Annotated in this window: 38 protein-coding genes, 1 tRNA gene and 1 pseudogene; 33 read left to right on the plus strand and 7 right to left on the minus strand. The window is 35.9% G+C overall.

Annotated elements, in window-relative coordinates:
- Positions 1-396: 396 nt before the first annotated feature.
- Positions 397-1,188, minus strand: a complete 792-nt coding sequence (locus F9279_RS21535) for a formate/nitrite transporter family protein (protein ID WP_152116254.1) — start codon at positions 1,186-1,188, stop codon at positions 397-399.
- Between the two features lie 390 nt (positions 1,189-1,578).
- On the opposite strand from F9279_RS21535, the gene F9279_RS21540 reads away from it, so the two are divergent.
- Entirely contained in the window at positions 1,579-3,060 is a 1,482-nt protein-coding gene (locus tag F9279_RS21540; protein WP_152116255.1) for an MFS transporter, read from the plus strand.
- A gap of 218 nt (positions 3,061-3,278) precedes the next feature.
- A tRNA-Gly gene (locus tag F9279_RS21545) sits at positions 3,279-3,352 on the plus strand.
- A 400-nt stretch (positions 3,353-3,752) separates the two neighbouring features.
- Here F9279_RS21545 and F9279_RS21550 read toward each other — a convergent pair.
- The gene (locus tag F9279_RS21550; protein ID WP_152116256.1) at positions 3,753-4,418 is read right to left on the minus strand and encodes a B3/4 domain-containing protein; all 666 of its coding nucleotides are present in this window, start codon (positions 4,416-4,418) and stop codon (positions 3,753-3,755) included.
- 130 nt (positions 4,419-4,548) lie between these two features.
- Here F9279_RS21550 and queG point away from each other — a divergent pair, with 130 nt between their 5' ends.
- The 9 genes from queG (at position 4,549) to F9279_RS21595 (ending at position 16,709) form a co-directional block, all read left to right on the plus strand.
- The gene (gene queG / locus F9279_RS21555) at positions 4,549-5,679 is read left to right on the plus strand and encodes a tRNA epoxyqueuosine(34) reductase QueG (RefSeq protein WP_152116257.1); all 1,131 of its coding nucleotides are present in this window, start codon (positions 4,549-4,551) and stop codon (positions 5,677-5,679) included.
- A 76-nt stretch (positions 5,680-5,755) separates the two neighbouring features.
- Entirely contained in the window at positions 5,756-6,634 is an 879-nt protein-coding gene (locus F9279_RS21560) for an amidase domain-containing protein (protein WP_152116258.1), read from the plus strand.
- A 71-nt stretch (positions 6,635-6,705) separates the two neighbouring features.
- Positions 6,706-7,188: a tRNA (uridine(34)/cytosine(34)/5-carboxymethylaminomethyluridine(34)-2'-O)-methyltransferase TrmL gene (gene trmL, locus F9279_RS21565; RefSeq protein WP_152116259.1), complete on the plus strand. Its 483-nt coding sequence runs from the start codon at positions 6,706-6,708 to the stop codon at positions 7,186-7,188.
- Positions 7,189-7,315: 127 nt separating this feature from the next.
- Positions 7,316-8,065 carry an oxygen-insensitive NADPH nitroreductase gene (gene nfsA, locus F9279_RS21570; protein ID WP_152116260.1) on the plus strand — a complete coding sequence of 250 codons (750 nt, stop codon included), beginning with the start codon at positions 7,316-7,318 and terminating at the stop codon, positions 8,063-8,065.
- A 276-nt stretch (positions 8,066-8,341) separates the two neighbouring features.
- On the plus strand, positions 8,342-8,806 hold the full coding sequence (locus F9279_RS21575; RefSeq protein ID WP_152116261.1) for a hypothetical protein: 465 nt from the start codon (positions 8,342-8,344) through the stop codon (positions 8,804-8,806).
- Positions 8,807-8,995: 189 nt separating this feature from the next.
- Entirely contained in the window at positions 8,996-10,891 is a 1,896-nt protein-coding gene (locus tag F9279_RS21580) for a PrkA family serine protein kinase (protein ID WP_152116262.1), read from the plus strand.
- 236 nt (positions 10,892-11,127) lie between these two features.
- On the plus strand, positions 11,128-12,336 hold the full coding sequence (yhbH, locus tag F9279_RS21585; protein WP_152116263.1) for a sporulation protein YhbH: 1,209 nt from the start codon (positions 11,128-11,130) through the stop codon (positions 12,334-12,336).
- 464 nt (positions 12,337-12,800) lie between these two features.
- The gene (locus tag F9279_RS21590; protein ID WP_152116264.1) at positions 12,801-14,798 is read left to right on the plus strand and encodes an ATP-dependent nuclease; all 1,998 of its coding nucleotides are present in this window, start codon (positions 12,801-12,803) and stop codon (positions 14,796-14,798) included.
- A gap of 12 nt (positions 14,799-14,810) precedes the next feature.
- Positions 14,811-16,709: a UvrD-helicase domain-containing protein gene (locus tag F9279_RS21595; RefSeq protein ID WP_226793809.1), complete on the plus strand. Its 1,899-nt coding sequence runs from the start codon at positions 14,811-14,813 to the stop codon at positions 16,707-16,709.
- A gap of 112 nt (positions 16,710-16,821) precedes the next feature.
- On the opposite strand, the gene F9279_RS21600 is transcribed toward F9279_RS21595, so the two are convergent.
- Positions 16,822-18,375, minus strand: a complete 1,554-nt coding sequence (locus F9279_RS21600; protein WP_094768452.1) for a recombinase family protein — start codon at positions 18,373-18,375, stop codon at positions 16,822-16,824.
- A 140-nt stretch (positions 18,376-18,515) separates the two neighbouring features.
- On the opposite strand from F9279_RS21600, the gene F9279_RS21605 reads away from it, so the two are divergent.
- On the plus strand, positions 18,516-18,746 hold the full coding sequence (locus F9279_RS21605) for a hypothetical protein (protein WP_094768451.1): 231 nt from the start codon (positions 18,516-18,518) through the stop codon (positions 18,744-18,746).
- Between the two features lie 1,039 nt (positions 18,747-19,785).
- Here the strand turns inward: F9279_RS21605 and lspA are convergent.
- A complete protein-coding gene (lspA, locus tag F9279_RS21610) occupies positions 19,786-20,235 on the minus strand; it encodes a signal peptidase II (protein WP_094768450.1) in 450 nt (149 codons plus the stop codon).
- A 381-nt stretch (positions 20,236-20,616) separates the two neighbouring features.
- Here lspA and F9279_RS21615 point away from each other — a divergent pair, with 381 nt between their 5' ends.
- The 14 genes and pseudogenes from F9279_RS21615 to F9279_RS21680 all read left to right on the plus strand — a co-directional run bounded on the left by F9279_RS21615 (position 20,617) and on the right by F9279_RS21680 (position 32,315).
- Positions 20,617-22,245, plus strand: coding sequence for a cytochrome c biogenesis protein ResB (locus F9279_RS21615; RefSeq protein WP_094768449.1), 1,629 nt, complete (start codon positions 20,617-20,619; stop codon positions 22,243-22,245).
- 12 nt (positions 22,246-22,257) lie between these two features.
- Positions 22,258-23,436, plus strand: coding sequence for a c-type cytochrome biogenesis protein CcsB (gene ccsB / locus F9279_RS21620; protein ID WP_094768448.1), 1,179 nt, complete (start codon positions 22,258-22,260; stop codon positions 23,434-23,436).
- 634 nt (positions 23,437-24,070) lie between these two features.
- Entirely contained in the window at positions 24,071-25,330 is a 1,260-nt protein-coding gene (locus F9279_RS21625; protein ID WP_152116265.1) for a cytochrome P450, read from the plus strand.
- Positions 25,331-25,487: 157 nt separating this feature from the next.
- Positions 25,488-26,603: pseudogene (locus tag F9279_RS21630) on the plus strand (MBL fold metallo-hydrolase).
- 122 nt (positions 26,604-26,725) lie between these two features.
- Positions 26,726-27,097 carry a hypothetical protein gene (locus F9279_RS21635; RefSeq protein WP_094768445.1) on the plus strand — a complete coding sequence of 124 codons (372 nt, stop codon included), beginning with the start codon at positions 26,726-26,728 and terminating at the stop codon, positions 27,095-27,097.
- Positions 27,084-27,344, plus strand: coding sequence for a metal-sensitive transcriptional regulator (locus tag F9279_RS21640; RefSeq protein WP_094768444.1), 261 nt, complete (start codon positions 27,084-27,086; stop codon positions 27,342-27,344). The genes F9279_RS21635 and F9279_RS21640 overlap by 14 nt, the downstream gene beginning before the upstream one ends.
- A gap of 231 nt (positions 27,345-27,575) precedes the next feature.
- Positions 27,576-28,058, plus strand: a complete 483-nt coding sequence (locus tag F9279_RS21645) for a DsrE/DsrF/DrsH-like family protein (RefSeq protein ID WP_094768443.1) — start codon at positions 27,576-27,578, stop codon at positions 28,056-28,058.
- A gap of 49 nt (positions 28,059-28,107) precedes the next feature.
- Positions 28,108-28,482: a rhodanese-like domain-containing protein gene (locus tag F9279_RS21650; protein ID WP_094768442.1), complete on the plus strand. Its 375-nt coding sequence runs from the start codon at positions 28,108-28,110 to the stop codon at positions 28,480-28,482.
- Between the two features lie 16 nt (positions 28,483-28,498).
- Positions 28,499-28,795, plus strand: coding sequence for a rhodanese-like domain-containing protein (locus F9279_RS21655; protein ID WP_094768441.1), 297 nt, complete (start codon positions 28,499-28,501; stop codon positions 28,793-28,795).
- Positions 28,796-28,847: 52 nt separating this feature from the next.
- Entirely contained in the window at positions 28,848-29,423 is a 576-nt protein-coding gene (locus F9279_RS21660) for a sulfurtransferase TusA family protein (RefSeq protein ID WP_094768440.1), read from the plus strand.
- A 206-nt stretch (positions 29,424-29,629) separates the two neighbouring features.
- Complete coding sequence (locus tag F9279_RS21665; RefSeq protein ID WP_152116266.1) at positions 29,630-30,022, plus strand: DsrE/DsrF/DrsH-like family protein; 393 nt, start codon at positions 29,630-29,632, stop codon at positions 30,020-30,022.
- 47 nt (positions 30,023-30,069) lie between these two features.
- Complete coding sequence (locus F9279_RS21670; protein ID WP_094768439.1) at positions 30,070-31,197, plus strand: MBL fold metallo-hydrolase; 1,128 nt, start codon at positions 30,070-30,072, stop codon at positions 31,195-31,197.
- Between the two features lie 58 nt (positions 31,198-31,255).
- Positions 31,256-31,483, plus strand: a complete 228-nt coding sequence (locus tag F9279_RS21675) for a sulfurtransferase TusA family protein (RefSeq protein ID WP_094768438.1) — start codon at positions 31,256-31,258, stop codon at positions 31,481-31,483.
- 55 nt (positions 31,484-31,538) lie between these two features.
- Positions 31,539-32,315: a sulfite exporter TauE/SafE family protein gene (locus F9279_RS21680; RefSeq protein ID WP_152116267.1), complete on the plus strand. Its 777-nt coding sequence runs from the start codon at positions 31,539-31,541 to the stop codon at positions 32,313-32,315.
- A 118-nt stretch (positions 32,316-32,433) separates the two neighbouring features.
- On the opposite strand, the gene F9279_RS21690 is transcribed toward F9279_RS21680, so the two are convergent.
- The 3 genes from F9279_RS21690 to resA form a co-directional block, all read right to left on the minus strand.
- Positions 32,434-32,916 carry a PCYCGC motif-containing (lipo)protein gene (locus F9279_RS21690; RefSeq protein ID WP_319020784.1) on the minus strand — a complete coding sequence of 161 codons (483 nt, stop codon included), beginning with the start codon at positions 32,914-32,916 and terminating at the stop codon, positions 32,434-32,436.
- 170 nt (positions 32,917-33,086) lie between these two features.
- Positions 33,087-33,797: a cytochrome c biogenesis CcdA family protein gene (locus F9279_RS21695; RefSeq protein WP_094768435.1), complete on the minus strand. Its 711-nt coding sequence runs from the start codon at positions 33,795-33,797 to the stop codon at positions 33,087-33,089.
- Between the two features lie 47 nt (positions 33,798-33,844).
- Complete coding sequence (gene resA / locus F9279_RS21700) at positions 33,845-34,369, minus strand: thiol-disulfide oxidoreductase ResA (protein WP_094768434.1); 525 nt, start codon at positions 34,367-34,369, stop codon at positions 33,845-33,847.
- Positions 34,370-34,804: 435 nt separating this feature from the next.
- Here resA and F9279_RS21705 point away from each other — a divergent pair, with 435 nt between their 5' ends.
- The 7 genes from F9279_RS21705 (at position 34,805) to F9279_RS21735 (ending at position 43,579) form a co-directional block, all read left to right on the plus strand.
- Positions 34,805-35,170 carry an ArsR/SmtB family transcription factor gene (locus F9279_RS21705; RefSeq protein WP_094768433.1) on the plus strand — a complete coding sequence of 122 codons (366 nt, stop codon included), beginning with the start codon at positions 34,805-34,807 and terminating at the stop codon, positions 35,168-35,170.
- Complete coding sequence (locus F9279_RS21710) at positions 35,163-37,571, plus strand: heavy metal translocating P-type ATPase (RefSeq protein ID WP_094768432.1); 2,409 nt, start codon at positions 35,163-35,165, stop codon at positions 37,569-37,571. The genes F9279_RS21705 and F9279_RS21710 overlap by 8 nt, the downstream gene beginning before the upstream one ends.
- A gap of 201 nt (positions 37,572-37,772) precedes the next feature.
- Positions 37,773-39,191, plus strand: coding sequence for a dihydrolipoyl dehydrogenase (gene lpdA / locus F9279_RS21715; protein WP_094768431.1), 1,419 nt, complete (start codon positions 37,773-37,775; stop codon positions 39,189-39,191).
- A gap of 179 nt (positions 39,192-39,370) precedes the next feature.
- On the plus strand, positions 39,371-40,018 hold the full coding sequence (locus tag F9279_RS21720; RefSeq protein ID WP_226793812.1) for a ZIP family metal transporter: 648 nt from the start codon (positions 39,371-39,373) through the stop codon (positions 40,016-40,018).
- Between the two features lie 141 nt (positions 40,019-40,159).
- Positions 40,160-40,822 carry a CadD family cadmium resistance transporter gene (locus tag F9279_RS21725; protein WP_094768429.1) on the plus strand — a complete coding sequence of 221 codons (663 nt, stop codon included), beginning with the start codon at positions 40,160-40,162 and terminating at the stop codon, positions 40,820-40,822.
- A gap of 260 nt (positions 40,823-41,082) precedes the next feature.
- Positions 41,083-41,451 (plus strand): ArsR/SmtB family transcription factor, encoded by a 369-nt coding sequence (locus F9279_RS21730; RefSeq protein ID WP_094768428.1) that lies wholly within the window; start codon positions 41,083-41,085, stop codon positions 41,449-41,451.
- Positions 41,444-43,579, plus strand: a complete 2,136-nt coding sequence (locus tag F9279_RS21735) for a heavy metal translocating P-type ATPase (protein ID WP_152116268.1) — start codon at positions 41,444-41,446, stop codon at positions 43,577-43,579. The genes F9279_RS21730 and F9279_RS21735 overlap by 8 nt, the downstream gene beginning before the upstream one ends.
- Positions 43,580-43,891 lie beyond the last annotated feature (312 nt).

The raw sequence follows: 43,891 nt of genomic DNA on the forward strand, positions 1-43,891 counted from the left end.
AGATACATATTCTTTATACTCTTGTGAAAAGTGCTTTCCCATATTTTGAACACGTCCTTTTAAATGATAGTTTTATTATAATAAATTCTCATTTATACGTGTCCACTTTTTAGACTAACTCTAGAAGTAACGAAAATAAGGGAATTTCTACGACTATTTTTCTAAAAGTGGTCTTTTTCATATTCTCTATGGTACGAAGCAGCACACATTATTTCATATCTCTTTCGATTTTCTACTATTTCCCTATTTAAATAGGTGAAGTACATCAAAAAATCCCTCGTTTTCCATTATGATACGTAAGGATTTAACTCTATTTTCACAAAATTGTCCATAGACAATTTTGTTTTTCAACAGTATGAGACCTTCAATATAGGAAGGTCTCTATTCATTTAACAATTATTTTCCTTCTTCTTCATCTAAGAAAGGCTTGTTCACATAATAATACATAAAGCCCATAAAGCCAACACCACCTACAAGGTTTCCAAGTGTTACTGGAATTAGGTTTCGAATAATAGCTGGAATAGTGACAGCTGGATTTTGGTCTAGTACATAGGAAATAGAAAATGTAACCATGTTAGCAATACTATGTTCATAACCAGAGATAAAGAAACAAAATACTAATAAAACCATAACAGCAATTTTAGCTGTATTTTCTTTCATAGACATAGGGATAAAGAATGCTAAACACACAAGCCAGTTACACAAAATCCCTCTAAAGAATAGTTCACTTATGGGTGCTTCTAATTTTCCTTCAGCAGCATGAAGTAAGAATTCGTTAACAGAAGGAGATTTAAAAAGACCAGTTAAAAGAATAAAGATTGCAAAAAAGATTGCTCCAACAATATTGCCTGCATAACTAGTACCCCATACTTTAAAAACATCAGACCACATGATTTTCTTTCTTAGTGCTGCATACGTATAATAAAAAGTATTCCCTGTAAATAAATCTCCTCCACCATAGGCGATAAGAATAATGGCTGCACCGAACACTAAAGCTCCCATTGGATAAGCAAAAGGAGAACCAACAGAATAAAAAAAGTTTCCAGTCTTAAAAGCAACAATGACACCAAATCCAATAAACATACTAGCTAAAACTGCACGCATAAATAATAGAAATTTACTTTTTTTAAATATCTTCAATTTTTTTAAAGCCAGTTTTTCTACCTCATTAAGTGATGCACCTTCCATGAGTAATACCTCCTTAAACACTACCTTCATGTTTCTAACCCATATTATGAACCTGATTTGTCACGAAATCAATAATATATTGTGAAAATATACACAATATCTAAAAGATTTCATATTTTGTTCACGAATCATGGTGTATGTACTCCTCGAAGTAAATAAATAGATATTAAAAAATATGCAAATAATATGCAAGATTTTTCTGAAAATACAGTTAAATATAAATTGAGCACTATTATAACTCCTTCAAAAAAGCTTGTAGCAGTAAGGGGAAATTAGCATGGAATATTCTGTCGAATATTTCGTGTTATATTTTCTAACAAATGTATAGACTTTATATTTATTCAATCATAAAATAGAAATAGAGAATATACTTAGGGAGTTGAGAGCTTCATGTCATCAGCATATCGAATTTCCATGCTAGTTAATGATCAGCCAGGAGTTCTGGCTCGAATATCGAATTTATTTGGTTCTCATGATGTGAACATTGAGAGTATAAAAACCAAAAAATATAAACAAGAAGAAACAACAAGAATTCAAATAGCAAGTTCTGCTGAAGAAAAGCAGGTAAAAAGTCTAATCATTGGATTACAAGGTTTAATGGATGTTGTAGAGGTTGATGCTGATACCATACAACGATCTTCATTTCAACAAAGACTGCAACAACGAGCGGATACGATTCAAGTATTACAACAGCAGAAAACATTAAGTAGGAAAGCCTCTTATTGGTTTGTTGCGTGTAGTTTATTTTTAACCTTATTTGGAACCAATATTCCAGCTTCCTTATATTCACTTTACAGAGTGGAATGGGGACTAACCTCTGGGATGATTTCTTTAGTGTTTGCCATTTATGCTTTCACTGTTATTCCAGCCATTATTATTGCAGGACAATTATCTGATCAGATTGGGCGAAAAAAGGTAATAATTCCGGGAATATTTTTCTCTCTTGTTGGAACAGCATGCTTTACCATTGCAAATGGGATAGAGATGCTCCTTATAGGAAGATTGTTTCAAGGATTATCTGTTGGAATATTAAATGGAGTTGCTGTAGCTGCCTTAACGGAGCTAGATGATAGAAGGAACACAAAGAAAACAGCCTTAATTTGTGCGCTTGCTGTAACTCTAGGCAATGCTCTTGGTCCGATTCTTTCTGGATTATTAGGAGATTTTGCTCCAATTCCTTTAAGACTTTCTTATTATGTACACTTATTATTAATCATTCCGTGCTTCTTCGCATTATTCTTCTTGAATGAAAATATAAGACCAGGCTTAAAACCAGTACAGTTAAAGAAACCATATGTACCAAAAGCAATAGTAAAGCCGTTTATTGTGGCATCTTTTACTTCTTTTCTTGCATGGTCCATCATCAGTATGTTTATGTCTATTATTCCATCAAACTTATCTAGTTTTACGGAGTTAAATAGTCTTACTATCTCTGGAATTGTGGTAGCTTTAGGACTTATTGCGGCAGCTGCGAACCAGATTTTATTAAAGCAGCTCTCTTTAAAGAAGCTGATGACAGTGGGATATGTTTTTCTAGCTTTAGGACTTTTCTTATTAGTTATTACAATTTATGCACAATCTTTAACACTGTTATTACTTTCTGCTGTTTTGATAGGAGCAGGTAATGGCCCAGCATATGCAGGTAGCTTAGCATTAGTAAACGAAGTGGCTCCAACTCAAATGAAAGGCAATATTGTTTCTTTCTTTTTTGTGATTACTTATTTAGGTGTAAGTCTACCTGTGATTGGGCTTGGGTTTATTACACAAACCATTGGGGTTGCAGGAGCTGTAACAGGGTATGCTATAATGATGGGGATTTTTATTGTGATTGTATCAGGATTTGCTTGGAAGGAAAGAAAATCTATTTTTTAATAAGTTAATTAGTGAGTCAGTATCTCTAAAGATGCTGACTTTTTTAAAATTATTTTGTATAATAGTCATAATTATAAGAACATTTCATAAACTGAATATCGTGAGGTTAAGAGAAAAAAAGATATAAAGAAATTTGTCGAAAATAGTTGCTTTTTTACGAATGTGAATATATAATAAAAAACGTGTTAAAGATACTTTAAGAAATTGTTAAGAAATATGCGGGTGTAGTTTAATGGTAAAACCTCAGCCTTCCAAGCTGATGTCGTGGGTTCGATTCCCATCACCCGCTCCATACATAAGTCACAACGCAGTGTTTCGTATCACTTAGAAGAACGAAGCATTGCGTTTTATATTTTACGAAAAAAACATGGAGATGTCTCCATGTTTTTTTATTTATAAATATAAATCTTCCTCTAATGCTAAAATAATTTTGGTTCACCATTAAATCCGCAGTAATCTGCAAAAATAACCGGAGATTTCCGGTTAAATGTAGATAATCTCTTACTTATAAGGGAAATAAGCGGAGTTTTCCGGCTAAGTAAGGAAAAATACTCCGATTTCATGTGTTTTAAGGAAATAGGCGGAAATCCTCCGTCTATTGTAGATGTTTTTCATGTTAGTAACGAAAATAAGAGGATTTCTGCGACTATTTATCTGATCAGGTGCTTCACAGTAGCAAAAAAACATGGTACCTATTCCACAATAGAAAATCTTGCCTCCCCACCATGAATTTGTACAAACATATTTTTTAAGGATTCTACCATCTTTTCTGCGGTGTCCTTAGAAATAGATGGTTGCAGATAAACAGTTTGAATAGCGGCATTTGTTGTCAACTGAACAGGTGCTCTATCCGAATCTACAAATGGACTTCCAAAAGGGCCTTTTACATCCTCTGAAATGATTAAATGTTCAAGGGAATTACTGCGACCATTTAGACCATTATAATACTCATCTGCTTCTCCAATGCGAATGTTTATTTTTCCTTCAAGCTGACTAGAATCATAAGAACCGATCGGAATACCATATTGTAGGGAAAAGAAATTATTTAAATCTATACTACTATTAATTGGCTGTAAGTAATTTTGTTTTTTTACTCTTCTAAACAATGCTTCGGCAGAATGACGATAGCGATTAGGATCCTTTCCTGTTTTCTTAAAGATTTCACGCCATTCTTTAATAGAGGCAACATCTGTAACATTTTTTTCTTCTAAGTCAAAGAAAATGGATTCCTGAAATAGCTGTAGACGCCCTTTTACCATTTGGGGAGAAGTTCCCACTTCTATGCCTTTATATTGGATAAAACCAATTTTAAAATCTGGTATTAACTTTTTTAAATCTTCTGAGATTGAAATATCCAATATATTCACCTCCAATATAGACTCTTTTTATGTTATTCTATATTTTAGCGTAAAAATCGTTTAAAACCAATGTTTGTTAAGCTAAACTAGCATTCATTATGGTCGACTTGAGAGAAAAGGGGGAGACTCCATGAATTATCAACAATTAAAAGAAGATATAATAGCATACAGTAAAACAATAGGTATTGATAAAATAGGATTTACAACCGCTAGTACATTTGAAGAAATGAAAGTTAGATTAATACAACAGCAAGAATTAAACTATCAATCTGGTTTTGAAGAAAAAGACATTGAGAAAAGGGTAAATCCCTCCCTCCTGATGGATCAACCTAAGTCTATCATTTCTATTGCCTTAGCTTATCCTTCTAAGATGAAAGATAGAGTGGTTAGCAAAAAGGGTGCTAGAAGAGGGATTTTCTGCCGAGCATCATGGGGAACAGATTACCATGTAGTATTAAATGATCGTTTGAAGAAGCTTGAAGAATATATTAAAAATAGAATTCCAGATGCACTTTGTAAATCAATGGTAGACACTGGAGAATTAGTAGATCGTGCGGTTGCCCAACGATCTGGAATTGGTTGGTCAGGTAAGAACTGTGCCATCATTACTCCTGAATTCGGTTCTTATGTATATTTAGGAGAAATGATTACAAACTTACCTCTTGATCCAGATACACCTATGGAAGACCAATGTGGTACATGCAATAAATGTATTGAAGTTTGTCCTACAGGAGCATTAATACAGGGTGGACAATTAAATGCTCAAAGATGTATTGCTTTTCAAACGCAAACAAAGGGCTTTTTAGCAGAGGAATTTAGGGAGAAACTTGGAAATCGTATATACGGTTGTGATACATGTCAAACCATTTGTCCGAAAAATAAAGGAATGGATTTTCATAATCATCCAGAAATGGAACCAGACCCAGAAATTGCGAAACCGCTATTACAGCCTTTATTATTTATTAGCAATAAAGAGTTTAAAGAGAAGTATGGATATATTTCTGGTTCTTGGCGCGGGAAAAAGCCTATTCAACGAAATGCTATTATTGCACTTGCTCATTTTAAAGAGGTTGGGGCAGTTGGTGACTTGATTACTGTTATGCAAAAAGATTCAAGACCAGTTATCCGCGGAACAGCAGCATGGGCACTTGGTAAACTTGGAGGAGAAGACTCTAAAACTGCATTAGAGGTAGCTATTAAGAAAGAAGAAGATAATGAAGTATTGCAAGAGATACAAGATGCCTTACAACGTTTAGCTTAAGAAGGAATTTTTCCTTCTTTTTTTTGTGCAATTATTTCCTTCCATCTCATAGTTATTAAGGAAGGGAGTTGATAACATGAAACAACAATTAATGGAGATAGTCGAAAAAAGAATACAACAATGTGTTTCTAAGGAAAGAACGAGTTCAGTAGATGAGAAAATAGATCGAAAGAAGCAGTTATTTGAAAGAAGAAATGCAGAAATTGTTCATGTAAAAGCCAAAGGCAATGTTGAAAGCAAAAAACTAATGGAAGAAGAATCTGAGGAGCTCATTTATTGTGTACATCTTCAATATTTTATTAAGCAAGGAGAGCTTTTCTTTGTAGAGGAAGAGGTAGAAAAGAGGAAAGGGATCTTTTATAAAGGAGTACTTATTGAAGATATCGAACTACAGCCTAATTATTTTGATCGAGATCAAAGTATCCCGATAACAGAAGAATTTAGAGATACAAATGAATCCTGGAGTCGCTATAAGTATGATCGAACAAAGGCAGTTCAGTATGCGGAGAAATGGTGGAATAGCTATAATCCCAAGTATAAGCAGTTTGAAGTGGACTGTACCAACTATATCTCTCAATGTGTCCATGAAGGTGGAGCGCCGATGCGAGGATATCCTAATCGAAACAAGGGCTGGTGGATGCAAAATAATAATTGGAGTTACAGTTGGTCTGTAGCTAATGCTTTTCCTAGGTATCTAGCCTCTTCAACAGCAGGACTTCGTGCAAAAGAAGTTAAGACTGCAATGGAATTAAAGCTAGGAGATGTCATTTGTTATGACTTCGAAGGGGATGGAAAGTGGAACCATACTACTATTGTCACAGGAAAGGATGCTAATGGTGAACCACTTGTTAACGCGCATACTTATAATAGTAGAATGAGGTATTGGGCATATGAAGATTCCACTGCTTATACGCCTAATATTAAATATAAATTTTTTACTATTATTGACGGATAAAAAGTCTCTTTCGCTTTTTTAACAACCTAGGTGTATAATGATACGGAAGAAATCGTTAGAGGTGACTAGACTTGGCAATTCACATTGTATTATATCAACCGCAAATCCCTTCCAACACAGGTAATATCGCAAGAACATGTGCTGGAACAGATACTGTTTTACATTTAATTAGACCTTTAGGTTTTTCCACTGATGATAAGATGCTTAAACGGGCAGGACTTGATTATTGGGAATTCGTAGATATTCGTTACCATGATTCATTAGAAGATTTTTTTAGTGCTAATGAAGGTGGAGAGTTCTATTATATTACGAAATTTGGAAAGATTACTTACTCTTCCTTTGATTATAGTGACCCTGAGAAAGACCACTATTTTATCTTTGGAAGAGAAACAACTGGTCTTCCAGATGAATTGATTCAAAATAACTTAGACCGTGCATTGCGCATACCAATGACGGATAATATCCGTTCATTGAATTTATCTAACACGGCAGCTATTCTTGTATACGAAGCATTAAGACAGCAAGACTTTAGTGATTTGAAAAAGCAATATTAAGGGTTGGGGAGTATATTTGTTAAAGAATATACTTCTTTTTTTATGAAAAAAAGCTAATTCTTATGGATTTTTTGTGGATTGGTATATCATAAACATATATTCACTATTCTAAAGAGGTGCTGTTTATATGAATCAAACGATAGAAACGATATTAAATCATCGTTCTGTAAGAAAATTTACAGAGCAATCTCTAACACAAGAGCAAATTCATCAGATAGTAGAGGCTGCGCAAAGTGCGTCAACTTCTAGTTTCATTCAAGCCTATAGCATTATTGGTGTCAGTAATCCAGAGAAAAAGAAGAAATTAGCTGAATTAGCTGGGAACCAAAGTTATGTTGAAAATAATGGACATACGTTTGTTTTTTGTGCAGATTTATATCGTCATGAGGTGGCAGCAGAGATGGAAGGAAAGAACATTTCTGAAACGCTTGAGAGTACGGAGAAATTTATGGTGAGCTTAATTGATGCGGCACTAGCAGCTCAAAATGCATCCATAGCAGCAGAATCCATGGGTCTTGGAATTTGTTATATAGGTGGAATTCGCAATAATTTAAATGAAGTAAGTGAACTACTAAAAACACCTGATCATGTTATTCCACTATTTGCATTAGTTGTAGGATATCCAGATCAGCAAACGGATAAGAAACCAAGAGCTCCATTTCACCATATTTATCATGAAGATGAGTATGAGCAGGATAAGGAACAATATAAAAAAGAGCTTTTAGAATACAATGCGCAAATCTCTGAATATTACAAGGAAAGAACAGCTGGAAAACGTGCTGATACTTGGACTTCTCAAATGGTGGGGATGCTTGACCAAAAGTCACGTTTATATATGAAGGATTTTGTAACAAAGAAGAAATTTGATTTAAGATAACTTAGAATGTGGTTCTTGGCATATGCTGAGAGCTGCATTTTTTGTGCGGATTTTGGGAAGGAGATGTCTTGGAATTTTGAGGTTCTAAAGGAAAAGGAAAGAACCACTTGAAGGAATAGAAGTAAAGAAAATGGTTCTAAGAGGAGAGCAAAGAAACGCTTTTAAATGGGAATGTCTATGAAGTGGTTTATAGAGTAACTTATTAACAACAATAATTAGTTTTTTAATCATTACTATAAATATCAAGGAACCATGTACGATTGTGACTGTTTAAGCATGTACCAATTTACTCTTTTTCTTTTACGTATTCATTTTTGGTCGTTCATTTATGAAATGAAGGCCCGAATACCAGTTTCGCCCCCAGAAAGGTCGTTCATTTATGAGATGAAGGCCAAAATTCCAGTTTCGTCCCCAAAAAGGTCGTTCATTCATGAAATGAAAGCCCGAATACCAGTTTCGTCCCCAAAAAGGTCGTTCATTTATGAGATGAAAGCCCGAATTTCAGTTTCGTCCCCAAAAAGGTCGTTCATTCATGAAATGAAAGCCCGAATACCAGTTTCGTCCCCAAAAAGGTCGTTCATTTATGAGATGAAAGCCCGAATTTCAGTTTCGTCCCCAAAAAGGTCGTTCATTTATGAAATGAAAGCCCGAATACCAGTCAAGGCCAAAAGAAGGTCGTTCATTCTTCATATCCCCCGCTTTTTACTTATGCATTATTACCAATCAAACAAATTCTATTAAACACACCTTCGCTCATATACTCACAAAAATAATCACCAACAGAAGGAAAGAATGTATTCCTCTAAAAGGGGGCTATACTGTAAAAGTATTTTTCTTCCAATAAACAATTCAGACTTTTTAAGCATGTTCATATATGCTGTAGCATACAATAAATTAATCGTCTCTGATAAAGTGACAGGGGAGGTCCATATGAATATATTAAAGAAAATCGAGATGTATAGACAAGAAGAAGAGTTGTTGAAGTGGGAAGGGACATTTGGCGAATATTTAGAGATTTTAAGGGAAAAACCTTGGGTAGCGCAATCTGCGCATTCTAGAGTATACAATATGATTAAAGATGCTGGTATTGATGAAGTAAATGGGAAAAAAGAATATAATTTTTTCTCCGATCAGTTATTTGGTCTAGAAGAGCCTTTAGAGAGATTAGTAGAAGAATATTTTCATCCTGCTGCCAAAAGACTAGATGTTAGAAAACGTATTCTCCTTCTTATGGGACCAGTAAGTGGTGGTAAATCAACTTTAGTAACCATGTTAAAAAGAGGTCTTGAAGCATACACGTATACAGATAAAGGTGCTGTTTATGCTATTAAAGGATGCCCAATGCATGAAGATCCGCTTCATATGATTCCACATAGTCTAAGAAAAGATTTTTATGATGAATATGGAATTCGTATTGAAGGTAATCTATCTCCTTTGAACTTGATGAGATTACAAGAAGAGTATGGTGGCAAGATTGAAGAGGTTGTAGTAGAAAGAGTATTCTTTTCTGAAGATAAGCGAACAGGTATTGGAACCTTTAGCCCTTCTGATCCCAAATCTCAGGATATTGCTGACTTAACAGGTAGTATTGATTTCTCTACTATTGCTGAATATGGTTCAGAATCAGATCCACGTGCCTATCGTTTTGACGGGGAATTAAATAAGGCAAACCGAGGGATGATGGAATTTCAGGAGATGTTAAAATGTGATGAAAAATTCCTTTGGCATTTATTATCACTAACACAAGAAGGAAACTTTAAAGCAGGAAGATTTGCTCTTATCTCTGCTGATGAGTTAATTGTGGCACATACAAATGAAACGGAGTATCGCTCCTTTATCTCGAATAAAAAGAATGAAGCCTTGCATTCGCGTATTATTGTTATGCCAGTTCCATATAATCTAAAAGCAACAGAAGAAGAAAGAATCTATGAAAAAATGATTCGCGAAAGTGATGTTTCTGATGTTCATATTGCTCCACATACATTAAAAATCGCAGCAATCTTCACGATTTTGACTAGATTAAAAGAACCGAAAAAAGGTGATATTGATTTAGTGAAAAAAATGCGTCTGTATGATGGAGAGAATGTGGAAGGCTTTAGTTCTGCTGATCTTAAAGAATTGCAAAATGAATATGGTGATGAAGGAATGAGTGGTATTGACCCTCGTTATGTGATTAATCGTATTTCATCAACCATTATTCGCAAGGATGTTACGAGCATTAATGCTTTAGATGTTCTTCTTTCCTTAAAAGAAGGATTAGATCAGCATTCTTCTATTACGAATGAGTTAAAAGAAAAATACTTAAATTGCATTTCCCTTGCTCGAAAAGAATATGATGAAATTGCTAAGAAGGAAGTACAAAAAGCGTTCGTTTATTCTTATGAAGAGTCTGCAAAAACATTGATGGATAATTATTTGGATAATGTAGAAGCTTATTGTAATAAAAATAAATTGCGAGATCCATTAACAGGAGAGCCAATTAATCCAGATGAAAAATTAATGCGTTCTATTGAGGAGCAAATTGGTATTTCTGAAAATGCGAAAAAATCATTCCGTGAAGAAATACTCATTCGTATTTCTGCATATGCAAGAAAAGGAAAGAGATTTGATTACAACTCACATGATCGTTTACGTGAAGCTATTCAAAAGAAATTATTTGCTGATCTAAAAGATGTAGTGAAGATTACGACTTCTACAAAAACTCCAGATGAGCAGCAGTTGAAGAAAGTGAATGAAGTAGTTGCAAGGCTTGTTGATGAGCATGGCTACAATTCCACCTCAGCAAATGAATTATTACGTTATGTAGGTAGCTTATTAAATCGATAAAAGAAACTGGTCAAGGTGGAACGGGCATTTATGTCTGTTCCTTTTTTTCCATAAGAATGGTAGTTTCCATCTATGTGCCTAAAAAGCTTGATTATCTAAATTATTAGTAAATTATTTGTTGTTTTTGCATATGATAGAGTAATCACTTTATTTAGGTATAGTATTACCCAAATTAGTGTATGCATCAAGAAGATTATTGGTGAATAAAATCTAGAAATTTTTTAGGAGGGGAAAGAATGACCGAAAAACAAAATCAACATCAGTTTGTAATATCTCAAGAGAATTGGTCCCTCCATCGTAAAGGCCATGACGACCAGCAACGACATCAGGAAAAAGTGCAAGAAGCAATTAAAAATAACCTTCCTGATTTAATAACAGAAGAAAACATTGTTATGTCAAACGGCAGAGAAGTAGTAAAAATTCCTATTCGTTCACTAGATGAATACAAAATTCGATATAATTATGATAAGAATAAGCATGTAGGGCAAGGAGATGGAGATAGTCAGGTTGGCGATGTGGTCGCACGTGATGGATCTGGAACTCAAAAAGGCCCAGGGAAAGGGCAAGGCGCAGGAGATCAAGCAGGCGAAGATTACTTCGAAGCAGAAGTATCTTTGATGGAACTGGAAGAGGCTCTATTCAAACAATTAGAACTGCCGAATTTAAAGAAAAAAGAACAAGATCAAATAGTAGTAGAAAACATTGAGTTTAATGATATAAGAAAAGTAGGCTTAATGGGAAATATTGATAAGAAGAAAACAATGATCTCTGCCTTTAAAAGAAATGCTATGTCAGGTAAACCTGCCTTTCACCCTATTTATCCGGAAGATTTAAAATTCAAGACATGGAATGAAATCCAAAAACCTGAATCAAAAGCAGTTGTTCTTGCAATGATGGATACAAGTGGCTCTATGGGCTTATGGGAAAAGTATATGGCAAGAAGCTTTTTCTTTTGGATGACTAGATTCCTGCGTACAAAATATGAAACAGTAGAGATTGAGTTTATCGCCCATCATACGGAGGCAAAAGTAGTTTCAGAGGAAGATTTCTTTTCTAAAGGAGAAAGTGGAGGAACCATATGTTCTTCTGTCTATAGAAAAGCATTAGAACTAATTGATAATAAGTATGACCCAGAAAGGTTTAATATTTATCCATTCCACTTTTCTGATGGAGATAATTTAACGTCGGATAATGCAAGATGTGTCAAGCTAGTAGAAGAGTTAATGGAAGTATCTAATATGTTTGGCTATGGAGAGGTAAATCAATACAATCGTATACCCTCTACCCTTTTTGGATCTTACAGAAACATTAAAAATGAGAAGTTTAGGTACTATATACTGAAAAGTAAAGCAGATGTCTTTAACGCTTTAAAATTATTTTTTGCTCCGGAAAATAAAAATCATTTTGATGTAAGTGTAATGGGGAAAAACGAGAAAGTCCATTAACCAACAAGTTAACAAGGATTTTAATTGAGGATACAAGGACTCACATCAATATGTGTGTCCTTTTTTTGGTTTTTATGATACTAAGGATGAAGAACAAATATGATGATTTTGCAAAATGCTTACATTTCAATAACTGTTCTGGTCTAGAAATTAGTAAAGATACATTCCAATAATTAAAGAGAAATAAATGTGGCTTCACCACCTTTATTAGTTTTCGTTCGGTACGCTACTTTACAGGAGTAGCATTAGTGCAGAATGCAGGAACCTAAAAGTTCCTGACTCTATTTTTTTGTTCTTCTTTTGCGAAAAATCAGGAAAAATACCTTTTTTTATCTATTAAACTATTCTAAAGTAGAAATAACAGGAAAAAGCCGAGGACATATGTTGGTTTGATTATCATTTAAGCTGAGTACACTATTTTTTAAGATATTGTGTAATTTACGTTTTAATAGGAGGACTAAAATATGATCATACAACAACTTAAAATTAAAAATTTTAGATCGTTTGGAGATACAGAAACAATCATTAATTTATCCAATATTAGCACCTTTGTGGGTAGTAATAGTTCAGGTAAAACTGCTACACTTCAAGCCTTACAAAAGTTGTTCGGTATAACACAAAACGAACGTACGCTGGTAAAAGGAGATTTCCATAGCGCCCCCTCTTCTCAACCTGATTCCGTTAAAGAAATGAGTTTATACATAGAAGTTAAAATTGCATTTCCTGAATTAACAGATTCTCAACAAGATATCGGTAATAAAAGCGTTCCTCCATTTTTCTCACATTTTACGATAAATTCTCCGAAAGAACACCCTTACGTAAGAATGAGATTAGAGGGTAAGTGGTTTGCAGGATCGACACCGGAAGGAGAAATTGAACAGAAACTTTTCTTCATCACTGTCCCCGAAGGAGAAGAGATAAATGAAGAATCAATTTCACCGGTTTCTCCACACCAACGCTCACAAATCAAGATGATTTATGTTCCTGCTATAAGGGAACCATTAGCACAGTTAAAGAATGCTTCAGGAACCATTCTATGGAGAATTTTACAAACTATTAATTGGCCAGAAGATATGGATCAGCAAATTAAATCAGAAATGAAGCCTGTTGATGAGCTGTTTGGGAGTATTGAGGGTGTTGGTGAAATAAAAACAATAGTTAGCGAACAGTGGAGAAAATATCATAGTGATCTTCGTTATCAAGATGCAAATTTGGAATTCAATAGCACAACATTGGATTCTATACTAAAAAAGCTTGAAGTTCAATTTTCACCTACGCAGGAAACGAGTTCATATACAATTGATAAGTTAGGCGATGGATTGCGATCTTTGTTTTATTTGTCACTTGTATCTTCTCTGTTAGAAGTTGAACAACAAATTACGGATAAGCCGACTGCTGCTCTTACTATTTTGGCAATTGAAGAACCTGAAAACCATATTTCCCCTCATTTATTAGGGAAAGTAGTGGAGAATTTAAATGAAATTTCTGAGAAGGATAATGCACAGGTTTTTTTAACCTCCCATAGTGAATCAATTATAAAACGTGTTTCACCAGAAGATATTTGTCACCTTCGAATAGATAAAACAGTTGGATATACAATAGCAAAAAAGATACAACTTCCCAGTAAAGAATCAGATGCTTTTAAATATATCAAAGAGGCTGTAATGGCTTATCCTGAAATTTATTTTGCTAAGCTTGTGATCTTAGGCGAAGGGGATACTGAAGAAATTATTATTCCAAAACTGTTAAAAGTTAAAGAAATTTCGTCATATGAAGCTGGCATATCAGTAGTTCCGTTAGGAGGAAGACATGTAAATCATATGTGGAAATTACTAAATCAATTAGATATACCCCATATCACTTTACTTGATTTAGACCGTGAACGAGGTGGAGGTGGATGGGGAAGAATTAAATATGTTTTACAAGAATTAATCAATAATGGACATAACAGAGACGAGTTATTACAAGTCGAAAGTGACTCTATGGATACAGTTATGACACAGCAAGAATTTGAGGAAATGTTAGGTTGGGAATTGGATGAAGAGTCAATCTCCATAATGAAAACATGGATTGAAAAATTACAAGGCGAAAAATATAACGTGTTCTTTTCCAGTCCTTTAGATTTAGATTTTCTGATGCTGGAGAATTTTCCGGCGAGCTATAAAAGTACAATGAGCAATGGACCAAGGTTACCCGATAAGGATACTAAACCGGATGAATATCAACAGAAAATTAAAAGTTCAATCCAAGCTACTTTAAAGAATGAAAAAGCTACTGGACACACATACAATGAACAACAACACGAACTCATGGCGTGGTATAATTCGCTTTTTCTTGGTAGAGGAAAACCTAGTACACATATTGAGGCATTGACCTATATTACTGATTCAGAGTTATTGAATAATTTTCCAGATGTATTTGAAAATTTAATAAACAGAATTAAACATTTAATAAGAATATAGGTGATATAAGTGGTGAATAAAACAGTTTGGCAGCCTTCTAATGGAATGATTTTAGAAGATGCTGCCGACCAAGCTGTTAAAAGTATTGGACACACATTAGTTGTTGCAGGACCGGGATCAGGAAAAACCGAGTTATTAGCTCAAAGAGCATCTTATTTATTAGAAACTAATATTTGTCAGGAACCAAAAAAAATATTAGCAATAAGTTTTAAGGTAGATGCGGCTGATAATTTACAAAACCGAGTCGAAAAAAGAGTAGGAAAGGACTTAGCAAAGCGATTCGAATCTAGGACATTTGATTCGTTTGCTAAATCACTGCTGGATAGATTCAGATTAGCACTTCCTTATAAATATCAACCGTCTGCCGATTACAATCTTATATTTTTCGAAAGGGACATAAAGGATATTGCGCAAGGTTTTATAACTGAACGCCATCCCAATCATCCTAATTGGCAACATGAGATACATTATCCTAAATTATTCAACAGATTAATTAATCAGTCTTTGCCTGTTTTTGAAGAACCTAATGATTTATACAGTTGGCTTAGCACTAGATTATGGGAGATTATGGTCAAAGGAAAAGGATCATTAAAAAGCTCGCTTACATTTCCTATGATTGCTAGATTAACAGAACTGATTTTAAACGAAAATCCATTAATTAAAAATGCTTTAAGAAAAACATACAGCCACGTTTTTCTAGATGAATTTCAGGACACAACTTATGTGCAATATGATTTATTAAAAACAGCTTTCTTGGGGTCAAATTCTGTGTTAACAGCAGTAGGTGATGATAAGCAGAGAATCATGGGATGGGCGGGTGCTATGGTTGATTCATTTAAAGATTTTACTAATGACTTTGGTTCCGCCAAGTACAATTTGATATTAAACCACCGTTCTGCGCCAAGGCTTGTAGAAATTCAAAATGTCTTGTCTCAGGCCATAAATGAAAATTCGTCGGTTGTAAAATCCTCAGATAAATGGTCCGCTAAAGGAGGAATATGTGAGGTATGGTCATTTAACGATCATATTCAAGAGGCAAAATACATTTCAAATATATTGCAAAAAAAATTAAAAAAAGTAAAGCCTCGCGATGTATGTATTCTTGTAAAACAGCAAGAAGATATTTATGCAAAGCAGTTAATTCATGAATTGAAAAATGTAGGCATTCAATCCCGTATTGAGAAGGAATTTCAAGATTTATTATCAGAAGAATATGTTCAATTGATTATCAACACACTTAAAATTGCAGCATTTAAAAACACACCCGAAAATTGGCAAAATATAATAAGATTTATTATTGAATTAAATGGAATTGATTCTAATGAAGAAATCGATAAAATGTGGCGAATGGAAAAGGGGTTACAAAGTTTTATTGAAGAACTAAGGGAAAGGATGAAGAAGACCCCAGAAGATCCTACAAAACAGCTAAACTTTATAACTGAACTCATAGACACAGTAGTAAACTTTTTTGGTTTGATTAAGATAAAGAATCTTTACTCAAAATATTCAATGGGTGATTTATTAGCGAAAACAAGAGAAAATGCTGCCAAAAAAATCACACAATCCTATGTGGATCACCAAACTTGGGATAAAGCGATTTTGGATTTCATAGGGGAATTTAGCATCCCTGTTATGACGATACATAAGAGTAAGGGGTTAGAGTATGATTCTGTGTTCTTTTTAGGTTTAGAAGACAATGCCTTTTGGAGTTTTAAGAATCAATCTGAGTCAGATATAAGGGCGTTCTTTGTTGCTTTATCTAGGGCGAAAAATGAAGTGTATTTTACGTTCAGTGAAACTAGAGAAATCATGCACTTTAAGGAGTTAAAAACGACTAATCAATCTCGGACCGTTATTTCTTCATTATATCAGTTGTTAGTAGATGCTGGAGTAGAATCTAAATCTTTATAATTCATTCATACATAGAGTATTATCATAACTTTGAACAACACAGCAAGGAATTTTTAAGATAAAGAGGGGCAACAAATGTTGTCCCTCTTATATCGTCTTTTATATTAAACCCTTAAATCTTAGGATATAATTCAATCTTAAACTGGTCTTTTTGGGTCCACTCTTTTTCCCTTAAATATGTTACTTTCTCAAGTACTGTTTTTAACAAGCGATTTTTCTTTTCAATGTCATCTGTGTCTTTATACGCATCCAACACCTTTTTTACTGTTGGTATATATTGATTTATGTTCTGTTCGTGAAATTTTGCTTTTTCTATTTCTTCTTCTAGAATGCTAATTTCATTTTTTGTCTGTTTTATAAGGTTTGCAACCATTTGCGAGCGTTCTAAAAATACATCCATAGTATATTCGCCAGTTTCTCGATACGTATGAATATTATCTTGTCGAAGGTATAATTTTTCTAACTCTTTTTCTTTGTTAGCTTTTACTTTTTCTTTTATGGTTATAGTCGAGCTTTCTTCTTTTTTTTCAATCATGCCTTCTTCAACTTCAAAATGTCCTATGATTTCCTCTAAGCCTTGAATAATACGTTGCTCCACAAGAGATAATATAGCCCCTTTTTGCACACCTTTACATTTAGGATTAGGGCAACGAATCATGTGGTTAGGCCTATTTTTTCTGGGCTGGTACCACATCGTATATCCACATACCTGACATTTAAGGATTCCTGCTAGTGGATTAGAGAGGGTTTTCGTCTGAACGGTAGAAGGTCTCCATCTGCCTGTATGTGCGCTATTGGCTGCCTCCCAGAGTTCTGGAGAAACTATTGGTGGATGAGCATTTTCTGTTATGGTCCATTTATCCCGCGGCATCTTTTTTCGGGAATTTCCCCCATTTCTTTTTGCACTCTTAAATTTCCCCCAAATGATATGTCCCATATAAACTTCATTTTTTACAATTGCAGTAATACTGGAAGGAGACCAGAAGTCAGACTCTTTGTCTGGTGGTTGAACACCTAGTTTATCCAGTTCAGCTGCTATTGCTTGTCTTCCATGTCCATCTCGCATCATTTCGAACATTTTTTTTACAACCCAATCAGTTTCAGAATCAGGTTCTAATTTTAGGTTTTCCAATCTTTTGTACCCATATGGAGGTTTTTTTGAGATAGATTTTCCTGCTGCTGCAGAGGTATGCCTTCCCCTTTGAAGGCGTTTTGTGATTGCTTTTAATTCTTCTCGTGCAATTAGAGATTTTATACTGAAAACAAGTTCCCATGTTTCATCTTCAGGATCATGAATCTCTGTTGGTGTTATAATCTTTGTCCCAGAAAATCGGAAAGCTCTATCCAACATTCCTTGATCGTACATATCTCCACGGCCTAATCGATCCAAGTCCATTACTAAGACTGCATCACAATGCACTTCATCTATTAAGCGTAGGAGTTTTTGCATTTCAGGCCGTTCATATATAGATTCCCCTGATACTACTTCTTCAAAAATACCAATTACATTATGATTTTCCTTTTTTACAATGGCCATAAGTGTATCTCTATGGCGAGTAAGTGTGTCATAAGTTTTATTTTCAGCTATCGCCTTTCGTTCTTCTTCAATATCTTTTCTGCTTTTGCGTAGATAGATATATACATCTAATTGAGTCGGTCTTTGCATTGAATTCACCTCTAACCAATTATACAACGAACATTACACGAAAAAAATCACAAATATATATAACTATTTTCATATAAGACTAATAATATGAAAAAGTGCCTGCTAAAATATTTCAAATAATTTAGCCGGAGGGGTTTTAATTGTTAGAAAAGAGGGTTGTCCATCCTGATCATCCGCATACAGATGAATCAAGGGGGGATTCACAGTTGAAGGAATTCAAATACGGGAACACTACTGTAGTTATCCATTCACCACTTGTGCATATGAATATAGATGAAAAAAAGAAATGGTTTAAAGATGAATTGGAAAAAGGCAATAAAGTGTTAAAACAAATGGTATTTGCGGTAGCGGAGTGTTATCGAAAGTCATAATTTGTTAGATATGGTGCATGTTCAAAGGTAGTCACAGAGCGATGAAACAGAGTGGGGTCATATACTTGAAAGTCACAGGTGATTGGTGCAATTTGATCAGCATCATGTCATTTAAAAGGACATGGAAGGGAATTTAAGATAACCCTTTAATACTAAATAATGATTCTAATTTCTTCTAAATAAAATTATTATAATTACAGTTTATGTGCTGTAAAAAAACATCCATCAAAAATGGGTGTTTTTTTATTAGAGAGTAGTTTTTCCAGTTTAGCTTCTCTGTAAGAACTAATAATAAGCAACCTTGCTCACTAACATAAATATATTTTCTTAAATAGGAACAATTGTTCTATGATAGAATATAAGTTGATAAGAATGACACGACGAAACACGTGGCAGCTTGAATTATTATCTTAAAATATAGATTACTATTTGAATATTCAGCTATTTTAAGGTGTAGAAATAGTTGTTTTATACATCAGAAAAACAATGAATTGATTCTTTATCTGGATTGAAATTTATGAATGACATGAGAAAAATGATGCATCAAAATCTTTTAATTCAGCAAGAAATTTTGCAAAAGCTTCAAGTCTTAGATCGGAGATTATATGAATTGGAAAGAAAAGGTGCGCAAAATAAATATTGATAAATCTTTCGTATTATTGAAGTATTATTTTTGCTTTTAGGCTGCGTAATAGGCAGTTGTAAGGGCTGCTAAATAAGACGGTAACGAATTTATTATGGATTATTCATATAAATTTTTGGACTATTAAACCTTCAGTTAAAAATGAAGGTTTTAATAGTCCAATCTATAAAGTTATGGTTGCCAATCTTTAATATTGTCCTATTCAACAGTTTTTGCTCGAACCGAACTTAGCAACTGTTTTCTACTTAGGAATCTTTCACTATAGAAAAAATAGCAATTTCACTTTTTCTTCAAGTGTGTATTCAGTATCAGGAAAGAGTTTAAGTCTTTTTTCATCTTTTTTAGTTTCTGCATTGCTTCCGGTGAGAGAGGCAGCAGTATTTAAATCCATCCTCTCTAACTAGGACTGTTTTTTTCAAATTTAGCTTCTCTGTAAGTACTTATAATGAGTAAGATCGCCCCACTAACTAAAAATGTATCAGCTGTATTAAAAATTGGGTAATTGATTAATCGGAAATCGAACATATCAGTCACTTCCCCAAAGAACAACCGGTCTATTACGTTCCCCATAGCACCTCCGATAAACAAACCAATCGCTATGCGGGTCAACTTATCTGTGACTTTGCGAGCATACATAATCGCGCCAAATATTGCGATAAATGCAATGATAATTAGGAACCATTTTTGACCTGAAAATATTCCCCAAGCAGCACCCGGATTCCGATGGGATGTTAGGTAAAAAACTTTATCAATGATAGAAATGCTTTGGCCATAGTCCATCGTATTACGTATCAAGTATTTTGCTAGTTGATCTATTACGGCAACTATTAGAATGATCCAATACACGACTTTCACCTCAATGGTAAATGTAAAAAGATATTATGAGAGTAGATGAATTACACATATTTCAATTTGAAATTAGGATTCGTCTCAGTACTTATACTTGTTTTAGACAATAAAATAGACAGATAAATGGTTTTGAGAATCTTTATACACCTCACCCTCATGTCATTCATATATTCGTTTGAATAATATATACACTTAGATTATAATCATAAATAGTAAATGTCAACGTTCAAATCCATATTTGAATTAATAAGGGGTGATTTGCATTTGGAGAGGTAGTTAGATGATAACAATTGGTTATTTAATTGTCTCTCATTATAAGAAACAAGGGATAATTTCAGATTGATTGGGGTATCAAAGTCAAGATAAGGAGTCTCTGTAATGAAACAAGAAAAATGCGAGTGTAATCATATGAATCCATATGGCACCATACTTTGTGAGTCATGCGGTAGACCTGTAAATACTGAAAACACGAAGAACTTACTTGAAATGAGGTATGAAGGGAGTGCTAGGAGATCCCAGACATATAATAAAACGATAGTTGATAAGATTTGGAACTTTTTTTCTTCTGTGAAAGTTGGCGTTTGGCTTATCGGTATAACACTTGTTGCCTCTGCTCTCGGAACAATATACCCTCAAGAAATGTACATACCACCTAATTTTGCGGCTTCAGAATACTACGAAGATGAATACGGATGGACTGGACGGCTTTATTATGAATTAGGATTTCATAATCTATATGGGTCATGGTGGTATATCATTTTAATCGCATCCATTGCAATATCTCTCGTTATAGCGAGTGTGGACCGGTTTTTCCCACTCTACCGCGCTTTAAAGAGACAAGGAGTTAAACGTAACGAGATTTTTTTAAAGCGACAGCGTTTATTTGGTGCTTATCCCCGATGGTCTGAGAAAGAGTTGGATGTCATTAGGAATTCACTCGTAAAACGAAGGTATAAAGTCAGAGAAGAAAACGGCAACATTTTGGCTGAAAAAGGTAGATTTTCCAGATGGGGGCCTTATGTCAATCATGTGGGGTTGATTATCTTTCTGATTGGCGCAATGTTGCGTTTTGTACCGGGGATGTACGTAGATGAAGTGCTTTGGCTCCGGGATGGTGAGACAAAAGCTATTCCGGGAACGGATGGGGAATATTACCTTAAAAATAAACAGTTTATAGTAGAAACGTATGATAAAAGCAAAGAAAACGAGGTATTTGAAGGTGCAATAAATAGTGTTGGAGACAATAAGATTGTTAAAAATTTTCAGGCGAATGTAACATTATATGAACGAAATGGTGAGTCTTTACCGGGTATTGAAACAGAATTAAAGAAAATAAAAGATTATGAGATTCGTGTAAATGAGCCGTTGAAATACAATCACTATGCGCTTTACCAAGTAGATTATAAACCGAATGAACTAAGTGCGATGTCTTTTAACTTAATAGATAAGCATTCGAAAGAGAATTATGGTGTAGTGAATATCAACTTACAAAACCCTAAATCACAATATGAATTGGGCAGGGGGTATCGTGTTGAACTATTAAGTTATTTTCCCGATTTTATATACGATGATAAGGGGCAACCAAGTACAAAATCGAGAATTCCGAATAATCCGGCATTTATATTCAAAATGTTTGCACCGGACCGGCCTAAAGGAGAAGTAAGCTTCGTGGCAATTCAACAAACATTAGAGCCATTGGGTAGCACGAAATATAAAATGAAGTTTGTTGCAGCTGAAACATTGAATGTAACTGGGTTGACGGTACGTAAGGACTTTACATTGTGGATACTCGGACTTGGTGGTGCGATCTTTATGATCGGTGTTATACAGGGGATGTATTGGAACCATCGACGAGTTTGGGTTCAACGTGTGGGTCGTGACCTTTGGATTGCCGGGCATACGAATAAAAATTGGTACGGATTTAAACAAGAATTAAATTTTGTGTTAAAAGGGACCACCTTCTCCGATCCTGAAGATCAGATACATAAGGAGAAAGTAGCGAACTAAAGGAGGACTAAAATGGATTTTGCGAGTTTAAGCAGCAATTTATTATATATCGCCTTTATATTATACCTTGTTGCTACTTTGTTCTTTGGCGGTGCAATCCGTGAAAAGGGGAGCTTAACTATTATCAACCGTTGGGCAAAAATAGGGTTCATAATAACAATAGTTGGTTTTATTACTCAAGTTGGGTATTTTATTACTAGATGGATTGCTGCTGGTCATGCGCCCGTAAGTAATTTATTTGAGTTTATCACCTTCTTTGGCATGGTGCTAGTCGGTGCGTTCCTCATCATTTATTCAATGTATAAAGTTAGTATACTGGGATTGTTTACACTTCCAGTTGCAATTCTCATTATCGCATATGGAAGCATGTTCCCTAGAGATATTTCACCCCTTATTCCAGCTCTGCAAAGCGATTGGCTTCATATACACGTTACTACAGCTGCTCTTGGCGAAGCCATTCTGGCTATAAGCTTTGTAGCAGGTCTTATTTATCTTATAAAAGTGACTGACCAGACGAAGGCAGGAAAGAAAACGTTTTGGTTAGAGTTTGTCTTATTCTGCTTGATAAGTGTAATGGGATTCGTTTTCGCTACAACTTCATTTAATCTATTGGATTATGAAGCGAAGTTCTCATGGTTGGATAAGAATGGTCAACAAGTGGAAGAAACATTTCAGATGCCAGCCTTAGTTGGCCCGCATAAAGGGGAATTGAAAACGGAGGGACAATTTAATCCAATTTTGGATGTTCCCGCAATTATTAATGCAAAGAAATTAAATACCCTAGTATGGTCATTATTTAGTGGATTCTTCTTATATGGTGCAGTCCGACTTATTTTGCGAAAACGCTTAGGTGCGGCCTTAAAACCATTGATGAATAATGTGAAACCTGAACTCTTAGATGAAATCGGTTATCGTTCTGTGACAATTGGCTTTCCAGTTTTCACATTAGGCGCTCTAATATTTGCGATGATCTGGGCGCAGGTAGCGTGGACAAGATTTTGGGGATGGGATCCTAAAGAAGTATGGGCGCTCATTACTTGGTTGTTTTATGCAGCATTTTTACATTTGCGTTTATCTAAGGGGTGGCATGGTGAGAGATCTGCATGGCTTGCGGTAGTTGGTTTTGCCATCATTATGTTTAATCTAGTGGCAGTAAATCTAGTTATTGCTGGTTTACATTCTTACGCATAACAAGTAAGCGATATTTTTGTGTCTTTCCTTTAATAAGATTCTGTTTTTTGTTAGAAAGAACTAATTTAGTATTACTAGCATACCTTTGGTATGCTTTTTATTTTGTATTGCGATTTTGTAAAAGATTCTACCCCTTGAAAAATCCGCTATTGATTAATTATGTAGTTGAGATATTATCTTTTTGTTAATGGCTTCGGTCTTAATCCTTTCTTTGTATTGCCTTTTTGTTTACGCTATTTGTGTATTATGGGCCATGATTTCCTGCTGATTTTTAAATGTAGATGTTACAAGTGAGGTTCCGAATGTTTAATTCGATTTCCATTAATATAGGATGATATTAAAGTTAATAAAAATATTAATGTTAGTTAATGAAAAAGGTTTCCTCAATATGAATTACCCAATGCAAAACTAGTCATACTATGACAAAAGAATATTCTAACTTTCGTTTTAATGACTTTTTGCTAGGGTAAGTTAAGAATATAAAAATAAAAACAATGGAGGATAAAATAATTTTTGAGTTTGAATTTCACAAGTTCGGCAAGAAACACACGTAACTTACGTTTTTCCGATACTTCGATTGACGAAAAAAATACATAGCTACACGGAAATCTTATTAAAGGAGATTGTAAATTTTATGAAGTTGAAAGGACAAATCCCCGTTGATAAAAGCTTAGATAGTAGTCTTGCTCTCTTGTTTGAAGGATATATGTTTATTCAAAATAGATGTCGCCGTTACCAGTCAGACATTTTTCAAACATGTTTGTTAGGTGAGAAGGTCATTTGCATGAGTGGTGAGGAAGCTGGAAAGGTTTTTTATGATACCGAACGGTTTCAGCGTAAGGGGGCAGCTCCTAAAAGAGTCCAAAAAACATTGTTTGGAGAAAATGCAATACAAGCAATGGATGGTGATGCACATAAGCACAGGAAACTTCTGTTTATGTCGCTAATGACACCTGAGAAGCTGAAATTGCTTTCTAATCTTACTTCAGAGCAATGGCAGGCTAGAATGAATAAATGGGGAAATATGAATAAAGTGGTACTATTCGATGAATCGCAGGAAATATTGTGCCGGGTAGCATGCCAGTGGGCCGGGGTTCCGCTGCGGGAAGAAGAAGTAAAGCATAGGGCAACCGACTTCGGTGCGATGATAGATGCATTTGGAGCTGTGGGACCAAGACACTGGCAGGGGAAAAGAGCGCGTTCAAGAGCAGAAAAGTGGATTACTGAGATCATTGAAAAAGTCCGGTCCGGTGAGTTAAATTCACCTGAAGGTACAGCATTGTATGCTATGGCATGGCACCGTGAACTTGACGATAAACCTCTTGATACACAAATGGCTGCGGTGGAATTGATTAATGTATTAAGACCAATCGTTGCTATTGCTACATACATTACTTTTGGGGCATTAGCTTTGTATGAATATCCGGAATGCCGGAAGAAATTGCAATCCGATAAAGGGGATTATATTGAAATGTTTGTACAGGAAATACGCCGATATTACCCTTTTGGCCCGTTTTTAGGTGCAAGAGTGCGTAGTGACTTTATTTGGAAAGGATACAACTTCAATAAAGGAGATCTGGTACTACTTGATGTTTATGGAACCAATCACGATACACGCCTATGGGAAAGGCCAAATGAATTCTGGCCGGAGCGATTCAGTGAATGGAATGGTAGTCTATTTGATTTTATACCCCAAGGGGGTGGCGACCACGTTAAAGGACATCGTTGTCCCGGTGAATGGATTACAATTGAGGCCATAAAGGCGAGCATGGATTTTCTGACGAACCATATACATTATGAAGTGGCCGACGGTCAAGATTTGAGCATTAGCTTAGTGAGAATGCCAACCCTGCCTAAAAGCAGATTTGAAATAACCAAGGTTAGATTAGCTTAACATTTCATATGACCAGACCATCCCTTGTTTAAGTAAATAGAGAGACAATTAATTTTACTTGCTTTTTAATTCATCTTAATACACACCATGTTCTTGAAATTGATCATTTTATAGTCACTCAAGATAATTTTTATTTCGCAAGCAGGAGGGGCATCCAATGACGTTTAAAACGATTTCTGTAAAAGATATTGCCCAAAAGGTAATAAACAATGAAGAAATTTTTATTATAGATGTAAGAAAGACAGGCGATTTTGATGAATGGAAAATTGAAGGCAGGAACACAACAGTGATCAATGCACCTTTAAATGATGGAGTAGATTCCGTTATTAGTAAACTCCCTACAGACAAGCCAATTTATACTGTTTGTGCTAGGGGCAATTCATCAAAAAAGGCGGCTGAAGAGTTAGTAAAAGCAGGGGTTAAAGACGTTTATTCGATTGAAGGTGGAATGAGAGTATGGAGTGAATATCTTCAGCCAATAAAGATTGGTGGTCTTAAAAGTGGCGGTACAGTCTATCAGTTTGTCCGTTTAGGAAAAGGATGTTTATCGTACATAATCGAATCAAATGGAGAAGGCATCATTATTGATCCTAATCGTATGACTGGAACGTACGAACAGTTTTGTAAAGATAATGATATTACAATTAAGAATGTTATTGATACACATCTTCATGCTGATCACATATCTGGAGGCTTATAACTTGAAGAGAAGTTCGGGGCTACTTATTATCTTCCACAAAAAGATGCTAATGATATTACCTTTAAGTATGTTCCAATTGAGGACGGAAACGAAATAAAGGTAGCTAATATTACTATTCAGGCTATTTATTCACCGGGACACACAATTGGGAGTACCTCTTTTATAATTGACAATCAATATTTATTGACAGGAGATATCTTGTTTATTGATTCCATTGGTCGTCCAGATTTAGCGGGAGAAGCAGAAGATTGGGTCAAGGATTTGAGAGAAACCCTGTATCATCGTTATAAGGAGCTATCAACTGAATTGATAGTCCTGCCAGCACACTTTATGGGTATAAAAGAAATGAATGCTGATGGAAGCATTTCAAAGGAACTCGGTGTTTTATATGAACAAAATCATGGTTTGAATATTCAAAGTAGTGAGGAATTCATTAAAACTGTAACTGAAAATTTACCTCCACAGCCAAATTCCTACGAGGAAATACGCAAAACAAATATGGGGAATATGAATCCTGAAGATGAACAACAAAGGGAAATGGAGATTGGACCTAATCGTTGTGCAATTAGATAGTGAAGTATAGAGGGGGAACCACTTATGGTTTCCCTTTTTATTCAATCATGTTTTTAACACACTTGACATCATACCCCTATAGGTATACTATAAGACAGTAAACAGATATAAAGGTGGTTGACATGATTCTTTTATTGCTTGTATTATCTTTACTAATAGCAATTATTATTTATAAACGCTATGTTCCCGTGAAAGATGTTCCTTGTATAGAAGGTGCTTTCATGGACAAAAACACCATAACATTAGATATCAGGGATTATAATGAAGCAGGGAATGATTTAACTCAGGATTCTTTGCATATTCCTTACGCATATTTGAGACGTTTTAATAATGAAATTCCAAATGGTAATATTCATTTAATCGCTTCTGATAGACTAGAGTTGAACATGGGCATGCGTTTCTTAATTAGAAAAGGATTTACCGTAATCAGTTATGAAATCGCTGATTGTCCTTGTAAACAGAAAGGTGGGTTAGAGCAGCATGGAGTACGATAAGAATGTAGTAAACCGTTTAAAGCGGATTGAAGGACAGATAAAAGGTGTACTAAGCATGATGGAACAGGGAAAAGATTGCAGAGAAATTGTCAATCAATTATCAGCTGCACGTAATGCAATAGATAGAACGATGGGTGTTATTGTCAGCACCAATTTAGAGCAGTGTGTTCGTGAAAATGTTGAGAAAGGCGAAGGTACTGAACACCTAGTTAAAGAAGCAGTAGAGCTATTAATAAAAAGTCGATAAGAAAAGTTCTTCAACTGGCCAATATTTGTGAGTTGACGAACTTTAACTTTTAGCATAACATATACCCATACAGGTATATGTATTATAGGGAACAGTGAATGAATGTAACTAAAGTATTGGATGGAAAAGAATGTCCCAGTGTTTGTTTCCTGAATTGAGAAACGCTATTTTTTTAATAAACTATATACCTATACCCGTATATGTTTAAAGAGATTAAGGAGGGAATATTACATGGCTGAACAAAAGAAAAAAACGACGATTATATTATTTAGTGGAGACTATGATAAAGCAATGGCCGCTTATATCATTGCAAACGGAGCTGCAGCCTATGATCATGAGGTTACGATTTTCCATACATTCTGGGGATTAAATGCTTTAAGAAAGGAAGAGCCATTGACCTTAAACAAGGGATTCCTTGAAAAGATGTTTGCGAAAATGATGCCTAGAGGTGCCGATAAAATGGGTCTATCCAAAATGAACTTAGCCGGAATGGGTCCTAAAATGATCAAGCAAGTAATTAAAAAGCATAATGCAATGACACTTCCTCAATTAATAGAGATGGCGCAAGAACAAGAAGTTAAACTCATTGCATGTACGATGACAATGGATTTATTGGGCTTACAGCAAGAGGAACTATTAGACGGAATTGAATATGCCGGCGTAGCTGCCTATTTAGCGGATGCACAAGAGGGAAACGTAAACTTATTCATATAAGAATAAACTAAAGATTAGACAAATAAAGAGTAAGGGGTTTAGGCATAATATGGTGGATACTTTACTAAATGTCCTAATAATCGGCACTATAGCTTGGTTCGTTTATCAGCGTTTTGTGCCAGCCAGAGGGATTAAAAACATTACTACTTCTGAGCTGAAATTTGAATTAAATAGCAAGGACAAGAAGAAGCAGTTTATTGATGTACGAACCCCTAGCGAGTTCAAGGTGAATCATATTAACGGGTTTAAAAACATTCCATTATTCGAACTTCATAAAAGGGCGAATGAACTTTCAAAAGACAAAGAGGTATTTGTGATCTGTCAAAGTGGAATGAGAAGCAGCAAGGCCAGTAAGCTTTTGAAGAAACTCGGATTTAAAAGTATAACCAATGTAAAAGGCGGTATAGGCGCTTGGCGTTTATAAAAAGGAGTTGCTAACCATGAAAGAAATTTTGCCAACAGAAGTGGAAACATTGGTAAAGGAAAAGTCACCCATTAATATTATAGATGTGCGTGAGGTAGACGAGGTGAAAACTGCAAAGATACCAACTGCGATTCATATTCCATTAGGATTATTAGAATTTCGCTTGCAGGATTTAGATAAAACAAAAGAGTACATTACGGTATGCCGTTCCGGTGGAAGAAGTTCAAAGGCTGCAAAACTTCTTGAAGATCGTGGGTTTAAAGTAATTAATATGACCGGCGGAATGCTTGAGTATAAAGGTCCAACTGAATAATTTTTTATATCAAGAAATACCCCATATGGTATGAAAACAAGGAGGAAATAAAATGATTCAAACCAATTCCGTATTAGATGCAAAAGGTTTAGCTTGTCCAATGCCAATTGTTAAAACAAAGAAGGCAATGAACGTCTTAGAACCGGGCGAAGTAATGGAAGTGCAAGCAACTGATATAGGATCTACTGCTGATATGAAAGCATGGGCGGAAAGTACGGGTCATCAATATTTGGGTACAATCGAAGAAGGGGCAGTACTAAAGCATTATCTTCGCAAAGCTAGTGGAGAAGAAAAAGCAGAAAAGAAGCATCCGAATGTCATTGCCAATGAAGAATTACAACAAAAAATCAAAGAAAATCAAAATTTGCTTGTACTAGATGTGCGAGAATCTGCAGAATATGCTTTTAACCACATTCCAAATGCTAAGTCCCTTCCTCTTGGAGAATTAGATGAACGTTTAAGAGAATTAGATAAAGAGACTGAGATTTTTGTAGTTTGCCGTACTGGTAGCCGAAGTGATTTAGCCGCACAAAAACTAACAGCTGCAGGTTTTAAACAGGTGATTAATGTTGTGCCGGGGATGAGTGAATGGAATGGAGTTACAGAAAAGTCAGTAGAGCAAAAATAAATACAAATATTTTAGAACGGATGGTTATAAAAAATGAATAAGAAACTTGTTAATACTGAAAATAACGGCGGATGTAAATGTTCATGTTGCCATCCTAGAAAAAAAGAAAATGAATCTAAGAACTTTGCAAATTTGTAGATGTCCATTTTTAAATGATTAATAATTAGGGCAAATAACGAAACTGATACAAGTGGAGGACAATGAACATGACTAGAGTAGCTATTATCGCTAGTAACGGTGGATTATTTGAAGCGTATAAAGTATTTAACATTGCAACGGCAGCAGCTGCAACTGATCAGGAGGTAGCCATTTTCTTCACATTTGAAGGATTAAACTTGATTCATAAAGAAGCGAATAAACAACTTCCGATGCCGGAAGGTAAGGAGCATTTTGCTGAAGGATTTACAAAGGCAAATGTACCTTCTATTCCAGAGTTACTTTCAATGGCACAGGAAATGGGAGTCAAGTTTATCGGATGTCAAATGACAATGGATGTTATGGGTTTAGAAAAAGAAGCTTTTGTAGATGGAATTGAAGTTGGTGGAGCTGTAACATTCTTAGAATTCGCAAAAGACGCTCACGTGACATTAACATTTTAAATCTTTTAAAAAATTTTAGCTGATAAAATACTATAGGGGGTATAAAAATGTTGGTTAAGCAAATGACAGCTAAAGAAGTTGCAAAGAAAGTTATAAATAAAGAAGAATTATATATTCTCGATGTCCGTAATCAAAGTGATTTTAATGATTGGAAAATTGAAGGTGTAAAATTCGAATTCTTGAACATCCCTTATTTCGACCTACTTGATGGGGTAGAAGAAATAATAGATAAAATTCCAACTAATAAAGATGTTTTAGTCGTGTGTGCGAAGGAAGGCTCATCCATCATGGTCGCTGAAATGTTATCAGATGCTGGCATTGCGGTTTCTTACCTAAAGGGCGGGATGAAATCATGGAGTGAACATTTGGAGCCAGTAAAAGTAGGGGATTTAAATGATGGCGGTGAAATATATCAGTTCCTACGCCTTGGTAAAGGCTGCTTGTCTTATATGGTAGCTTCTAATGGTGAGGCAGCCATTATTGATTCAACACGAATGACTGACGTTTATTTAGACTTTGCAGAAAGCATCGGCGCAAAAATCACGCATGTATTTGATACGCATTTACACGCTGATCACATCTCTGGCGGAAGAACTATTACAGAAAAAACGAATGCAACATACTGGTTACCTCCAAAAGATGCAGCGGACGTTACCTTTGCATACAAGCCATTGGAGGGTGGTAACGTTGTGACTGTCGGTAATACAACCATTACCATTCAGGCTCTTTATTCTCCGGGTCACACAATTGGATCCACTTCATTTGTAGTCGATGAAAAGTACTTACTTTCTGGAGATATCCTATTCATTGATTCAATTGGCAGACCAGATTTAGCAGGATTGGCAGAGGACTGGGTTGGAGACTTGAGAGAGACTCTATATAACCGTTACAGAGACTTATCAGAAGAGTTAATCGTTCTGCCTGCTCACTTTATGATTATTGAAGAATTGAATGAGGATGGCAGTGTGGCTGGAAAGTTAGGAAAGCTTTTCTCTGAAAATCATGGATTAAATATTGCAGATGAAGCAGAGTTCAGAAAAATGGTTACAGAAAACTTACCTGCCCAGCCAAATTCCTATCAAGAAATCCGTGAAACAAATATGGGTAAGATAGCTCCTGATAAAGAAAAACAACGTGAGATGGAAATTGGGCCAAACCGTTGTGCGGTGCGATAAAACCTACTAATTAAAAATAATTATTGGGAAGATACTACAAATATAGGAGAGATGAAAAATGAATTCAGATAAAGTGTTAGATGCAAAGGGCCTAGCTTGTCCTATGCCGATTGTTAAGACAAAGAAAGCAATTGATGACTTGCAATCTGGTCAAGTGTTAGAAATACACGCCACAGATAAAGGTGCTAAAGCAGATTTAGCTGCTTGGTCAAATTCTGGTGGGCATGAGTTGTTAGAAACAATAGAAGAAAATGGAGTAATTAAATTCTGGATTAAAAAAGGGTAATAAAAATAGGGAACCGCGAATGGTTCCCTTTTCTTTCTCTAAGGAGGCACTACACATGGACATTGCGTTTATCATTACCATTTTCTTAATTGGATTCATAGGCTCATACATCTCAGGGATGTTGGGAATAGGTGGCTCGATAATTAAATATCCAATGCTTTTATACATTCCGCCCTTATTTGGAATAGCTACTTTTAGCGCTCATGAAGTTTCAGGAATAAGTGCAGTCCAAGTCTTTTTCGCTACAATTGGGGGAGTTTGGGCATATCGGAAAGGCGGATATTTGAATAAAACCCTAATTGGCTATATGGGTGCCAGTATTTTATTAGGCAGTTTCATCGGTGGTTTCGGTTCAAAGGTGATGACAGAGGACGGAATCAATATAGTCTATGGGGTATTGGCCTTACTAGCAGCTGTCATGATGTTTTTACCGAAAAAAGGAGTCGATGATATTCCTCTAGATCAAGTAAAGTTTAACAAGTGGCTATCAGCATCGATAGCGTTAATTGTCGGTGTAGGATCTGGTATTGTTGGGGCGGCCGGTGCATTCTTACTGGTACCGATTATGCTAGTGGTTTTAAAAATTCCAACAAGGATGACGATTGCTTCCTCATTAGCGATTACCTTTATTTCATCCATAGGTGCAACAGTTGGGAAAATTACAACGGGGCAAGTTGATTATTATCCTGCTTTAATAATGGTTATTGCTAGTTTGATTGCTTCACCTCTTGGTGCAATGACAGGGAAAAAGATGAATACAAAAATTCTTCAAATCATATTATCCGTATTAATTACGGCTACAGCAGTGAAAATTTGGTTTGATATTCTTTGATCCGAATAGTGATTTAAATCGGAACGTACTTTAAAGCAAAGAAATATTAAACTAGTGGAAAAATACCTTTATAAGTTAATCTATCAAAAAAAGCATCAGATTACTGATGCTTTCTTCATTAGCCTTTTGGCATGGGTGTGGGTGTGGAAGGACTTCCAGTTTCTTTATATTCTTTATCAATATTATCCCTAATTTCCTTTAATGGTGTCCCTTTTTCGAACTCTGATTTAGCCTCACGGGCTATGTCTACACAGACTTGTCAGCCAAAGCCCATTGTGTCCAAGGTCACCATTTTGTTGTCTACCTTTTCAACAAAGCAGTTTGTATTGCTTGTATGGCCATCTTCTTCATAACAACCGCAATAACATGGCATATAATTTAGTACATCTGGATGCTCAACAGCAAATTGATACGCCTCTAATATGTCTGGATTGTCACTGACAGAAGTGACGGCAGACCAATCATTACTCCCAACTTTATATTGTAGAGTCGGGGGCTTCTCTGTGCGTTCATCGGCAGATTTATTTTCTTCACCTTTTTCAGAGGCACAGCCTATTAAGAGTATAGCTGAAGTAAGAAGGGGAAAGATTACCTTTTTCAATGTTTTTTTCCTCTTTCTATTAAATTATATTTCGAATTAAACTTATAGAATTGAATTTAATGATAACTGAAAAGAATCTTGCTAATCATTAATTTATACATTCTTTCTCATTTTTCGGTAATAATGTATTCAGACAGCCACTTTAGCTTGTCGAACTACATTTTGTTCATTTAAAAACCGGTAAATCCTCCGAAAAAATTGTTTGTCAAAAAAGAGATGATCTTTGTTAACCAGTTGAAATATAAAAATATGCCCATGAAAAGCATTATGAACCCGCCAATTTTCATCATGATCTGGGTGTGTCTTTTAATGAATGTGAGTTTATCAATGAACAAGGACATGATTACAAAGGGGACTGCGAAGCCCAAACAATAAAAGGACATATAAATTAATCCTTGGCCGGGATTAGAAATGCTAAGGGCTATTACACCAGCAAGTATTGGACCAGTACAAGGTGTCCACCCAGCGGCAAACCCCATACCTATTAGGATTGATCCAAAATACCCTGCAGGCCGGTTCTTAAATTGAAACTTTTTCTCTCCAAGAAGAAAGTCTACTTTTATTAAGCCAGTCATAATTAACCCAAAGAAGAAGATAATAATAGCTCCTATTTGCCTTAATAATTCTTTATTTTCTATGAAGAATGTCCCTACCAACGAGCTAGACCATCCCAATGCCATGAAAATGATTGAAAATCCTAGAAGAAACAATAGGGTATGTAACATTGCCGTCCTTTTAAATATCGATCTTTCCTTTTTTAAATCGTTGAGGGAAATACCCGTAATATATGAAAGAAAGGCTGGGTATAACGGTAAAGAACAAGGAGATAAAAATGACAATAATCCTGCAAAAAATGCTAAAGCAATATTTAACTCTTCCATTAAGCTTTTCCCCATCCTGTCCTGTGTTTTGAGTACATCTTCCCGTTTTACTTAGGAACTATGGAATTTAAATGTTCCCTTACGTCACCTTGAGTCATCGCGCCAGTAATAACCTTTTGTATCTTCCCTTTTTCATCGATTAAATACGTTGTAGGGATAGGTCCTATTTTATAAACATCTGTTACTTGGCTTTTACGATCCATTAAAATGGGAAAGGTTAAATTGTGCCTTTCAACAAAACTAGAAACAACAAGGTTGCTTTCTGATATGTTTACGGCTAAAATCTCAATATTTTTATCTTTGAAATTTTGATATTCGGTCTCCATATAAGGCATTTCTTTCTCACATGGCTTGCACCATGTACCCCAGAAGTTTAAGAAAACTCCTTTTCCTTTCAAGTCTGAAAGCTTCATTTCTTTGCCATCTAAAGTTTCTAGAACAAAATCGGGAGCTGAAGACCCAACTTTGATTGTTGTGTTATCCTTCGTAAAATTAGCATACAAAGTATACCCAACGGCTGCTAAAAGCAGTAAAAGGATTCCAGTGCGTAAAACCAACCTTTTTCTCTTCAAATTATCTCACCCTTATTCAAATATATATTAGATTAACAGTTCAATTATAGTATAGGTGATGTATTATCTATATTCAAATAATATTGACAGATTTTGTCGTATCTTATGATGATTGTAGGATTAAACCAATCTTGTTGTCGTAGTATCTAATACCAAATACAATCGTAACATTTATTGATGTTATCAAGATTTACATATGTTCCTTTATGCGTATTCGTACCTTGTGTTTCCTTCTCAGAATGAGGTAAAGTTTTCAGCTAGTCAATATATTCAAACAATCATTTGACTATTTATTTTAGTTAGGTATATACTTTATTCAAACAATCATTTGAATATTTTTTTGATATTCATTCAAATATTTGTTTGACTATCTTCGTTTAAGGAAATATAATATTATTCAAATGAATGTTTGATTGATTAAAAGGGGTGGAATAAGTGAAAAAAGATGCATGTGAAATAACGTGTATTGACGAAGAGAAGGTTTCAAGAGTTAAAGGCGAATTGTTAATGCACAATACTTTAGATGTGGCTCAAATATTTAAAGCATTATCAGATGATACAAGGATTAAAATTGCCTATGCTCTATCCTTGGAAGAGGAATTGTGTGTCTGTGATGTAGCGAATATTGTTGGTGCTACGACTGCCGCAACGTCTCATCACTTGAGGCTGCTCAATAACCTTGGATTAGCTAAGTATCGCAAGAAAGGGAAATTGGTTTATTACGCCTTGGATGACGATCATGTAAGGCAACTGATAAAAATGGCTTTTGCACATCAAAAGGAGGTTGTTAAAGTTGGGTGAAGCAGCAAAACCGTTAGAGGACAAAAAAGTATACCGTGTTGAGGGATTTTCATGCGCGAATTGTGCAGGGAAGTTTGAGAAAAATGTGAAAAAGCTTCCGGGCGTTCAGGATGCACAAGTGAATTTTGGAGCATCAAAAATTTCCGTTTACGGAGAAGCAACGGTTGAGGAATTGGAAAAAGCCGGAGCTTTTGAGAATCTTAAAGTGGCTCCGGAAAAACCTAAACGGCAATCTTCGCATGAGGTTGAAGAGGTCAAAAATGTATATCGTGTTGAGGGATTCTCGTGCGCGAACTGTGCAGGAAAGTTTGAAAAAAATGTAAAGCAAATTCCGGGCGTTCAGGATGCACAAGTGAATTTTGGAGCATCAAAAATTTCCGTTTACGGAGAAGCAACGATTGAGGAACTGGAAAAAGCCGGGGCTTTTGAGAACCTTAAAGTGTCTCCTGAAAAATCTGTGCGGCAAGCTACAAAAGGGATTAATGAAAGCAAGGAGTTTATTAAAGAAGAAAAAGTACCGTTTTATAAAAAGCACAGTACTTTACTCTATGCATCCTTGTTCATTGTCTTTGGTTACCTGTCAGAGTTTGTGAATGGGGAAGAGAACCTCATTACTACATTATCATTTGTAGTATCCATGTTAATCGGAGGATTATCGCTCTTTAAAGTCGGTTTGCAAAACTTGCTTCGTTTTGAATTTGACATGAAAACCCTTATGACGGTAGCTGTTATAGGTGGAGCAATCATTGGAGAATGGGCAGAAGTTTCCATTGTTGTGATTCTCTTTGCAATCAGTGAAGCTCTAGAACGATTCTCTATGGATAAAGCAAGACAATCGATTCGGTCCTTGATGGACATTGCCCCTAAAGAGGCGCTTGTAAGAAGAAACGGACAAGAAATGATGATTCATGTTGATGACATCGCCGTTGGTGACATTATGATCGTGAAGCCCGGTCAAAAGATTGCGATGGATGGTGTGGTCGTAAGTGGCTACTCTGCCGTCAATCAGGCAGCTATTACAGGTGAGTCCGTCCCTGTTGCCAAAACGGTGGATGATGAAGTGTTTGCAGGAACGTTAAATGAAGAAGGATTGCTTGAAGTAAAAATAACAAAACTAGTTGAAGATACAACGATTTCTAAAATTATACATCTTGTAGAGGAAGCACAAGGAGAACGCGCTCCATCTCAAGCGTTTGTCGAAAAATTCGCGAAGTATTATACGCCAATCATTATGATCATTGCCGCTTTAGTGGCTGTTGTTCCTCCACTTTTCTTTGACGGAAGTTGGGAAACATGGGTTTATCAAGGGCTATCTGTACTTGTTGTTGGTTGTCCGTGCGCTCTGGTTATTTCCACTCCGATTTCCATTGTGTCAGCAATCGGGAATGCGGCGAAAAAGGGTGTTCTAATAAAAGGTGGAGTTTATTTAGAAGAAATGGGTGCCTTAAAGGCCATTGCCTTCGATAAAACGGGAACACTAACAAAAGGTGTCCCAGTTGTAACTGATTTTAATGTGTTGAACAAGCAGACAAATGAAAAAGAATTGCTCTCTGTTATTACTGCATTAGAGTATCGTTCCCAACACCCTCTTGCATCTGCCATCATGAAAAGAGCAGAAGAGGAAAATATTAATTATTCAGACGTACTGGTAGAGGACTTCTCTTCTATTACTGGTAAGGGTATAAAAGGTAATGTAAACGGGATTACTTACTATATCGGTAGCCCGAAACTCTTTAAAGAATTATCAACTTCTAATTTCAATAAGAACTTAGAACAAAATGTTACGACTCTTCAAAATCAAGGCAAGACAGCTATGGTGGTTGGAACTGAAAAAGAAATACTAGCTGTTATTGCGGTAGCTGATGAAGTACGTGAATCAAGTAAAGAAGTTATTCAGAAATTGCATCAACTTGGAATCAAAAAGACCATAATGCTTACAGGTGATAATAAAGGTACTGCAAATGCTATTGGCGGTCATGTTGGAGTATCGGATATTCAGGCAGAACTGATGCCGCAGGACAAATTGGATTATATTAAACAATTGAGATCCGAGTACAACAAAGTAGCTATGGTTGGAGATGGTGTCAATGATGCCCCTGCGTTAGCAGCCTCTACTGTTGGGATTGCAATGGGTGGAGCAGGTACAGATACTGCACTGGAAACGGCAGACGTTGCTCTTATGGGAGATGATTTAAGAAAACTTCCATTTACTGTGAAACTAAGCCGGAAAGCGCTAAATATAATCAAGTCTAACATTACCTTTGCAATTGCTATTAAATTAATTGCCCTGCTATTGGTCATTCCGGGTTGGTTAACGCTTTGGATTGCCATCCTTTCGGATATGGGGGCAACCCTGCTTGTAGCGTTAAATGGATTAAGACTTATGAGAGTAAAAGAGTAATAGGAAATGGGCTTTCCCTAAATAGGAGTGGAAAGCCCAATTTTCCAAATGTATGTAAATTTTTGCGTTTGGTGTAAATAACAAACATTACATAGGGTATAAGTTATATGTCCAGCATATTAAAACAAGCATTAGAATATTAGGTAGTTTCTCTACAACTGGAAGATCATTAATTTTTCATCACCAAGGGAGGAAACAGAAATGACTGCAGATGTAAAAAAAGAAGTGGACTTGTTAGTTATTGGTGCAGGCTCTGGAGGTTACGTGTCAGCCATACGTGCGGCACAGTTAGGAAAAAAAGTGGTTTTAGTCGATAAAGCAGAACTAGGCGGAGTTTGCCTTAACCGTGGGTGTATTCCTTCAAAAGCACTTATTAGCGCGTCTGAACGAGTCAAACACATTCAACATGCAAATACAATGGGAATAAAAGTTTCTGGTGAAGTTCAAGTAGATATGCCAGAAGTAGTGAAGTGGAAGGACGGGATCGTAAGCAAGCTGACAAATGGGGTTCGTACGTTGCTAAAAGGTAATGGAGTAGAAGTCATCAGTGGAGAAGCATATCTTACTGAAAATCAAACTGTAAGAATTAATACGGGGAATGAAGAACAGTTTTATTCTTACAATGATTTAATCCTTGCAATAGGGTCCTTGCCTTTCGAATTAAAAAGTATGCCATTTGATAAGAAAAGAATCATCTCTTCAACTGAGGCACTGATGCTGCAAGAAGTGCCGAAACATTTAGTGGTTGTCGGCGGTGGATACATTGGCTTGGAGTTGGGTACAGCTTTTGCCAAGTTCGGGGCAAAAGTGACCATTCTAGAGGGATCGGATACGATTCTTCCCGGTACCGACCCTATGCTTACTAATGTGGTGAAACGGCATTTGAAGGGACTCGACATCACAGTCATGACGAACGCACTAGTCCAAGGTGGAGAAAATACAGGTGATGAAGTAAAGGTACGTGTACAGGTTGACGGAAAGGAAGAGATGATTACTGGAGATTATTGCCTAGTTTCCATAGGAAGAAAACCGAATACTGGAAAAATTGGTTTGGAAAATATCGGGGTAGAATTAGACGAACGTGGATTTATTAAGATAAATGATAAATGTCAAACAAACGTTGAACATGTATATGCAATAGGTGACTGTGCTGGAGGTTTTCTCCTTGCCCATAAAGCCAGCTACGAAGGGAAAGTAGCTGCAGAGGTGATCAGCGGTCAAAAAAGTGTGATAGATTTTCAAGCCATGCCTTTTGTTATTTTCAGTGATCCTGAAGTAGCTTACACTGGATTAACGGAGAAGGAAGCGAAGGAACAAGGGTATCAAACGGTTTCCAGCCGCTTCCCATTCCAAGCAAACGGAAGGGCATTATCTGTATCAGATGCAGATGGTTTTGTGCAGGTTGTGGCCGAAAAGAACACCAAAAGGGTATTAGGCGTACAGATGGTTGGGCCAGAAGTGTCATCACTTATTGCTGAAGCGGTCTTTGCCATTGAGTCTGGTGCAACTGCCGAAGATCTTAGCCTTACAATTCATGCCCATCCAACTCTGCCTGAACCATTGATGGAAGCAGCTGAAGGTGTAATGGGACATGCTATTCACATGCTGAATAAGAAATAAGTATAGTGTAATGAAATTCAACCTGCACTTTATAGTGCAGGTTGAATTTTTCAAGTTTTTTGGAGTGAAAACGAATGGACATATTGTTCTACGTGTAAACGGCGGCTTTTGCTAACATCTTAGGTGGATTTGTAATATTTCTTAAAAAAAACTGGTCTAGAAGGGGCCTTAATGCCTTAATGGCGTTAAGCGCTGGAATACTTTTCACAATTGCTATTATGGATTTAATACCTGAAGCAATAGAGTTATATGAATCAAGTCCCATATATATTGTTTTAGGATTTTGTTTAATTTTTTTGTTCCAGCAGTTTCTTGCACCTCATTTTCATTTTGGAGAAGAGACTCACAAACATTCTCATTCACAGACCACAACGCTGGGTGCTTTAATGGGCATGTTGGTCCATACTTTTTTTGATGGTGTATCTATCGTTGCCAGTTTCAAAATAGATGAAAGAATAGGATTTGTTGTATTAATTGCAGTTTTGCTACATAAGATCCCTGACGGATTGACGATTTCATCAATTGTATTTGCAAATTTAAAAAGCAGGAAGAAGGCGATAGGTGCATCTGTGTTATTGGGTATTTCAACTATCATGGGTGCATTTGCGGCTTTGTATTTTACTCAATTCTTTTTGGTAGATAGTAGTATTCTTGCTATAGCCCTCTCCATTACAGCTGGTATTTTTCTATATATCGCTACAGCTGATTTGCTACCCGTTGTAAGTGCGACTGAAGACAGATCAGTGATTCCTTTCTTTTTTGTAGGAATTTTATTATATTATATGCTTCATTGGATATTTGAACAATTAGCTCCGACGTTACATTAGGTTTATTAAATAGATTTGTTAATATGCTTACCTGAAAAATAAACTGATTAGAAATGATTAATTATGTTTATGAAATGGAAATGCTATAATATTCAATCTTGCGTTTGATTGTTTACGAACACTATAAAGGGGTTGACACAAATGAATTTAATTTTGACCATAATTTCGGCTTTAGGGGCGTTTATCGCAACTAATATCGATGACATTTTTATTCTAATGTTGTTGTTCTCTCAGGCAAGGACACAGGCGAAAGCGAGTAACGGCAGAGCGGTTAACATGCAGACTAATGGAAACCGTATTTACCCTAGAGATATAGTCATTGGACAATATTTAGGTTTTGCACTTTTAGTTCTAATCAGTCTCTTAGCGACATTTGGTGTAACTCTCATTCCTGATCAGTGGGTAGGTTTACTGGGACTAATCCCAATTTATTTAGGGATTAAACTGTTTATAAAAGGTGAAGAAGAAGATGAAGGTGCCATTCTTTCCAGTTTAAACAAATTCAATAAATTCTATTTAAGTGTAGCCTTTATCACATTTGCCAATGGTGGAGACAACATCGGAATTTACGTTCCGTTCTTTTCTACTTTGAACACGAATGAACTGGTTATTACGGTTGTTACCTTCTTTATTATGGTGGCGGTCTGGTGTTTAATCGGCTATCGTTTGGCCAGATTCAGATATGTTTCTGAAACACTTGAGAAATACGGCCGCTGGATTATTCCAATTGTGTTTATAGGATTAGGAATATATATTATGTTAGAGAATGAAACTTTTACCGCTCTTTCTAATTTATTTAAATAAACTGATGGCAGCATACACATCTCTTAATACGAAATAATAAAAAGGGTTTCTCCATCTGGTATAAAACGTTACATGTCGCAATAAGTATAATTAGCTCAACGCAATTTGCGTTGGGTCTTTTTTCATGGCATCGATTGAGATAAACTGTTAGGAATTGTTACAAAGGGCTAAAGAAAAATTAACATCAATCAAATATACTTTTGAGTATCAGTAAAAAGGGGTATAATAAAATTAATAAAAATTTTGAAGGAAGTGATTATATGAGTCAAAAGGACACTTGTGAAATTTATTGTTTTGACGAACAAAAAGTGAACCGGATACAGGGGAAATTACAACAAGTAGATCTATCTAGTGTTGCCCAGTTATTTAAAGCGCTAGCAGATGAAAATAGAGCAAAAATTGCCTTTTCATTGTGCCAAGATGGGGAACTATGTGTATGTGATATAGCTAATATCATTGGTTCTTCAGTCGCCACCGCTTCTCACCACCTACGAAGTCTTCATAAACAAGGGCTTCTGAAGTATAGAAAAGAGGGTAAATTAGCTTTTTACTCGTTAGAAAATGAACAAATCAAGCAACTAATTTCCATTGCATTATCAAACAAACAGGAGGCTACAGTCAATGTCTGAACAACTAGCCAAGTCCAAAGAACAAGAGACAAAGACCTATCGCATACAAGGATTCACCTGAGCAGACTGTGCAAAAACGTTCGAAACGAACGTAAAACACCTGTATGGTGTTTCTGATGCTAAAGTTAACTTTGGTGCTTCTAAACTTACAGTTTCAGGAAGTGCCACCATCGAAGAACTTGAGAAGGCAGGTGCTTTTGAAAACCTAAGAGTTCGAGATGAAAAGGAACAAGTGATAGAACGTGAACCTTTTTGGAGACAAAAAGAAAACATTAAAGTATATATATCAGCAGTGCTTTTAATTATTAGCTGGTTCCTTGCTGAACAAAATGGTGAAGAGCATATTGTTCCTACAATTGGATATGCAGCTTCCATTCTTATTGGCGGATATTCCCTATTTATTAAAGGACTAAAAAATTTAGTTCGATTAAAGTTTGATATGAACACCCTAATGACAGTTGCGATTATAGGAGCAGCAGCTATAGGGGAATGGGGAGAAGGAGCGACAGTTGTTATTCTGTTTGCGGTAAGTGAGGCATTGGAGCGTTATTCGATGGATAAAGCCCGTCAATCCATTCAATCACTAATGGATATAGCTCCAAAAGAAGCCCTGATTCGACGAGGGAACGAAGAAATGATGGTCCATGTGGAAGATATTCAAGTCGGAGACATCATGATTGTTAAGCCGGGTCAAAAGTTAGCAATGGACGGAGTTGTAGTAAAAGGTACATCCACATTGAATCAGGCCGCCATAACAGGTGAAAGTGTTCCTGTGGCAAAAGCAGTCAAGGACGAAGTTTTCGCAGGAACTTTGAACGAAGAAGGATTGCTCGAAGTAGAAGTGACTAAGCGTGTTGAAGATACAACTCTTTCTAAAATAATTCACTTGGTTGAAGAAGCTCAAGCAGAGAGAGCGCCATCTCAAGCTTTTGTGGACCGATTCGCGAAATATTATACACCTTTCATTATCCTATTGGCATTTATGATCGCTATCGTTCCTCCATTGCTTTTTGGGGGAGACTGGAGCGAGTGGATTTATCAGGGATTAGCTGTGTTAGTAGTTGGTTGTCCATGTGCATTGGTCATTTCAACACCTGTTTCCATTGTTACAGCAATAGGTAACGCTGCTAAAAATGGTGTGTTAATTAAAGGTGGAATTCATCTAGAAGAAGCAGGAGCTTTAAAAGTTATCGCTTTTGATAAAACAGGAACATTAACAAAAGGGATCCCTGCAGTAACCGATGTAATCTCGTTTGGACGTAATGAAAAGGAATTAATGAACATAACTGCTGCAATTGAGAAAGGATCACAGCACCCGCTTGCATCAGCGATTATGCGAAAAGCAGAGGAAGATGGATCCGATTTTAACAAGGTAGCCGTTGATGACTTCCAATCAATTACTGGTAAAGGCGTAAAAGCCAGCGTGAATGGGGTTATATATTACGTCGGTAGTCCGAACCTATTTGAAGAATTACATCAAAGCATTAAAAAAGATTTAAACGAACAGATAACTTCCTTGCAAACACAAGGAAAAACCGTAATGGTGCTAGGTACAGAACAGGAGATTCTTTCGTTGATTGCTGTAGCTGACGAAATGAGAGAGTCATCTAAAGAAGTTATTCGAAGACTTCATGAAATTGGTATTGAAAAAACAGTGATGCTTACAGGTGATAACCACCGAACAGCACAAGCTATCGGAAATGAAGTAGGAGTGTCCGACATCAAGGCAGATTTGTTGCCGGAGGATAAGTTAACGTATATTAAACAGCTCCGTGAAAAGCACCAAAGTGTCGCGATGGTTGGAGATGGTGTTAATGATGCACCAGCACTTGCAGCATCAACCGTTGGGGTTGCGATGGGTGGCGCTGGAACAGATACAGCGTTAGAAACAGCGGATATTGCGTTAATGTCTGATGATTTATCCAAATTACCATATACAATCAAATTAAGTCGGAAGGCTTTAACGATTATTAAGCAAAATATCACCTTCTCTTTAGCCATTAAGGCGGTAGCATTACTTTTAATCATCCCCGGTTGGTTAACCCTATGGTTAGCGATTTTTGCGGATATGGGAGCTACACTCCTTGTTACCCTAAATAGTTTAAGACTATTAAAAGTTAAAGAATAGACTAAAAGGAGAAAGCCTCATTTATAGTTGTTGATCTTTCTCCTAACTACATAAAAACATAAATAACAATAAGAACATCTGGTTTTTTCATAGGTGTTTCAGGGGTTTACTCTATTGTCACAACTTACGATCTTGGCCAGAATTTAAAAGACAAACACTAGACGGCTTCCCAATGATACGGGAAGCCTTTTTGTGCGACGGGCAGTCGCTCCTTTTTGCTTTAAAGCATGAATTTACTGTTATAGGTTGGGCGATGTTACTTCGGTAATAACAAGCCCCGAATCCTGGAAGGTATGATTCTCTCGGAGGTGA

The organism is Bacillus sp. B1-b2 (assembly GCF_009183415.1).
GTDB lineage: Bacteria > Bacillota > Bacilli > Bacillales > Cytobacillaceae > Niallia.

Excerpts from the sequence above, each read along its gene's own strand:
- F9279_RS21535 (WP_152116254.1), bottom strand. The coding sequence starts at position 1,188 with ATGGAAGGTGCATCACTTAATGAGGTAGAAAAACTGGCTTTAAAAAAA.
- F9279_RS21540 (WP_152116255.1), top strand. The coding sequence starts at position 1,579 with ATGTCATCAGCATATCGAATTTCCATGCTAGTTAATGATCAGCCAGGA.
- queG (WP_152116257.1), top strand. The coding sequence starts at position 4,549 with ATGAATTATCAACAATTAAAAGAAGATATAATAGCATACAGTAAAACA.
- F9279_RS21560 (WP_152116258.1), top strand. The coding sequence starts at position 5,756 with ATGAAACAACAATTAATGGAGATAGTCGAAAAAAGAATACAACAATGT.
- nfsA (WP_152116260.1), top strand. The coding sequence starts at position 7,316 with ATGAATCAAACGATAGAAACGATATTAAATCATCGTTCTGTAAGAAAA.
- F9279_RS21575 (WP_152116261.1), top strand. The coding sequence starts at position 8,342 with ATGTACCAATTTACTCTTTTTCTTTTACGTATTCATTTTTGGTCGTTC.
- F9279_RS21580 (WP_152116262.1), top strand. The coding sequence starts at position 8,996 with ATGAATATATTAAAGAAAATCGAGATGTATAGACAAGAAGAAGAGTTG.
- yhbH (WP_152116263.1), top strand. The coding sequence starts at position 11,128 with ATGACCGAAAAACAAAATCAACATCAGTTTGTAATATCTCAAGAGAAT.
- F9279_RS21590 (WP_152116264.1), top strand. The coding sequence starts at position 12,801 with ATGATCATACAACAACTTAAAATTAAAAATTTTAGATCGTTTGGAGAT.
- F9279_RS21600 (WP_094768452.1), bottom strand. The coding sequence starts at position 18,375 with ATGCAAAGACCGACTCAATTAGATGTATATATCTATCTACGCAAAAGC.
- F9279_RS21615 (WP_094768449.1), top strand. The coding sequence starts at position 20,617 with ATGAAACAAGAAAAATGCGAGTGTAATCATATGAATCCATATGGCACC.
- ccsB (WP_094768448.1), top strand. The coding sequence starts at position 22,258 with ATGGATTTTGCGAGTTTAAGCAGCAATTTATTATATATCGCCTTTATA.
- F9279_RS21625 (WP_152116265.1), top strand. The coding sequence starts at position 24,071 with ATGAAGTTGAAAGGACAAATCCCCGTTGATAAAAGCTTAGATAGTAGT.
- F9279_RS21635 (WP_094768445.1), top strand. The coding sequence starts at position 26,726 with ATGATTCTTTTATTGCTTGTATTATCTTTACTAATAGCAATTATTATT.
- F9279_RS21640 (WP_094768444.1), top strand. The coding sequence starts at position 27,084 with ATGGAGTACGATAAGAATGTAGTAAACCGTTTAAAGCGGATTGAAGGA.
- F9279_RS21645 (WP_094768443.1), top strand. The coding sequence starts at position 27,576 with ATGGCTGAACAAAAGAAAAAAACGACGATTATATTATTTAGTGGAGAC.
- F9279_RS21650 (WP_094768442.1), top strand. The coding sequence starts at position 28,108 with ATGGTGGATACTTTACTAAATGTCCTAATAATCGGCACTATAGCTTGG.
- F9279_RS21655 (WP_094768441.1), top strand. The coding sequence starts at position 28,499 with ATGAAAGAAATTTTGCCAACAGAAGTGGAAACATTGGTAAAGGAAAAG.
- F9279_RS21660 (WP_094768440.1), top strand. The coding sequence starts at position 28,848 with ATGATTCAAACCAATTCCGTATTAGATGCAAAAGGTTTAGCTTGTCCA.
- F9279_RS21665 (WP_152116266.1), top strand. The coding sequence starts at position 29,630 with ATGACTAGAGTAGCTATTATCGCTAGTAACGGTGGATTATTTGAAGCG.
- F9279_RS21670 (WP_094768439.1), top strand. The coding sequence starts at position 30,070 with ATGTTGGTTAAGCAAATGACAGCTAAAGAAGTTGCAAAGAAAGTTATA.
- F9279_RS21675 (WP_094768438.1), top strand. The coding sequence starts at position 31,256 with ATGAATTCAGATAAAGTGTTAGATGCAAAGGGCCTAGCTTGTCCTATG.
- F9279_RS21680 (WP_152116267.1), top strand. The coding sequence starts at position 31,539 with ATGGACATTGCGTTTATCATTACCATTTTCTTAATTGGATTCATAGGC.
- F9279_RS21695 (WP_094768435.1), bottom strand. The coding sequence starts at position 33,797 with ATGGAAGAGTTAAATATTGCTTTAGCATTTTTTGCAGGATTATTGTCA.
- lpdA (WP_094768431.1), top strand. The coding sequence starts at position 37,773 with ATGACTGCAGATGTAAAAAAAGAAGTGGACTTGTTAGTTATTGGTGCA.
- F9279_RS21720 (WP_226793812.1), top strand. The coding sequence starts at position 39,371 with ATGGCGTTAAGCGCTGGAATACTTTTCACAATTGCTATTATGGATTTA.
- F9279_RS21725 (WP_094768429.1), top strand. The coding sequence starts at position 40,160 with ATGAATTTAATTTTGACCATAATTTCGGCTTTAGGGGCGTTTATCGCA.
- F9279_RS21730 (WP_094768428.1), top strand. The coding sequence starts at position 41,083 with ATGAGTCAAAAGGACACTTGTGAAATTTATTGTTTTGACGAACAAAAA.